Origin of the sequence: Roseibium sp. MMSF_3247 (assembly GCF_030733765.1) — a bacterium.
Lineage (GTDB): Bacteria > Pseudomonadota > Alphaproteobacteria > Rhizobiales > Stappiaceae > Roseibium.
The window spans coordinates 460167-517837 of the sequence record NZ_JASHII010000002.1 but is presented as its reverse complement, the minus strand read 5'-3'; the positions used below and the strand labels follow the sequence as shown (position 1 = coordinate 517837).

At 56.0% G+C, this 57671-nt stretch carries 51 protein-coding genes (2 of these 51 cut by a window edge); 24 read left to right on the top strand and 27 right to left on the bottom strand.

The genetic code is table 11. The features are described 5' to 3' along the window. Window positions 1-72, top strand: the final stretch of a protein-coding gene (locus RBB44_RS07835) for a DUF2865 domain-containing protein (protein ID WP_306146835.1). The gene continues 1266 nt to the left of window position 1, outside the view; 72 of the gene's 1338 nt are visible here — the last part of the coding sequence; the start codon falls outside the window, past its left edge; it ends in the stop codon at window positions 70-72. Here the strand turns inward: RBB44_RS07835 and gltX are convergent. The 5 genes from gltX to RBB44_RS07810 form a co-directional block, all read right to left on the bottom strand. Next, a complete protein-coding gene (gltX, locus tag RBB44_RS07830; protein ID WP_306146834.1) occupies window positions 35-1396 on the bottom strand; it encodes a glutamate--tRNA ligase in 1362 nt (453 codons plus the stop codon). The two genes, RBB44_RS07835 and gltX, sit on opposite strands and share 38 nt — an antisense overlap. Window positions 1397-1479: 83 nt before the next feature. Then, complete coding sequence (locus RBB44_RS07825) at window positions 1480-2703, bottom strand: MFS transporter (RefSeq protein WP_306146833.1); 1224 nt, start codon at window positions 2701-2703, stop codon at window positions 1480-1482. A 24-nt stretch (window positions 2704-2727) separates the two neighbouring features. Further along, entirely contained in the window at window positions 2728-4395 is a 1668-nt protein-coding gene (locus tag RBB44_RS07820) for an NAD+ synthase (RefSeq protein WP_306146832.1), read from the bottom strand. Window positions 4396-4514: 119 nt separating this feature from the next. Beyond that, complete coding sequence (locus RBB44_RS07815) at window positions 4515-5048, bottom strand: response regulator (RefSeq protein WP_209173569.1); 534 nt, start codon at window positions 5046-5048, stop codon at window positions 4515-4517. Window positions 5049-5247: 199 nt separating this feature from the next. After that, window positions 5248-6630, bottom strand: a complete 1383-nt coding sequence (locus RBB44_RS07810; RefSeq protein ID WP_306146831.1) for a class II 3-deoxy-7-phosphoheptulonate synthase — start codon at window positions 6628-6630, stop codon at window positions 5248-5250. A gap of 275 nt (window positions 6631-6905) precedes the next feature. On the opposite strand from RBB44_RS07810, the gene RBB44_RS07805 reads away from it, so the two are divergent. Continuing rightward, complete coding sequence (locus tag RBB44_RS07805) at window positions 6906-7640, top strand: VIT1/CCC1 transporter family protein (protein WP_306146830.1); 735 nt, start codon at window positions 6906-6908, stop codon at window positions 7638-7640. A 59-nt stretch (window positions 7641-7699) separates the two neighbouring features. Here the strand turns inward: RBB44_RS07805 and RBB44_RS07800 are convergent, their stop codons facing one another. Both RBB44_RS07800 and RBB44_RS07795 read right to left on the bottom strand, forming a co-directional pair. Continuing rightward, the gene (locus RBB44_RS07800; RefSeq protein WP_306146828.1) at window positions 7700-9154 is read right to left on the bottom strand and encodes a M10 family metallopeptidase C-terminal domain-containing protein; all 1455 of its coding nucleotides are present in this window, start codon (window positions 9152-9154) and stop codon (window positions 7700-7702) included. Window positions 9155-9317: 163 nt separating this feature from the next. Further along, window positions 9318-9911 (bottom strand): gamma-glutamylcyclotransferase family protein, encoded by a 594-nt coding sequence (locus tag RBB44_RS07795; protein WP_306146826.1) that lies wholly within the window; start codon window positions 9909-9911, stop codon window positions 9318-9320. A 49-nt stretch (window positions 9912-9960) separates the two neighbouring features. Between RBB44_RS07795 and RBB44_RS07790 the strand changes: the two genes are divergently transcribed. The 3 genes from RBB44_RS07790 to RBB44_RS07780 all read left to right on the top strand — a co-directional run bounded on the left by RBB44_RS07790 (window position 9961) and on the right by RBB44_RS07780 (window position 14674). Continuing rightward, window positions 9961-11148, top strand: a complete 1188-nt coding sequence (locus tag RBB44_RS07790) for an aminotransferase class V-fold PLP-dependent enzyme (RefSeq protein WP_306146825.1) — start codon at window positions 9961-9963, stop codon at window positions 11146-11148. 166 nt (window positions 11149-11314) lie between these two features. After that, on the top strand, window positions 11315-12853 hold the full coding sequence (locus RBB44_RS07785) for a GGDEF domain-containing protein (RefSeq protein ID WP_306146824.1): 1539 nt from the start codon (window positions 11315-11317) through the stop codon (window positions 12851-12853). Between the two features lie 291 nt (window positions 12854-13144). Next, window positions 13145-14674 (top strand): diguanylate cyclase domain-containing protein, encoded by a 1530-nt coding sequence (locus RBB44_RS07780; protein ID WP_306146823.1) that lies wholly within the window; start codon window positions 13145-13147, stop codon window positions 14672-14674. Between the two features lie 74 nt (window positions 14675-14748). Here RBB44_RS07780 and gor read toward each other — a convergent pair whose 3' ends face one another. The 4 genes from gor to rpiA are packed head-to-tail and all read right to left on the bottom strand — an operon-like array spanning window position 14749 to window position 17622. Beyond that, window positions 14749-16125, bottom strand: a complete 1377-nt coding sequence (gor, locus tag RBB44_RS07775) for a glutathione-disulfide reductase (RefSeq protein ID WP_306146822.1) — start codon at window positions 16123-16125, stop codon at window positions 14749-14751. After that, on the bottom strand, window positions 16112-16348 hold the full coding sequence (locus RBB44_RS07770; RefSeq protein ID WP_306146821.1) for a hypothetical protein: 237 nt from the start codon (window positions 16346-16348) through the stop codon (window positions 16112-16114). The genes gor and RBB44_RS07770 overlap by 14 nt, the downstream gene beginning before the upstream one ends. Window positions 16349-16359: 11 nt before the next feature. Further along, window positions 16360-16872 carry a DUF2059 domain-containing protein gene (locus tag RBB44_RS07765; RefSeq protein WP_209002454.1) on the bottom strand — a complete coding sequence of 171 codons (513 nt, stop codon included), beginning with the start codon at window positions 16870-16872 and terminating at the stop codon, window positions 16360-16362. A gap of 51 nt (window positions 16873-16923) precedes the next feature. Then, on the bottom strand, window positions 16924-17622 hold the full coding sequence (rpiA, locus tag RBB44_RS07760) for a ribose-5-phosphate isomerase RpiA (RefSeq protein ID WP_306146819.1): 699 nt from the start codon (window positions 17620-17622) through the stop codon (window positions 16924-16926). 240 nt (window positions 17623-17862) lie between these two features. On the opposite strand from rpiA, the gene RBB44_RS07755 reads away from it, so the two are divergent. The 3 genes from RBB44_RS07755 (at window position 17863) to RBB44_RS07745 (ending at window position 22613) form a co-directional block, all read left to right on the top strand. Further along, window positions 17863-19632, top strand: coding sequence for a methyl-accepting chemotaxis protein (locus RBB44_RS07755; protein WP_306146818.1), 1770 nt, complete (start codon window positions 17863-17865; stop codon window positions 19630-19632). 125 nt (window positions 19633-19757) lie between these two features. Then, the gene (gene gph, locus RBB44_RS07750; RefSeq protein ID WP_306146817.1) at window positions 19758-20432 is read left to right on the top strand and encodes a phosphoglycolate phosphatase; all 675 of its coding nucleotides are present in this window, start codon (window positions 19758-19760) and stop codon (window positions 20430-20432) included. A gap of 327 nt (window positions 20433-20759) precedes the next feature. Next, window positions 20760-22613 carry a lipopolysaccharide assembly protein LapB gene (locus tag RBB44_RS07745; protein WP_133950451.1) on the top strand — a complete coding sequence of 618 codons (1854 nt, stop codon included), beginning with the start codon at window positions 20760-20762 and terminating at the stop codon, window positions 22611-22613. Between the two features lie 8 nt (window positions 22614-22621). Here the strand turns inward: RBB44_RS07745 and RBB44_RS07740 are convergent, their stop codons facing one another. The 5 genes from RBB44_RS07740 to RBB44_RS07720 form a co-directional block, all read right to left on the bottom strand. Beyond that, a complete protein-coding gene (locus RBB44_RS07740; RefSeq protein WP_306146816.1) occupies window positions 22622-23500 on the bottom strand; it encodes a class I SAM-dependent methyltransferase in 879 nt (292 codons plus the stop codon). A gap of 22 nt (window positions 23501-23522) precedes the next feature. Next, on the bottom strand, window positions 23523-24212 hold the full coding sequence (locus tag RBB44_RS07735) for a cytidylyltransferase domain-containing protein (protein WP_306146815.1): 690 nt from the start codon (window positions 24210-24212) through the stop codon (window positions 23523-23525). Window positions 24213-24233: 21 nt separating this feature from the next. After that, window positions 24234-25265 (bottom strand): GDP-mannose 4,6-dehydratase, encoded by a 1032-nt coding sequence (locus RBB44_RS07730; RefSeq protein WP_306146814.1) that lies wholly within the window; start codon window positions 25263-25265, stop codon window positions 24234-24236. Next, a complete protein-coding gene (locus tag RBB44_RS07725) occupies window positions 25258-27081 on the bottom strand; it encodes an N-acetylneuraminate synthase family protein (protein ID WP_306146813.1) in 1824 nt (607 codons plus the stop codon). Before RBB44_RS07725 ends, RBB44_RS07730 begins: the two co-directional genes overlap by 8 nt. A 260-nt stretch (window positions 27082-27341) precedes the next feature. Then, window positions 27342-28154 carry a ferredoxin--NADP reductase gene (locus tag RBB44_RS07720; RefSeq protein WP_133950461.1) on the bottom strand — a complete coding sequence of 271 codons (813 nt, stop codon included), beginning with the start codon at window positions 28152-28154 and terminating at the stop codon, window positions 27342-27344. A 459-nt stretch (window positions 28155-28613) separates the two neighbouring features. Between RBB44_RS07720 and RBB44_RS07715 the strand changes: the two genes are divergently transcribed. Beyond that, window positions 28614-29648 (top strand): GlxA family transcriptional regulator, encoded by a 1035-nt coding sequence (locus RBB44_RS07715; protein ID WP_209173553.1) that lies wholly within the window; start codon window positions 28614-28616, stop codon window positions 29646-29648. Window positions 29649-29721: 73 nt separating this feature from the next. On the opposite strand, the gene RBB44_RS07710 is transcribed toward RBB44_RS07715, so the two are convergent. The 3 genes from RBB44_RS07710 to RBB44_RS07700 all read right to left on the bottom strand — a co-directional run bounded on the left by RBB44_RS07710 (window position 29722) and on the right by RBB44_RS07700 (window position 32351). After that, the gene (locus RBB44_RS07710; RefSeq protein ID WP_306146812.1) at window positions 29722-30453 is read right to left on the bottom strand and encodes an ABC transporter substrate-binding protein; all 732 of its coding nucleotides are present in this window, start codon (window positions 30451-30453) and stop codon (window positions 29722-29724) included. Between the two features lie 273 nt (window positions 30454-30726). After that, on the bottom strand, window positions 30727-31482 hold the full coding sequence (locus tag RBB44_RS07705; protein ID WP_306146811.1) for a sulfite exporter TauE/SafE family protein: 756 nt from the start codon (window positions 31480-31482) through the stop codon (window positions 30727-30729). Between the two features lie 29 nt (window positions 31483-31511). After that, complete coding sequence (locus tag RBB44_RS07700; protein ID WP_306146810.1) at window positions 31512-32351, bottom strand: ABC transporter substrate-binding protein; 840 nt, start codon at window positions 32349-32351, stop codon at window positions 31512-31514. Window positions 32352-32507: 156 nt separating this feature from the next. On the opposite strand from RBB44_RS07700, the gene RBB44_RS07695 reads away from it, so the two are divergent. Beyond that, window positions 32508-33719: a winged helix-turn-helix domain-containing protein gene (locus RBB44_RS07695; RefSeq protein WP_306146808.1), complete on the top strand. Its 1212-nt coding sequence runs from the start codon at window positions 32508-32510 to the stop codon at window positions 33717-33719. A 126-nt stretch (window positions 33720-33845) separates the two neighbouring features. Next, the gene (locus tag RBB44_RS07690; protein WP_040453271.1) at window positions 33846-34049 is read left to right on the top strand and encodes a DUF2892 domain-containing protein; all 204 of its coding nucleotides are present in this window, start codon (window positions 33846-33848) and stop codon (window positions 34047-34049) included. Window positions 34050-34253: 204 nt separating this feature from the next. Here RBB44_RS07690 and tdh read toward each other — a convergent pair whose 3' ends face one another. After that, a complete protein-coding gene (tdh, locus tag RBB44_RS07685) occupies window positions 34254-35291 on the bottom strand; it encodes an L-threonine 3-dehydrogenase (RefSeq protein WP_306146806.1) in 1038 nt (345 codons plus the stop codon). Then, window positions 35288-36475 (bottom strand): glycine C-acetyltransferase, encoded by a 1188-nt coding sequence (locus RBB44_RS07680; protein WP_306146804.1) that lies wholly within the window; start codon window positions 36473-36475, stop codon window positions 35288-35290. Before RBB44_RS07680 ends, tdh begins: the two co-directional genes overlap by 4 nt. Before the next feature lie 236 nt (window positions 36476-36711). On the opposite strand from RBB44_RS07680, the gene RBB44_RS07675 reads away from it, so the two are divergent. Further along, complete coding sequence (locus RBB44_RS07675; protein ID WP_306146803.1) at window positions 36712-36990, top strand: hypothetical protein; 279 nt, start codon at window positions 36712-36714, stop codon at window positions 36988-36990. Window positions 36991-37112: 122 nt separating this feature from the next. Here RBB44_RS07675 and RBB44_RS07670 read toward each other — a convergent pair whose 3' ends face one another. Then, window positions 37113-37673, bottom strand: coding sequence for a helix-turn-helix domain-containing protein (locus RBB44_RS07670; RefSeq protein WP_209177562.1), 561 nt, complete (start codon window positions 37671-37673; stop codon window positions 37113-37115). Window positions 37674-37874: 201 nt separating this feature from the next. Between RBB44_RS07670 and RBB44_RS07665 the strand changes: the two genes are divergently transcribed. The 7 genes from RBB44_RS07665 to RBB44_RS07635 all read left to right on the top strand — a co-directional run bounded on the left by RBB44_RS07665 (window position 37875) and on the right by RBB44_RS07635 (window position 45548). Next, a complete protein-coding gene (locus RBB44_RS07665) occupies window positions 37875-39545 on the top strand; it encodes a formate--tetrahydrofolate ligase (RefSeq protein WP_306146802.1) in 1671 nt (556 codons plus the stop codon). 210 nt (window positions 39546-39755) lie between these two features. Next, window positions 39756-40460: a B12-binding domain-containing protein gene (locus RBB44_RS07660; protein WP_133950482.1), complete on the top strand. Its 705-nt coding sequence runs from the start codon at window positions 39756-39758 to the stop codon at window positions 40458-40460. A gap of 6 nt (window positions 40461-40466) precedes the next feature. Then, entirely contained in the window at window positions 40467-41144 is a 678-nt protein-coding gene (locus RBB44_RS07655; protein WP_306146801.1) for a DUF1638 domain-containing protein, read from the top strand. Window positions 41145-41247: 103 nt separating this feature from the next. Continuing rightward, window positions 41248-41550 carry a virulence factor gene (locus tag RBB44_RS07650; RefSeq protein ID WP_306146800.1) on the top strand — a complete coding sequence of 101 codons (303 nt, stop codon included), beginning with the start codon at window positions 41248-41250 and terminating at the stop codon, window positions 41548-41550. Continuing rightward, window positions 41543-42436, top strand: a complete 894-nt coding sequence (locus RBB44_RS07645) for a methylenetetrahydrofolate reductase (protein ID WP_306146799.1) — start codon at window positions 41543-41545, stop codon at window positions 42434-42436. Before RBB44_RS07650 ends, RBB44_RS07645 begins: the two co-directional genes overlap by 8 nt. Then, on the top strand, window positions 42437-43390 hold the full coding sequence (locus RBB44_RS07640) for a methyltetrahydrofolate cobalamin methyltransferase (RefSeq protein ID WP_306146798.1): 954 nt from the start codon (window positions 42437-42439) through the stop codon (window positions 43388-43390). 121 nt (window positions 43391-43511) lie between these two features. Next, window positions 43512-45548: an ASKHA domain-containing protein gene (locus tag RBB44_RS07635; protein ID WP_306146797.1), complete on the top strand. Its 2037-nt coding sequence runs from the start codon at window positions 43512-43514 to the stop codon at window positions 45546-45548. A 32-nt stretch (window positions 45549-45580) separates the two neighbouring features. Here RBB44_RS07635 and RBB44_RS07630 read toward each other — a convergent pair whose 3' ends face one another. Next, window positions 45581-48016 carry an FAD-dependent oxidoreductase gene (locus tag RBB44_RS07630; RefSeq protein WP_306146796.1) on the bottom strand — a complete coding sequence of 812 codons (2436 nt, stop codon included), beginning with the start codon at window positions 48014-48016 and terminating at the stop codon, window positions 45581-45583. Window positions 48017-48154: 138 nt separating this feature from the next. Continuing rightward, a complete protein-coding gene (locus RBB44_RS07625) occupies window positions 48155-49138 on the bottom strand; it encodes a LysR family transcriptional regulator (RefSeq protein ID WP_306146795.1) in 984 nt (327 codons plus the stop codon). A gap of 195 nt (window positions 49139-49333) precedes the next feature. Here RBB44_RS07625 and RBB44_RS07620 point away from each other — a divergent pair, with 195 nt between their 5' ends. Together RBB44_RS07620 and RBB44_RS07615 are read left to right on the top strand one after the other, a co-directional pair. Next, complete coding sequence (locus RBB44_RS07620) at window positions 49334-50059, top strand: spermidine synthase (protein WP_306146794.1); 726 nt, start codon at window positions 49334-49336, stop codon at window positions 50057-50059. Between the two features lie 88 nt (window positions 50060-50147). Further along, window positions 50148-51440 (top strand): MFS transporter, encoded by a 1293-nt coding sequence (locus RBB44_RS07615; RefSeq protein ID WP_306146793.1) that lies wholly within the window; start codon window positions 50148-50150, stop codon window positions 51438-51440. Window positions 51441-51455: 15 nt separating this feature from the next. Here RBB44_RS07615 and RBB44_RS07610 read toward each other — a convergent pair whose 3' ends face one another. Next, on the bottom strand, window positions 51456-52442 hold the full coding sequence (locus RBB44_RS07610; protein WP_306146792.1) for a calcium/sodium antiporter: 987 nt from the start codon (window positions 52440-52442) through the stop codon (window positions 51456-51458). Between the two features lie 305 nt (window positions 52443-52747). On the opposite strand from RBB44_RS07610, the gene RBB44_RS07605 reads away from it, so the two are divergent. Continuing rightward, a complete protein-coding gene (locus RBB44_RS07605) occupies window positions 52748-54934 on the top strand; it encodes a bifunctional diguanylate cyclase/phosphodiesterase (protein ID WP_306146791.1) in 2187 nt (728 codons plus the stop codon). A gap of 22 nt (window positions 54935-54956) precedes the next feature. Here RBB44_RS07605 and RBB44_RS07600 read toward each other — a convergent pair whose 3' ends face one another. After that, window positions 54957-55643, bottom strand: a complete 687-nt coding sequence (locus tag RBB44_RS07600; protein ID WP_306146790.1) for a DUF2161 domain-containing phosphodiesterase — start codon at window positions 55641-55643, stop codon at window positions 54957-54959. 216 nt (window positions 55644-55859) lie between these two features. Here RBB44_RS07600 and RBB44_RS07595 point away from each other — a divergent pair, with 216 nt between their 5' ends. Then, window positions 55860-56201, top strand: a complete 342-nt coding sequence (locus RBB44_RS07595; protein ID WP_306146789.1) for a hypothetical protein — start codon at window positions 55860-55862, stop codon at window positions 56199-56201. 11 nt (window positions 56202-56212) lie between these two features. Here RBB44_RS07595 and RBB44_RS07590 read toward each other — a convergent pair whose 3' ends face one another. Beyond that, window positions 56213-57040, bottom strand: coding sequence for a DUF1194 domain-containing protein (locus RBB44_RS07590; RefSeq protein WP_371932238.1), 828 nt, complete (start codon window positions 57038-57040; stop codon window positions 56213-56215). A gap of 162 nt (window positions 57041-57202) precedes the next feature. Between RBB44_RS07590 and RBB44_RS07585 the strand changes: the two genes are divergently transcribed. Further along, a protein-coding gene (locus tag RBB44_RS07585; protein WP_306146787.1) for an enoyl-CoA hydratase crosses the window boundary here: on the top strand, window positions 57203-57671 show its 5' portion. Its footprint extends 353 nt past the window's final position; only the first 469 of its 822 coding nucleotides appear in the window; the start codon lies at window positions 57203-57205; its stop codon lies beyond the right edge, outside the window.

Here is a 57671-nt window from a genome sequence, read left to right as displayed (position 1 = left end):
GGGTTCCGTCCGGCCCCGGATCGTGATGTCCCTATCAGGGTAGTCGGTCCAGAATACTTTTACGCCCAATAAGCGGCAGCATTTCCTTCATGTCAGGACCGTGATCGAGACCCGTGAGCACACGGCGAAGCGGCATGAACAGCCCCCGACCCTTGCGGCCGGTTTCCGCCTTCAGCGCTGATGTCCATGCCCCCCAGGTCTCCAGGGTCATTTCACCATCCGGAAGAAGCTCTTTTGCCTTGGCGATGAACTCCCGGTCTTCGTCTTCAATTCGGCTTTCAACCGGGCCGCCGACAATCTGCCAATAACCTTTGGCATCATTGACGGTTTCACAGTTGCCGCGGATGGCGGTCCAGAAGGCCTCGCCGCCGCCAACACCCATCTCATCGAGCCGATCCTTGGCATCTGCATACGGCATTTCATGCACAAGCCGCGCATTCAGGCCTTTGAGATCTTCCGGATCGAATTTGGCGGAGGACCGTGACACGCTGGTCAGATCGAATTTCTCCACCAGGGCGTCCATGCTTGGAACAGCTTCAACGGCCTGGCTGGTGCCGGTCAGGACAGCAAGCGAACAGACCGCCATCGCCTCGACACCGGATTCCCGCAACGAGCCGATCGACAAGGCCCCCTTGCGCTTTGAAAGCCCTTCGCCATCCCGCGTGGTCAGCAGGTTGTGGTGACCGAAGACAGGCGCAGTAGCACCCAGTGCCTCGAAGATCGCGATCTGGACACCGGTGTTCGACACATGATCCTCACCGCGGATGATATGGGACACACCCATATCGATGTCGTCGACAATCGACGGCAATGTGTAGAGAAACGTGCCGTCCGCGCGGATCAGGACCGGATCGGACATGGAGGCCAAGTCTACCGTTTGGTCACCACGGCACAGATCGTTCCAGGTTACTTCGGTGCGTTTGGTCTGGAAGGGATCGCCATCATGGTTCGGCAGAACAAACCGCCAATGCGGCTTGCGGCCTTCCGCTTCAAACGCAGCCCGCTCTTCCACTGTCTGCTTCAGTCCGGCGCGGTCATAGACCGGAGGGCGGCCAAGCGCGCGCTGACGGGAGCGACGACGTTCCAGCTCGTCCGGTGTTTCGTAGCACGGGTACAAAAGGCCTGCGGTTTTCAACTTTTCCGCAGCCGCCTCATAGGCAGCCACCCGGTCAGATTGCCGCTCGATTACATCGGGCGAAATGCCGAGCCAGCGGAGATCGGATTCGATCGATTCCGCATACTCCTTCTTGGAGCGTTCAAGATCGGTGTCGTCGAAACGCAGGATGAAGCGCCCGCCCATCTTCTTGGCATAAAGCCAGTTATAGAGGGCCGGACGGCTATTGCCGATGTGAATGTGGCCGGTCGGAGACGGCGCGAAGCGTACAGTAACAGTCATGCGCCTCAGGTACCCGCCTCCCTTGAGCTCTGCAAGTGCAAATGGTGATTTTATCCCGTTTGGCCGGGCCAGATTTCAGCTTTTCAAGCCAGCGGACCGTTTTGTCGGTCACGAAGCTTGCGCGACGCTATTGCAAGTCCACCTGTCATGAGCGCGCAGTACCCGCTCATCACCAGAAGCTGACGATCAAAGTCGACACCGGCATCGATAAGAACGCCGACAAGGCCCGGGCCAGCGGCCGACGAAAACACCATCAAAGCAAAGGCAACGGACCGGATCGCGCCGATATGGCGGCTGCCATAAAGCTCCGGCCAGAGGGCACCGGACATTGCGGCGGTAAATCCGCTGCTGATGCCGAGAAGCCCCATGAATACAAAGGCCGTTGGTGCGGCCGGGAGCAATGCAAGCACAAGACACCCGGAGAAGAGCGGCAGCAGCACGGCCGGAAGCAGTGCCCGCGCGGAATACTTGTCGATCAGGGGCCCAAGCACCAGCGCCGTTGCAATTGCAGTGCCGGCCATGACCGGAAAGGCGGAGGCGAAGAGCTCAAGCGGCCAGCCTCGCAACTCAGTCAGATACACCTGATTGAACAAGATGGCGGTTCCGATGAACGGCGGCGCCAGCACGCCGGCTGTCAAAAGCCAGAAAATCGGGTCGCGCAACGCTTCGCCGCGCGTCCATTGACGCCCTTCGATTGCCCCCGAGCCCTGCTCGTCTGATTGCGGGATGCGATCTTTGGCAAATAACAAAGCGAGCATAGGCAGCGCCCCCAGCACCATGATGCCGGCGGCCAGCGCCCAGCTGCTCCTCCATCCTACGACCGCCGAAATCAAAACAAAACTGGCCGGAAACAAGCTCTCGGCAACGGGAAATCCCATCTGCGCGACTGATACGGCTCGGCCGCGCTGCGCTGAATACCAGCGGCCCATGGCGGTCATGGAGACATGGGTCATCATGCCCTGCCCGGACAGGCGTAGTCCGAACAGCACCACAAACAACATGAAGACCGAATTCACCAGAGCCATCGACAGACAGAAAAGGCCAAGTGTCACGCATGTTGCGAGCCCGACAAGGCGAAGGGGAAACACGTCGACGCTGCGTCCGATCCAGGGCAAGGACACCGCGCTGGCGAGTGTCGCCGCCATGTAAAGAAGACCGAAATCACCGTGACTGAGGTGAAACTCTTCGCGCAGGTACCCCGAAGACAGCGCAATGTAAAAAGTCTGCCCGAACCCGGAAAAAGCGGTCAGCAGAAACCCGCCGGCGAGCCAGCGGGCATTGGTTTGCAGAAACGTCAGATAGGTCATGCGTCTCCGCCGGATTGAGAAGCTTTACGACCGGTCGCGGAAGCGGTTGGTGATTGGATAGCGTCGATCCCGGCCAAAATTGCGTTCCGTGATCTTGACGCCGGGAGGAGCTTGTCTGCGTTTGTATTCAGCGATGTAGAGCAGATGCTCAATGCGATGAATCAAGTCGCGGGAATGACCACGCTTTTCGATTTCACCGACCGACATCTCTTTTTCGACCAGACATTCCAGAATGTCATCGAGCACGTCATACGGCGGCAAGGAATCCTGGTCCGTCTGGTTTTCCCGGAGTTCTGCCGTCGGGACCTTGGTGATGATGTTGGACGGAATCACCTCACCGTCCGGTCCGAGCAGGCCCGCCGGTTTGTTGGCATTGCGCCAGGCTGCCAGATGATAGACTTGGGTCTTGTAGAGATCCTTGATCGGATTGTAGCCGCCGTTCATGTCGCCGTAGAGCGTGGCGTAGCCAACCGACATTTCCGACTTGTTGCCCGTGGTCATCACCATATGGCCGAACTTGTTGGAGACCGCCATCAGGATGACGCCGCGTGTTCGGGACTGAAGGTTCTCTTCCGTCACACCTGCTTCCGTGCCAGCGAACAGCGCGTCCAGTGCCTTGGTAAATCCTTCGACCGGCTCGGCAATCGGTACCGTGTCGTACCTTAGGCCCAGCGCCTTGGCGCAGTCCGCGGCATCCTTGATGCTTTCTTCTGAGGTATAACGAAAGGGAAGCATGATGCTGTGCACTTTATCTGCCCCCAGCGCATCAACAGCCATCGTCGCGCAAATGGCAGAGTCGATGCCGCCCGAAAGGCCAAGCACGACACCCGGGAAGCTATTTTTGGTGACATAATCACCAAGCCCGAGCACACAGGCCCGCCAGTTGGCTTCATCAAGATCGGGAAGCTTTGCCACCGGACCGCTGGTACAAACCCAAGTTTCGCCGTCCCTTTTCCAGTCGCTGATGCCGAGCGCCGTCTCAAACTGCGGCATCTGGAACGCAAGGCTCCGATCCGCCTGAAGCGCAAAGGAACCACCGTCAAAGACCAGCTCGTCCTGGCCGCCCAACTGATTGCAATAGACGAGCGGCAGATCTGTCTGAACCACACGGGCCACGACCACTTGCAGGCGTTCCTCAGCTCTGTTTTCCCAGTAAGGCGAGCCGTTCGGAACCAGCAAAATCTCCGCGCCGGTTTCCTCAAGGCACTCGCAGACCTCGTCGTTCCAAATGTCTTCGCAGATCGGCAATCCGATGCGTACCCCGCGGAAGTCAACGGGCCCAGGAAGCGGCCCGGCCTTGAACACGCGCTTTTCGTCAAAAACTCCGTAGTTTGGCAGATCACTCTTGTAACGCACCGCCTTCACTTCGCCCTGATCGATGAGAAGGACAGCGTTGTGGAGGTCGCCGGCATCGGAGTACCACGGCGTTCCCAGAACCACCGCGGGTCCACCATCGGCGGTCTCTTCGGCAAGTGTGCGCGCGGTTTCCATGCACTCCCGGACAAAGGCCGGTTTCAGAACAAGATCTTCCGGCGGATAGCCGGCCAGCATCAGCTCTGAGGTCAAGACCAGATCCGCCTGCTGCGCTTTTGCGTCGGCACGCGCCTGACGAACAAGCTCCGCGTTCCCGGCGACATCACCTACGGTCGGATTGAGCTGAGCAACGGCAAGGCGGAAAGAGTTGATGGTCATGAATCTCGTGCCGGACAAAGAAGAGATCCGAGATGTACCGTCAAGAACAATGGGTTGCAATCATGCAAATGCTGAAACTACCCCCTGATTGTCCGCAACCAACAGCGAGGTGTGTCAGCTCAAAGAAGTGCGAGAGACTGGTCTTCCGCTTCAGCAGGCTGATCCGGCGCCATGGAGGACAAGTCCAGCACACTGCCGCCTGTGTGGCCGGGCATCCCCGGCATAGAAATTCCCGTGCTGCGTCCCTGCAGTTCCTGACGTTGTAGAATTTCCCCGATATGCCTGTAAAGAACTGCGGGCGCCACAGGTTTGGCGACAAGGCCATGAATACCGATATTGAGAGCTTCCAGGATGATCGGACGGCGCGCGTGGGCTGTGATCACAAGGACTGGCGTTGTTTTGATGATCGGGTCCGTATCCTTGCGCAGTATTCTGAGGAAGTCGGCGCCGCCAAACGGGCTCATGTTCCAGTCGCACAAGACAATATCGGGTTTGCGGTCGACGACCAACTCAAGGGCTTCAGCCCCTTCGGTGGCCTCACAGATCGTGCGAACACCAAACCCTCCGACAACGGAGCGCAAGATCGTGCGCATGTGTGGATTGTCCTCCACCACCAGGCACGAAATCTTAGAAAGATCCCACGGTTCGCGCACGCTTCAAATTCCCCTACCCAGAGCGTCCGGTTGACGAGCACCGCCCCCTCTGCGGTGCAAATATCCCACGTCGCACATATGCATCTGGAGCCTTAACCGCCTGTTACCGCGGCGGCAGAATTGACAAAAATCGATACAAAAAAATGAGGGGCAGCCACAGCTGCCCCTCAAAATTATCAAACAACGGAAAAGTGCGGTCTTAAGCGCTCGCAGCCAGGGGTTCTTTCTGCTTGCCGTCTTTCTCTTTCTTGAGATTTTCAGCAATCAGGAAAGCCAGCTCAAGAGCCTGGTCCGCATTGAGACGCGGATCGCAATGGGTGTGGTAACGATCACCGAGTTGCTCTTCGGTCAGGGCCCGGGCACCGCCGGTGCATTCGGTTACGTTCCGGCCGGTCATTTCAACGTGCACGCCACCCGCATGAGTGCCTTCTGCACGGTGAACAGCGAAGAAGGCTTCGACTTCCTTCAAGATCCGGTCGAATGGGCGGGTTTTATAGCCACCGGCAGAAATCGTATTGCCATGCATCGGGTCACATGACCAAACCACCGACTTGCCTTCCCGCTCAACAGCACGCACGAGCTGCGGCAGGTGATCAAAAACCTTGTCGGAGCCGAAACGGGCGATCAAGGTGAGACGGCCTGGCTCATTGTCCGGGTTCAAAGCGTCGATCAGCTCCAGAAGGCCATCCGGCGTCAGGGACGGACCACACTTCAGGCCAATCGGGTTTTTGATGCCGCGGAAGAACTCGACGTGCGCATGGTCTGGTTGGCGGGTCCGGTCGCCGATCCACAGCATGTGGCCAGACGTTGCGTACCAGTCACCGGACGTGGAATCGACGCGGGTCAGCGCTTCTTCATAACCCAGCAAAAGTGCTTCATGGCTGGTGAAGAAATCTGTTCCGCGTAGTTGCGGAACGCTGTCACTGTTGATGCCGCATGCGCGCATGAAGGCAAGCGACTCGCTAATGCGGTCTGCCAACTCCTTGTAACGGTGGCCTTGCGGGCTGTCGGTGATGAAACCGAGCATCCACTGGTGCACTTGGTCCAGGTTGGCAAACCCACCTTGGGAGAAGGCACGCAGCAAGTTCAGCGTTGCCGCCGATTGACGGTACGCCATCGACATACGGGTCGGGTCCGGAATACGGCTGTCCGAGGTGAAGTTGATGTCGTTAATGATGTCACCGCGGTAGCTCGGCAACTCAACATCACCCTTCTTCTCGATATTGGAAGAGCGCGGCTTGGCGAACTGACCGGCGATCCTGCCAACCTTCACCACCGGCTGGCTCGCTGCATAGGTCAGCACAACCGCCATCTGCAGAAACACACGGAAGAAGTCACGAATGTGGTCCGGATGGTGTTCGGCAAAGCTTTCGGCGCAGTCGCCGCCTTGCAGCAGAAACCCCTTGCCGTTGGCAACATCCGCAAGCTGGCTCTTCAGAGCCCGCGCTTCACCGGCAAACACCAGCGGCGGATAGGTCGACAGGCGCTGCTCAACATCTGTCAAAGCTGCCTGATCAGGATATTCCGGGACCTGCAGGATCGGTTTTGATCTCCAGCTGTCCGGGCTCCACTTGTCCGCCATAGTACCAACTCCTCATCGGGACGGTCTGTTCAATTCGAACTCCAGACACACGTCCCGCGATATTTTTGTTCGTTTCCGCCCACTCAAACAGAGCAAACGTGCGGCCTTATACACGGCGTTCAACCTGATTGCCACCCACGCTTCACCGCAAAAATGCCCCTTGCGGAACGCTGGCCAAATAGTGTTGCCCAAAGCCCACGGGCGATTGCGGCGGATCAAGGTTTTGACGATCAGATCACCCTAAACTTGGCCGACGCTAGCCAGGGAAACCAGCCATGCCGAACCGACCACTCGAACACAGCCATCAGCCCAATGATATCGCCGACAGATTGGCGCGGGGGCCGGATACGAGCTATCTGCGCGACTGGGTCTATGGCGGCATCGACGGCGCTGTGACCACCTTTGCCATTGTTGCCGGTTCTGTCGGAGCCAACTTATCAACACGGATCATCTTGATCCTTGGTGTTGCCAATCTCTTGGCCGACGGCTTTTCAATGGCCGCCGCCAATTATAGCGGGTCCAAGTCCGAGAATGAAGACTTTCAAAGGCTTCGTGCGATCGAGGAAAAACACATCCGGGTTGAACCGGATGGAGAGCGCGAGGAAATTAGACAGATCTTCAAGGCCAAGGGGTACGAGGGCGATGATCTGGAAGACATCGTGCGCCTGGTAACGTCCAACCGGACCACCTGGATTGAAACCATGATGCTGGCCGAGTATGGCGTTTCGGATGGAGGTCGCGCGCCTTTCAAGGCAGCGCTCTATACCTTCGCCGCCTTCGTCCTGTTCGGTGCACTGCCGCTCCTGCCCTTTCTCGCTGACATTGAGGCTAGCGCCGCACTTGCGTCCGGCCTCACCGCATGCGCTTTCTTCGCGATCGGGTCTTTGAGAGCCCGCTGGTCGCAGCGGCACTGGGTTGGCTGCGGGCTGGAAACAACGGCCATTGGTATGGTGGCCGCGGCCATCGCTTTTCTTGCCGGCCATGGCCTACAGCAAGTGTTCGGCGGGTGAGGCAGGCAGGAACGCCCGCCTCAATCAATGGATCAAACCGATCTTGAGTGCCGCTTAATTCAGGCGAAGAGGAAATCGCCCGCCGTCAGATCCGGCAAGGAAGGACGCCAGCCTGTATCCAGGCGCAATGTCTCGCTACCAAAAGCAATTCTGACATCGGTCCACCAACCATTGGCCGTTATGGAAAGATCGGAGAATTGCGTCACGCCGGCACCGCTCACATCGATCTTGTCTATCCCGACCTCGAAATCCTTGATTTCATCTACGCCATCACCGGATGAAAAGACAAAGGTATCGGCGCCATCCCCGCCATAAAGGGTGTCTGCACCGGCTCCGCCAACGATCACATCGTCTCCTGCGCCACCTTCCAGCGTGTCGTTTCCGGCCCCACCGAGCAACCGGTCTGCGCCGCCTTCGCCTTTCAGGTGATCGTCCCCCGCAAATCCTTCCAGCGCATCCTTGCCGGATTTACCCGCAAGCAAATCGTCTTTGCTGGAGCCGAGGATGAAGGCATCGTCGCCCTGATGGCCCGTTGGATCGAACAAGGGGTTTATGTCTTCAACCCAGACGATGCCGCGCGTAAGATCGGACAGGTCCGAGACGATGACGACGCTGTCACGCGACATCTCGGTGTAGAACTCTGATCCGGCGATCGCCTCAACAACCCGTTCATAGTTGGACGGCAAATGAGCAGTCCAGGCGATCAGGTTGGTTATGTTGCCGCCATCCCAATAGGCGGGTGTTGCGTAGAAATCGTTGAAAAGCACCAGATTGCTCGTCTCATACGCGTAATCTGTATCATTGCCAAAGAGGTTGATCTGGCCTTCGGAAATGACCGAGGGAACCGGATCATTTTCAATATCCACACTGAGCACTTCCGCGCCGCTGTCCAATACGGAGGCGCCGTCTTCCGGCGTATAATGAGCTGCGAAACCGATATAGTCGGCGGCTTCGTAAAACCCGTCGAAAAAATCATCGCTGCGCTCGGCCATGTTGGTGACAGCACCACCGCCAAGCGAATGACCCGTTACGATCAAGTCTGCTGCGGTGAGACCGTTAGACTCCAGAAGCGTCTTTATGGCCCCCATCAACTCCGGAAACGCCCCGAAAGCATAGTTCGGATCTGCGCTCAGGAATTCCAGGTAATCGATAACGTCGCCAACCGTATCGCTGATGATGTTGTCGATCGTTCCGGTCGTTCCTCGAAACGCCAAACCGATCTGGGTGATGGCACCGGTCTCGTCAAATCTCGCCAGCACATCGGCCTGGGCATCCTTGAACTGGGCCGTTTCACCCTGAAATGTGCCGTTCCGGTCAATGTCTGCCGCCGGGATACCGAGATCATCAGGGGTGAGCACCGTCCACCCTTTGGCTTCGATTTCCTGCCGGGCAGCCTCCTCACTGTTGCCTGGCTGTAGGATGTCCTCAATGCCGTGATAGCTGTAGATCATCAGATCCCGCGCTTCCGACACGAGATCCAGAGCCTCTTGCCCCTTGTACTCAAAGAAACCCATGAATTCCTCCCTAGATTGTATTTTCTTCATATGCAATCAATTATCAGGAGCTACAGTTTACGTAAAGGGAAATTTAAGTTTACGCGCGCGCAGACCTCCACCCGATATGGCGGCACCTTGGGATCGGGAGATCCCCCAAAATACTTCTCATTAAAACAAAAGGTTAAGCAGATATCAGGGTCAGCTTCTGGCGTTCAATATGGTCGTCGAACAGTTGCAAAAGCTTCGTGTCGATCTTGACCGCTCTGGGGTAAAGCGGCGCTGCCCGGTCCTGAAGGACAGGAACATGCCAGCCGTCGGTTGTGTCGAAGAAGTGGCTGACGCCCTCCTCGCCCCAGATTTGATGAAACCCGGCTAAAACGCAGTCAAGGTAGCTTTGCAGGATCGGGTGCCGGTCGCATCCCCAGCGTTCGTTTTCCGGCGTTGCCTTGAAGAGAAACAGCTCTTCCGGTCCCGGCTTGCTTTCCGCCTCACACCGGAAAGACGTGCCGATCTGCCCGATCTTTTCATACCGGCTTTCACGCTGCTCCAAGGCCTGCAACCGGCTTTGCTGCTCCCGGGTCATCACGCCCCGGATTTCCGACCCCGGCTCCTGACGTACACTCAAGGCACAGCGGCCCTGACCGTTTTCCCAGACGCCGCACACACGCCACTCCCGGACCCAGCCTTTCAATCGCCCGGGAACGATCTCGGCCCCATCAGGAACCGTTGCGGCGTTGACGAGGGACCCATATCCAAAATATGTGATTGTGATCATTTTTGTTTTACATCCAATCGATTGCGTCCCGTGACCGGAAAGGCTCCCCATGATCGTCCCTTCCCTCAGCCAGAATGAAATAGACCTGATGCGGGACGAGACCCCCGGTGTAAACAGATGCATTCACTTTAACAATGCCGGAACAGGTCTTGCTGCAACACCGGTATTGGACGCTGTCAAACACCATCTTGATCTGGAAGCCACGCTCGGTGGATATGAGGCGGCCGCGGCGGCGCAGTCGGAAACGAACGCATTTTATACATCGATTGCGGCGCTGATCGGATCCACTCCGAACGAGATCGCCTTCATCGAAAATGCAACCCGTGCATGGGATATGGCGTTTTACGGGATCGACTTCCGTGAAGGTGACCGTGTCATTACCGGCCGCGCGGAATACGTCTCCAATTACGTGGCACTTCTGCAGATGAAGAAGCGGAAGGGTATTGAAATCGATCTCATCGAAGATGACGAGACCGGACAGATTGATCTGAAGGCTTTGGAGGCAGCCGTCACGCCGAAAACCCGCCTCATCGCCCTTACGCATATCCCGACCTTTTCCGGGCTGATCAATCCGGCAGAAGATGTCGGCGAGATTGCCGCCCGGCACAAACTTCTTTACCTCCTTGATGCCTGCCAATCTGCCGGACAGATCCCGCTCAACATCAAGGAAATCGGGTGCCAGATGCTCTCGGGCACCGGCCGCAAATATCTGCGGGGACCGCGCGGGACAGGTTTTCTTTATGTCAGTGACGATGTTCTTGATCAGGTGGAACCACCCTTTGTCGATTTGCAGGCTACCGAATGGCTGGACGGGTCCTCTTACCGTTTGGCTCCGCACGCACAGCGCTTTGAGAACTGGGAACGTTATGTCGCCGGGCAGGTCGGCCTGGGCGTTGCCACCAGTTATGCAATCGGCTTCGGGATGGACCGGATCGGCGCCCGTATTTGTGCCTTGGGTGCACAGCTGCGCTCCGAACTTTCCGCTGTTCCTGGTATCACCCTTCATGACAAAGGCGCGCGAAAAGGCGGCATCGTAACCTTCGCTGTTGATGGAGAGACACCAGCGGCAACGAAGGCGCGGCTTGCCGATCACCAGATCAATGTCTCGGTCAGTCAGGCAAGCTCAGCTCGGATTGACCTGCCGATGCGCGGTCTGGATGCTGTGGTCCGGGCTTCCCTGCACGCGTTCAATACGGAGAGTGAGCTGGAACTTATGGTGAAGCTCCTGGCAGATTAGAAGCGGCCTAATTCTTAAACAAACAGTGTCGTAAAGTGTTGAAAACATCGGGTTCGAAGCACTCTTCCGTAAGGAATCTCCCGTAGAATATACGCTGATTGTTCTATCCGCTTGGATAATGAGAAAGACCAGCGTTCTTTGCGGACAGGAGGAGAGTGCCGGACGCATGACGACACGACAGGCGCAACCTGACCGCGGGCCTACCCCCGCTTCCGGCAGCGGCACCGTATCCGGCCGTCAAATCACCATGTGGGTCTATGGGCTCGCAGCCTTACTGATAGTCTTGTCCAGCGGCGCACTCACCCTGATCGCACAGTTCGCGTGGCGGGCCGCCGACAGGCATGCACTTGAAACAGCGCAAATGCGTTTCCTTGACACTGTGGAAGATCAGTATTGGGAAATTGCCCGCCACCAGATGACCGCCATCCAGCATCAGGATGTCCAAAAGATGCTGACAGGCCCAATGGACCGGTCTGCCGTCACCACCTCCATATTGAACCGCTTCAAAGCTGTCAGTAATCTGGAGCGCACCTATCTCATGGAAGAGAACGGTGACCTCATGGCTCTTTCAGAAACGGTTGGTCACAATCAGAGCGGATCATCTGCCCCATGGGAAGACACCGAAAAACTGTCCGAGCTCTTCACCGCAGCCTTCCGGTCCCCAAGTTTCGCGCGGCGCGACCGTCCTCAGGGCCCCTTCCCGCCGCCACGTGCCATGTTTGACGCCTCGATCGCGGCGCTGGCCGTGATCGATGGCACCCCCGCATTGCTGAGCGCGGTTCCGGTTGAGATGGAAACACCGCTGACCGCACTTTCAGACGCCAATCCCCGGTTGCTTGTCAGCGTCTACTCTCTTGGAGAGGCCTGGTTTCAGTCGATGTCGGATCACTATGGGTTTCGTGATCTGACCTTCACCGAAGGTGCGCCTGCCCGCGAACACCCGACGCAACTGCGGGCCTATGGTCCGGACGGCAGCCTTGTCGGCTATTTTCAATGGGACCATTCCAAACCCGGATTGAGGGTCTGGATGCGCGCCCTTCCATTGATCGTGATCCTGGCGGTTTTGATTGCGGCAATTTCTGTGATTGTCGCCCGCAGGATTGGCCGCTTGTCATCAACGCTGGAACAAAGCGAACGCCGCAATCATTACTTTGCACATCACGACAGCTTGACCGGTTTGCCGAACCGGCACCACTTTTCTGATCGCCTTGCCTACGCAATCGATGGCCTTCCCGAAAACGGGTTTGCTGTCATTGCGTGTGACCTCGACAAATTCAAACCTGTTAACGACACACATGGTCATGAGGCCGGAGATATCGTGTTGCGCGTGACGGCCTCGCGATTGCAGGACATTATCAGCGACAAGGGTGTGGTCGGGCGCATTGGCGGCGACGAATTTGTTATCTTGCTGATGAAGTATCAGGATCAGGCTGAGCTTGAGACATTTGCTAATGAGATTCTAGCTTCCGTCGCAGAGCCGATTGAAATCAATCCAGGACAGAGTGTGAGTATCGGCATCAGCCTCGGCATAGCGCTAGCGCCAAACTCAGGGATGTCGGAAAAACATCTAATCCGGGCAGCTGATACAGCGCTCTACCGGGCAAAAGATGCAGGCAGAAACGCTTTTGCCTTTGCAAATGCGGAACCTGAAACTGTATTCGATCGCCGAGGCGAAACGGATCGCCGCGTGAAGAGCTCGGGTTGAGTTTATTATCAGAATTTACTTAAAGTTGCTCTACCGCATTAGAAGTCACTCTGGAACAATCGCTTTTTTTAATATTTGCGCCCGACTCTCTCGGGTCACCACCACTACTAATTAACACTTTCCAAGCTAGGATTAGCACCTCAACGCCTCAGAGACAGCCGGGGTCCCGCCAGCTAAACGCTAGGGAACTTTGGAGGGGCACTGTCTTGACAGAAGGCGAACGAAACTAAGGTGCTCCGCCGGTTGTTTAGTGGCCATTTAAAGGGCCGGCGAAGGTGGGAAGAACAAACGTTGGCGGAATTTCGACGGAGATACTCTGACAAATCGGACAGTGAGTCCCGTATCCATATCTCAAGACTTGCCTTTCTTCTGGCAGCTCTTTTGATCGCGGTTACATCGGCCTCGCTGGTGTTCGTTGGTTTTGTCGCCTCTCATGCATCCACGCAGCAAGCTATTGCCAACGAAGAGCGCCTCTTCCGCAATGCCCTGGAAGAACGGCTCCGGGACATTGTCCGTGAACAACGCACCGTGACCGTATCCGATGAGACCGTCCGGAAACTGGTCCGGACGTTCGATCCGGTCTATGCCCGCCAGCACTTTCACGCGCTCTGGTCCAGGTACCGGCACAACAAGGTCATCCTGATCTCCGGAAACAATCAGGTTTTGGCCGAGTCATTTCAGGACTACACCCACATAACCAAACGCCCGTCGAGTGAGACGCCCGCATTGGCCCCGGTCATCCGCAAGACGCAGGCGCTGTTCGCAGCCAATCGTGTCCGCGTGCCCGGCGGGTTTGGCCACCGGTCACTTCAAGGCCTGGATACAGATCAATATGCGTTGATGGGCGTTATTCGGCTTGATGGCAAACCGGCACTTTTCTCCGCGATGCCCATCATGCCCGATGAGTACACCGCGACCCTGGCGGACGGTGGGCCGACCTTGATGATCTCGGTGAAATACATTGACGACGCGCTTCTGGAACGCCTGAACTCGCAGTTGAACTTCGCCCGGCTCCGTTTTGAGCCCAGGGCATTTGAGCCGGAAGACGGCCCTTCGCATCTGGTCACAAGCGAGGAAGGCGTTGATGTCGGCTCTTTCCGATGGGAAAGCCAGACTGTGATTGACTCGATCTGGCCGACGGTCATTCCGGTCATTGCCATGCTCAGCCTGACTTTAGGAGCGCTTGCGTTCGGGATTGCCTGGCGGATCGGCCAACTGACCCGGTCACTTCAAAAGAGCGAAGAGCAGAACCGCTACCTGGCTCTGCACGACAATCTGTCAGGCCTTGCCAACCGGCTACAGTTTAACCGGGTGCTCGAAACCTCAGCTGCCGAACTGCCGCAGAAACGGTTTGCTGTCTTGCATTGCGACCTCGACAAATTCAAAGCAGTCAACGACACCTACGGGCATGCTGCTGGTGACACCGTGATCAAGATCATGGCCAAACGTCTCAACGAAACTGTCGGCAAGCCAGGTTTGGTCTGCCGGATCGGCGGTGACGAATTCATGGTGATTTACCGCGGTGGCACAAGCCGCAAAGAGTTGGACACACTTTGCCGCGCGTTGATCAACAAGGCGCTCTTGCCTATTCAAATCGAAGGCGGCAATACGGCGCATGTCGGACTGAGTATCGGCGTAGCCGTTGCCCCAGCGGATGGTACGGAACCGGAAGACTTGGTTGCCCGTTCTGATGCGGCACTCTACCGGGCAAAAGATCGCGGACGCGGTGTGCACGCGTTCTACGAGGATCTGTTGAAGGACACCTTCATCCAGGAAGATGCCGCTTCAGCGAAAACCGGATTGTCCTCACTCAGCGCCTGATGTTTGCATACACAAGAAAAAACCGCCGCGAATTCTTGCGGCGGTTTTCCGTATTGGCAACAGCGGTTTCGTCGTCAGCCGCGCAGGCGTTCTGTTGGCTCGCGCATTGTGACGAGTTCTTCTGCTGCGGTCGGGTGCACCGCGATCGTCCTGTCAAAGTCAGCTTTGGTTGCGCCCATCTCAAGCGTTATTCCAAGGATTTGCGCAAGCTCACCAGCGTCTGGGCCAACAATGTGAACCCCAAGCACTTTTTGGCTGTCCGCATCGACGATCATCTTCATGAGCATCTTCTCATCCCGGCCTGACAGCGTATGCTTCATTGGCCGGAAGCTGGACTTGTAAATGTCCAGGTTCGGTGTGCGCTTCAGCGCTTCTTCCTGTGTCAGACCGACTGTGCCCATTTCCGGCTGAGAAAACACGGCTGTCGCTATGAGGCTGTGATCCACCGTCCAGGGTTTGTTGCCGAATACGGTGTCCGCGAACGCGTGACCTTCCCGGATTGCGACCGGGGTAAGGTTTGCCCTGTTGGTCACATCGCCAACGGCATAGATGGACTCAACATTTGTTCGGGACTCCTCATTGACCTTGATCGCACCGATCGCATCGGTCTCAACGCCTGCTTTTTCCAATCCGAGATCCCGCGTATGCGGGCTCCGGCCAATCGCAAACATGATCTGGTCCGCAGCCAAGTTTTCGCCGCCATTGGTGCGCCCGATCAAGGACCCGTCCGACTGCTTTTCGATGGACGAGAAGGTATCATTCAAGACAACCTTGATCCCCTTCTTTTCCATTTCCTCGCGTACAGTCCGGCGCAGGTCCATATCAAATCCACGCAGGATTTCAGGACCCCGATAAATCAGGGTCGTGTCGACACCGAGGCCATTGAAAATGCCGGCAAACTCCACGGCGATGTAGCCGCCACCGGCAACCACCACGCGGTTCGGTAATTCGCTCAAGTGAAATGCTTCATTTGACGTGATGACGTGCTCACCGCCCGGCAAGCTGTTATCGACATTTGGCGAGGCTCCGACCGCTACAAGAATATACTTCGCGGTGATCGTCTGACCCGTCGACAACAAACGAACCGTGTGGGCGTCTTCGATCACGGCGCGGCTGTCGTGGATTTCGACGCCGGTGTTGTCCAGGTTCCGGCGGTAGATGCCTTCCAGGCGCGTGATTTCCTGATCCTTTGCCGCGATCAGTTTGTCCCAGGCAAAGCTGCGTTCACCGACACTCCAGCCAAAGCCCTCAGCATCTTCAAACTCTTCGGAAAACTTGGATGCGTAGACGAACAGTTTTTTGGGAACACAGCCGCGGATCACACAGGTTCCGCCGTAACGGTATTCTTCTGCAATACCGACCCGAGCGCCATGTGTGGCCGCGATCCGGGCGGCACGAACGCCGCCGGAACCACCACCGATCACAAACAGATCATAGTCAAAATCGCTCATTCAATGCCCCTCGGGATTTGGTATTCGAACGGCCATCGCACGCGGCCATGAAGCCCAGATAAGCTCTCAGTCCCTCTTCACAAGGCTTGGCCTTGGTCAGCTCGGTGTCCTGAAACGCATACCTTATTGCACAAAGGGCCGCTTTCGCGGCCCGGTTTGCAGACAGTGCGGGCGATTGACCCGTCTCAAGATCTGAAAAAGCGTGCGCAATCTGATTGCTCACGCCTTGATCACTTATTGGTTTGTGGCCGCGGCGCTGCGCTTGTCCAATTCTTCCTGCACCATCGCAACGATATCGACGCTCAACCGATCCTGCCATTCGCGGCTGGCTTCCACAGATGCAGCTGTAATATCGGCGACACTGTCGCGCAATTTCATACCGAGCGGGGTGCGATAGAATTCAGCCAGCTGGACCAGCTCTTCTTCGGTAAAGGCGGTCGCCCAAATGCGGAAGATCTGCTCGTTCAATACAGCACGGCGCGGAGCCAGCTCCAACGCGACCTGTTCCACGACCTCTGCGATTTCTTCCGCACGCGTCGGTTCATTCTGCGTGAAAGCGGACAGGGTCTGTTCCGCCATTACGAACAAGATGGCGTCAAACGGCTCCAGGACTTTGGTTTCCAAGGCAACAGCTTTTGCAGCTTCCAAATGACTTTCTGAAAAGCTGTCCTGAGCAACCGCACCGCCGGAGATCGCGCCCCACGCCAACATGGCGAGACCAACACCGGCAAACTTCACTGACTTCATTTCCTTGACTCCTTGGCGGTTTTCCGGAGGCGATCCGGCAACCAAAATTCGCTAAATCGACGCAGGCGTAATCGTCTTTACCCCATCTTCACCGGCCACGTAAGCCTTGGAGGCAAGATTGAGGAAAAGACCATGCTCAACAACGCCCGGGATCTTTACCAGAGCTTGTGCAAGCGTTTCAGGTTCTTCGATCTTCAGAAGATGGGCGTCAAAGATGTGATGCCCGCCATCTGTGACAAAAGGATGCTCTCCGGCCATTCTCAGTTGGAGTTTTGGAGGCAAGCCCATTTCCTTAAACAGCGACAGGATGGCCCGCCGCGTTGCTTCTTGACCAAACGGCACAACTTCAATCGGCAACGGAAATTGCCCGAGCGTATCAACGTTCTTTGTGCCATCTGCGATGACGATCATTTTACCGGAAGCTGCTGCGACAATCTTTTCCCGCAGCAAGGCTCCGCCGCCGCCCTTAATCAGGGCCAGGTTGGCATCCAGCTCATCTGCACCGTCAACGGTCAGATCCAGCTCGGGCAACTCTTCCAAGGTGGTGAGTTTTATTCCCAAACTGGCAGCAAGCTCTGCTGTGCGCTCAGATGTCGGAACGCCGATCACGTCCAGTCCGTCTGCGACACGTTTTGCAAGGGCGTGAACGAAGAACTCTGCAGTCGACCCTGTGCCGATACCAAGGCGCATGCCGGAGGTGACATCCTCCGCCGCGCGTTCAGCTGCCTGCTGTTTCAGGTTGTCGCTCATACCTCGCCCTTTCCGGCCTTTGCGTCGCTGGTTAGCGCCGCATTTCCAGCGCCTGCCCTCCGATCAGTTCAGATGGCCGCGCGGTCCTTAACATGTCAGGCAAGCACGGGTCCAGATCGTTTCCAGTTTTCAACGAAGAACGGCGCCTGCCAACATATTGGGCATGGTTAACGTAAGGTTCAGACCCTTCTGGAAATATTGCCTGATTGAATCGCAGAACACTCTATAAGGGCGCGACTAATGTTCAGTGTTAAGATGCGGCGGAAGACTTCTGTTGGCGAAGTCGACTTGGTGCCTGACGACACTCAAGCACACGAGAATCCAGTCTCGGATGGCGACGCCAAAACTGAGAACGCATCCAGCGGTCTGAGCCGTGCCCTCGACAGTCTGGAAGATGACCTTCAAGTTGCGGCGAAAAGCATTGATGCTGCGGCAACCAAAGTGCAGGACCGCTTGGTGGAGCAGGCCAGCACCTTGGGATCCATCATAACTGAAAGCCAAGTCCTGACCGATCAAGCAGCTAGAGCCAACGATAATGTTGGCGAGCTGACGCATTCCATTCAAGAACTCTCCGCCGCCAGCGCACAAATCGGCTCCCAGGTTAGCGTTTCAAATGATTTGGCGGTTGAGGCCCGCGATATTGCCGACCAAGCCAATCAAGGTGTTCTAGAGCTTAAAAACGCTATCGAAGATATCGCAAATGTTGTCGGTCTCATCTCCGACATCGCAAAACAGACCAACCTTCTGGCTCTGAATGCGACCATTGAGGCGGCACGTGCCGGGGACGCCGGCAAGGGATTTGCCGTGGTTGCCGGCGAGGTGAAATCGCTCTCCGTGGAAACCCAATCTGCCACAGAACAGATCGTTGCCAATATTAACAAGCTTAACCAATCCGCTGAAATGAGTATTGGATCCGTTGGGCGGATCATTGATGTGATCGGCCAAATCCGTCCAAGTTTCGCGGCAGTCGAACAAGCGGTGCAGGCGCAGGTCGAAACCACCGAAACAGTGAGCCGGCAAGCGGAGGATACCAAAAGCTTCGTTCAAGACGTCGTGCGCCACGTCGACCGGATCAACGCCTCTGCCGCCGAAGCTGAGCAAAGTGGTACGCTGGTTCGCGATGCCGGTGACAATATGAGCGCCAGCACGAAGGCCCTCCAGGCCCGCTTTGCCATGATGATCCGGCAAACGGATGTTGGTGACCGCAGGGTTGATGATCGATTGCCGCTGAAATTGTCAGGAACGGCCACCAGTGGAAATGTCACGATGCGGATCGAAACACGAGACATTTCCATGGGCGGCGTTTTGTTCATTACCGACGCTGACACTCTCCCGCACACAGGCGCTGTGCTGCGTCTTGACTTGAGTGGGATCGGCTCGACGGAAGCAAAGGTCGTAAACGTTTCAGATGGCGGATGTCATTGCGCCTTCACGTCTTCGGCGGGGGCTTTCAGGAGCGCGCTCGAACAACGGATTGCATCTTTGAAGCAAGGTTTCGCCAAGCAGATTGAAACAGCGCAATCTGGTGCGGCGCGTGTCGCATCGGCAATGGAACACATGATTGAAAGTGGCGCGTTGTCCCTGGACGCTCTCTTTGACACAGACTACAGGCCGATAGACGGCACCGACCCTCTCCAAGTCTCGACAAGAGCTCTCAGCTCCTTGGAACGCGCGCTGCCGGATATTCAGGAGGAGATCCTGAAAAACAGCTCTGGTATGGCTTTTTGCGCAGCAGTCGACCGCAACGGGTACCTACCGGTTCACAACCTCGTCTTCTCGAAACCGCAGAAACCGGATGATCCGGCCTGGAATACTGCCAACTGCCGAAACAAACGGATCTTTGATGACCGGGCCGGCTTGAGCGCTGCCCGCAACATGCGGCCTTACCTTGTCCAGTCCTATCCAAGGGACATGGGCGGCGGAAACATCATCTGGATGCAGGAAATTGATGCGCCGATCCTGGTACAAGGCCGCCATTGGGGCGGGTTCCGCACGGCCTATAAGCTGTGACAAGCAGCGGCCTTTTTACACTTTGATTTTCGCCGCAAAGCCAGGCGTCCAATCGCTCGCGAGATCTTGCGGGAAGCCACAAAGACCGCTAGGCAGAACCCTGTTTTCTTATAGCTGAGGGTTTCATGTCTGTACTTGTGTTCGATCTGGACGGCACACTCGTGTCTTCCATGGAAGATCTTGTTGCGACCTTGAATGCGGTTCTGGACAAAGCCGGACATGGGACTGTTCCTCAGGACAAGGTCGCCAATATGGTTGGCATGGGAGCCAAGGTGCTTTTGCAGCGCGGCTTGGACTATCTTGAAATTGCCTGGTCGGACGAGACGATCACACCGCTTTATGAAGACTTCCTAGAGTACTACGCTGCCAACATCGCTGTTCACACACGGCCGTTCGATGGTGTTGTTCCAGCCCTTGACCGTTTCCGTGCCGATGGCTGGAAGCTGGCGATTTGCACCAACAAGACCGAGCGCCTCACCCTGCCCTTGCTTGCCGCGCTCAATATGACAGATCACTTCGATGCGGTGGTCGGAGGCGATACCTTCGCCGTTTCCAAGCCCTATGCAGAACCGGTCCTGGGTGCCATAAAGCGCGCTGGCGGCACTCCAGAGGGCTCAATCATGATCGGCGACAGTGTAACCGACATCAAAGCTGCCCGCGCCGCGGGCATTCCCGTTGTCGCCGTTGATTTTGGATATACGCCTGTACCGGTTAGTGAACTTGGTCCGGATCGCATCATTTCCCATTTTGACGAACTTGCGGATGCTGTCGCCGACCTTCGAACCAAGCATCAGGGATAATGCCCGGAAAGGACTAAACAGCTCCTGCCTATCCGAAAGTCCCTAAATGACACCTGTGCATTCATTACTGAGGACGACCAGCTCGGCGTGAGAGCACTTCTTTCGCACGGAAGGGACACTGGTTGAATCCTAGGATCGCCAACCACACTGAGGCTCTATTCGCCTGACTTCGCTTTCTACTCTTGCCAACTTCATCAGCTAGCCGCCCGCTCCCGCCTCTACACCGCGGCAATCCCCAAGGGAATTGACCAGTTTCATCAGCGCAACTGTCACAATTTGCACAGCCTGCTAATCTTGCACGACTGATTCCCGATAAGGCTGAAAACGATGGCAACGCAAACAGCGCCGAATACCATTCGAGACAGACTGCTGAAGGGCATCGCTCTCCAACAGGCCGGCGAGTTCGAAAAAGCGCAGCGCATCTACAAACAAGCAGTCAAAAAAGCTCCGAACAACGCAGATGCTGTCCACCTTCTCGGGGTGACATACCGCCAACTCGGCTATCCGAAACGCGCGCTTGAGTACATCAAAAAAGCAATCACCATCGATCCGAATCAGTCGCCCTTTTATGCGAATCTGGCGCGTACCATGCTCGATTTGGGGACCGATCCCGACAGTCTACTAGCAGTCTGCAACAAGGCCCTGTCACTGAACCCGCGTGAACGCGAAGCACTGAACATCAAGGGCATTGCTCTTACTCAAAAGAAGGAATTCGAAGAGGCTGAGATGATCTTTCAGAGCCTCATCGTTGAAGACCCAGACAATAAGGACGCCTATCGTAATTTCGGAACGCTATTGATGGATGCCAATCGCGCCAATCACGCGGTTAACTTCTTTATCAAGGCGGTAATGCTGGAGCCCGACAATCCGGAAAACTATTTGCTCAGAGCACGCGCTCGTCTCAAACTCAAGCAATACGAGCCAAGCCAGTACGAGCTAACTGAGGCCCTTGAACGGTTCCCCGAAAACGCCGACGTAAAACATGAAGCGGCGCGCCTTTTGTTCTCCATGAACGAGTCAAATCTTGCGGTCTTCTATTCAAAACAGGCGCACGAAGCTGACCCTTCAGATTATCACAAATGTGTAACGCATGGTGTGAATTTGCTTATGCACGGTGATCACAAAGAAGCGCTTCAGGTTATGAAAAAGGCCAAAAAGCATGCGCCGCCAAATAATCGAACTGTGGATTGGAACCTGGCACTAGCCTATCTCGCGAACGGTGACCTTAAAAACGGCTGGGAACTTCATACTGCGCGATTTGAAGATCCTTCCGCCCAAATTCTGCGGCGAACATTCGAGGTCCCGGAATGGAAAGGCGAAGACATTTCAGACAAGACCATCCTCGTTTGGGCCGATCAGGGACTCGGAGACGCTCTCAAAGCAGGCACTATGTTACCTGAGTTAATCGAATTGGCTGGAAAGGTAATTATCGAACTATCGGAAAAAGGCGCCAAATATACGCAGTATTGTTTTCCAGAAGCCGTGTCCCGATTGGCACGAATGGATGAAAACAATTTTCAAACCTCTTTTGATTACGATCTGCACGTTAATATTGGAGAGCTCGTAAAGCATTTCAGACCGACGCTTGAGTCGTTCAAGACCGCCCCTTGCCCCGTCTATTCATTCGAGAGGGATAGGGCAGTCGAATATTTGAAGCGTTTGAAGGGCTATCAAGACAAACCCGTCATCGGCTTTTCTTGGCGTTCCAAAAACCTCGCCGTGAACAGAGCGCGGTATTATCTTTCTGCGCCCGGAGTCACGCCCATATTGAAATCCAGAGATGCGATTTTCGTGAACCTCCAATACGCGGCGTTGGATAAAGAACTCAATTATCTGAAAGACCAAGCCGGAGACCATTTCCATAACTTCGATGACGTCGATTTGTTTGATGATCTGCTGGGGGCTGCAGCACTAACAGCTGCCTGCGATTTCGTTGTATCGGCGAATACCAGCGTCGCGGATATGGCCGGCATTCTTGACGTTCCGGCAATCCGTTTTGGCCAACAGGAGCCTCCGCTTCTGCTGGGTCAAAAAAATCCGCCTTGGTATCCTTCGATGACCTACATGCATCCATACACGGACAAGGCGTGTGTGGAGTTTGTGCCGGAAATCATCAAGGAAATGGACCGCCAGCTGGAAAACTGGACGCCAGAGCGACGCAACAAGCGCCTCGGACTTTAGATCAGCGCTTAAGCGGGTTTCCGCACAATCGCAACCAAGGTATCGGTGGCGTCGATCCGGTTAAGAGCCGCTTCATAGGAATTTCTAAGGTCAGATGTATCGATTGCCGCAAGCGTGGATTTGTGCCCACCGGGGCGCCCTCTGGACAGCCAGCCCAAATGATTGGACAGAGGATACCTCTGAACACCTTCAATAACGATCTCGGCGAACCCCGAAGCCGCCAATAGCCGTCTCAAGCTGTCACGAGTATGAAGCACCAGATGCTGGCTCCACAAAGTGAATTCTTTAAACTCATCGCAATTCAGTTGGTTTAGCAAAACATCCCCGGCGTGCGGCACCTCAGCGACCATCACGCCGCCTGGTTTCAAGATACGGTACAGCTCGTGCAGAATGGGAGCGGGCTCGGGAAGATGTTCCAGGACATGAAAACTCAGGACACTGTCCATTGAACCGTCCGGCAGAGCTGACAACGACTTGTGGCACGATATCCCGGCAGCATTCAAAGCCGTGACATAATCCTCCTGCAACTCCACACCGCAACAGCTTTGAGCTTCATTGCACACAGAATGGAGAAAGGCGCCGTCACCACAGCCAAATTCGACGATGTGCTTACCAGTCACGAAGGGGCGGTAGGCCTCAACACGCCGCGATGCATCTACCGTGACTTCATAGTCCCGTTTGCCTATCAAAGCCTCATTTGCTTGCCGGTAGTCACCCTCTTGATAGACTTCATCGCCACCGTAAAACCCGTCAATATAGATCACCCCTGAAAGCTGATCGCGATAAACGGTGACATCCTCACGATCACGGGTACGCGTCGCAAAGACCTCCTGCGTCTCCTTACTGGCGACGCCTAATTCTGCCAGCGTGTCATAAATGCTTGCCATCAGCTGTTCCTCAGCATTCCGTTCAGGACTGGTGTCCTGTAGCCCTTGCATATGCTTCCAGTGCCAACCAATCCCGTGGGGTATCTAAATCAATCTCGACCGCATCTGGCAGAACGACAGGGACGCTGCGCCCGAAGAACCTCACACCTGCGGACACAAAGGCTTCCTTGCGAAGTGCGTATATTGCACCTGTTTCCCTAAACTCTTTTGGACGGTCCTGACGGCGCTGACGCGGTTTGCTGGCATCATGATTGATCCCCCTCCCCGTACCGTCGGCCTCGATCTGCCACAGAAAAGCGTGCACTTCGACAACAGAAAATGCCGTATCCGCGTACAATTCCGCACGAGCCGTCACGACCTGATCGATCTCCTCAGATGTCGTTAATGGCGAGGTACACTGCAGGAAGACCACCGTGTCCGCCGCCCGACATGCATCGCTTTCAGAAATTGCATGCAGGACCGCGCTTTCAGAAGAGGCTTCATCCCCCGAGATATCTGCCGGTCGCTTCAAGGATGCAGCTCCATACTCACGAGCAACGCTTAGGATTGTTTCATCGTCGCTTGAGACGAGGACATCAGAGATCGTTTTTGCACCCAGCGCTGCTTTGATTGCGTGAGCGACCAACGGGACCCCGAGGAAAGGCTTGATGTTCTTTCCCGGTATACCCTTGGACCCACCCCGCGCAGGGATGATCGCTGCGACCCTTTCCATGCTTAGACCTCCAGATTTACCTCAAAGGCCTGGCGTGTTGAGTGCCGCTTTCTTCAGATCGTAAATGGCCATCCGGCGCGCGATCTCGGGGGCCAAGATCTCCGGTTTCCACCCAAGCAGTTCCTGCGCCTTGGCATTGTCACCGCGCAGATACACCACGTCGGATGCCCGGAAGTATCGGGGATCGACATAGGCAATCAACTTGCCCGTCTTCCGGTCGTAGCACTTTTCTTCCAGGCCCTCGCCTTCCGAATGAAGATCAAAGCCAACCTCCTGCGCAGCCATAAAAAGGAAGTCGCGCACCGTGTATTCCGTGTTGGTCGAGATCACGAAATCGTCTGGCTGGTCATGCTCCAGCATCTTGATCATCATGTCCGTGTACTCAGGCGCATATCCCCAGTCGCGCACACTGCTCAAGTTTCCGAGCGGCAATGCGTCTTTGCCCTGGAGTTTGATTTCCGCCAGCCAGCTTGTGATCTTCCGGGTGACAAACTCCAGCCCCCGCAGTTCGGATTCATGGTTGAACAAGATCCCCGAGGTTGCGAACATATCATACGCTTGCCTGTAGTTGACCACCAGAGAATGCGCCCCCAGTTTGGAAACAGCGTAAGGACTGAGCGGATTGAATGGCGTTTTTTCCGTCTGCGGTTTCTCCAGAACGTCGCCGTACATCTCAGACGTGGAGGCCTGATAGAGTTTTGTATCCAGCTTCAAGATACGCATGGCTTCAAGGATGTTCAGCACACCCATGTAGTTCACGTCAGAGGTGTAGTGCGGAAACTGGAAACTGTCGGCTACGAAACTTTGCGCGGCAAGATTATAGATCTGATCCGGTCTGATCTCGTTCAAAACATTCTGAACATTGGCAAATTCGGTCACTTCCAAAGTGCAGTATTTGATCTTGTCCCGGATGCCGAGTTCATTCAGACGGCCGGTCTTGGATGTGCTGCCCCGGCGCATTGCTCCATAGACTTCATGCCCTTTTTCAAGAAGGCCACGCGCCAGAAATGCTCCATCCTGACCGGAAATCCCGGTAATCAGCACCTTAGCCATTTTTTTCTCCTAACTGCCGGATGGCCTTGTCAAAACCATCTCCCTCTGACAGGTGTCCCTGCCAGACTTCCAGGACTTTGCGGCCTGGTCCGTTAATATATTGCGTTGGGTCTCCGAGGTCCCCTTCGCCAAATTCTATGCCCTCGCCATCAATTCCCACCGCATCGGCAATGTGGATGTGCTTGGAGAGTGGCATAAGCCTTGAGCACCAATTGCCCCAATCCGCCTTCGAGTAATTCGCGGACAGGATCAGGTGAGACAGATCCAGACAAACCTCCATGCCGATAGACGTGATGATATCGATGTCATCCTCACCGCAGAACATGTCGAGGACCTCAGCACCGCCGAAATACCAAGCAATCCGAGGGAGCCACTGCGGATAAATCGGAGCTCCACGATCACGGCCAGCCTTGAGAAGAGATGCATGCAACTGATCGTATGTCGCGGCCTTACCCTGCGGAAGAACCCGGGAAAAGCTGCCAACGATCGGTACACTGGCGCCCGTGCGTTGCTCAAGCTCCAGAGCCAAATCAACACAGGTTTCGATTACTTTAAGGCTGCGGCTTTGGGTGTCGGTGTCCGCAGCCAGTGGGTCGATCAGAGTTTTGCTGTCAATGTAATCCGGAATGTGGATTGAGTAATGGCGGTTCAAGTCCAAACCAGCCAAACCGTCATCCATGGATGCGCCAAACCTTGCAACTTCTTCGTAGGACAAATGAAGTTCATTGTTTTTGATTGGAAACCGCGATTGGAGCACGGTGGCATCGTGCAAGCGAACCGGTATGGACAGTTGCTTCTCGTCGCAGAATCCAACCAATTCGGGCTCAAGCGGCGGTTTTGGTTCGGTGAAATGCAGCTCTGAAATGGCTACACCCTCAGCCACTGGCCGCCGGATGTTTGTAAGCTGGCGTTTTTGCAGTTCAGCCCAGGTCAGTCCTTTACGGGGTGCTTTTACAACGACATTGTCCACGCTCAGTGTCTCGCCTGCTTCAATTGCGCGGCTGGCATACAATGATGATCCCAGGTTCTGCATGTTTATGCGTTCACCTTGATTCATCTCGCGCATTCCAGACCCTTGGACCGTGGAATAGGCATTTAAAAGCTGGCACATGCGGATGAACTCCGACGGGTCAGAAGATGAACTGTCATCAATGCCCTTGCCGTTCTTGTCCATCGTCAAATGGCGTTCAAACACCGTCGCGCCGTTCCCCGCGGCAACAAGGCAGACTTCCCAGTCTTGATCGTGGCTTGAATATCCGATTTCCGCATCGGTCTTTTGCTTCAGCGTTTCAATGAACTTCATCTGCTGGTTTCCGAGCAGAACCGGATAGTTCGAAATGCAGTGGAGATAGCAAATACCAGGGACATGACGAGTAGCGTCTATTGCTCGGAAAATATCCTCCTCGGTGTGCCCACCGGTGCTCAAGATCAAGGGCTTGCCGAGCGACTCCATTGAACTCACAAGATCGCTGTTCATGAGTTCCGCTGACGGCACTTTAAAATAATCAAATGTATTCAGCTGATCCCCGAAATCACCGGCATCTTCAAATTTGAAGAAACTGATGCCCGCAGCCATCCCCTTGTTCTTGATGTATTTGGCAAGCGCCAGGATGTCTTCAGGCGGTATGTAACTTTCATCGATTTCTTTGCTCAGGATCTCATCGCCAATCTCGCTCACGGCCTGGTAGAATCCGGCCTGACCGCGATACTGGAATTTCACGCCCCAAGCGCCTGCGGCAGCGGCAACATCAATAAGCTGTTCTGCGACCTGTGATGACCCGCGATGGTTGATGCCGAGTTCGGCAATAATCTTCATCCGTCCCTATCCCGACTCGGAATTGATTTTTGTGCGCCTACTGAAAACCCGTGAAGCTTGCGCCAAGGTTATTGCATGCATCACGCTGTGGATATTAACCGGCTTTGCGTTGGCACTGCCGTCCACAGCTTAACTCTGTATTTGCAATGGTATTGAGGATAAATGACGGTGTTAGAGCATGCAGGCGAACTGAATGCCCCGCGCAGAAAAAAGGCCGGGTCGCCCCGGCCTTTGTGATTCTCAGTCAGTGGAAACGCCCGTTAGCCGACGAATGCTCGTTCGACAACGAATTCTGCCGGCTTGTTGTTGGCACCTTCGGTGAGGCCCGCTTCTTCCAGTAGCGCCTTGGTATCGCGCAACATGTCCATGGAGCCGCAGATCATGCCGCGGTCGATCGCCGGATCAAGCGGCGGAACCCCGAGGTCTTCAAACAACTTGCCTGACTGGATCAGGTCGGTGATCCGGCCCTTGCGCGGGAAGTCTTCGCGGGTGACCGAGGTGTAGTGAATCAGCTTGTCTTTCGCGAACTCACCGATCAGCGGATCATTGAGTGTTTCCTGAACAAGGTCCTCACCATATTTCAGTTCAGCCACTTCCCGGCAGGTGTGGGTCAGGATCACCTGATCGAACTTCTCATAGGTGTCCGGATCCCGGATAAGGCTGGCGAACGGCGCGATCCCGGTACCCGTTGAGAACATGTAGACCCGCTTGCCCGGTACGAGTGCATCGTTGACCAATGTGCCCGTTGGTTTCTTTTTCATCAGAACCGCATCACCCGGCTGGATTTTCTGAAGATGAGATGTCAGGGGCCCGTCCGGCACCTTAATGGAAAAGAACTCAAGTTCTTCATCCCATGCCGGGCTTGCGATCGAGTAGGCGCGGTAAAGCGGTTTGCCATCGATCATCAGACCGATCATGACAAACTCGCCGGAGCGGAATCGGAAGCTGGACGGCCGGGTCATCCGGAAGCGGAACAGCCGGTCGGTATAGTGCTGGACAGTCTTGACCTCTTCCACGAAGACACCGGCTGGGGCGGCGTCTGCGAGATCTGCGGGTTTGGCAAGTACGTTCATATTTGATCGATCCGTGGGTCTTGGCACATGCAATTAAAGCCCGTGTACCACCAAGTGCACCTTGACTTGAAGCAACATGGGACCACGAAATGCGCTTTCGGCAAAAAAAACATCCAAAAAAGCGGTGTAATGCGGTTTATCCGCTGGCGTCGGCAATGCCCGGCTGGCTTGGGAACAGCGGCCTTCCCAGTCTGACCGTCAAAGCAATACCGCAGCGCAACATGTCCACTACTGACACACGACAAGACCAATCTTGTATTGCCGCTCAGCTTCTGGGCAGGTGACGGCCAGAAATTGATCAATGCGATCAAACCTCAAGCATTACCCGTGGATGTTTTACGACAAAATCACGAACATTCGTCTTCACGTCGGATTTTATTTGACAGCCAAGTCAAAAACCAACAACTTACTGCAATCAAAAGATAAGCTTCAATAATACCTTCCAATGAGGCAAAGTAAATGTCCGGACGCGCGCACGACGACAGCTGTCAAAAAATAGCATTCGTGATCATGGAGCGTTTCTCCATGAATGCATTCGCGAGTGTCATCGAGCCACTTCGCATAGCAAATCGGATGCTTGGCAGGGACTATTACGTTTGGGAAACTTATTCCCTTGACGGTAATCCCGTGGTGGCGAGCAACGGATGCGAAATTTCCGTAAAAAAATCTATTCGCGACCTTGGCGATGCGGACATTACACTTTTGTGTACTGGCGTCGATGTCGAGCGCTTGCCTCTTGATCCGGAACTCGGCAATAAACTGCGCCGTCTCAATGCCCTTGGCCGGACATTCGGTGCTATCTGCACCGGCGCATATTTGCTGGCCCGTTACAATCTTCTCGATGGCCGCCGCTGCACCATCCACTGGGAAAACCTCCGCTCCTTGCGCGAAGAATTCCCGGACGTTGAAGTGACATCAGATATCTTCTCGATTGACCGCAACTGCATTACCTGCGCTGGCGGAATGGCCTCTTTGGACATGATGTTGCGGCTGATCGCTATTCAGCATGGCGCCTATCTTGCGCACGAAGTGGCCGAAGTTGCGCTTTATCAGAACATGCGGTCTGGCGAATCCGCCCAGCGCCACGACATTGAAGCCCGGACCGGGATTTCCAACGCCAAGATCCTCGATGCAATCCGAATTATGGATCTGCATATTGAAGACCCGCTCAGCTGCCAGCAGCTTGCCATGACGGTGAACCTGTCTCCGCGTCAGCTGGAGCGGTTGTTCCGCCGGCACTTCAACTGCACGCCCGGCCAGTATTATCTGCGTTTGCGTCTTGAGACCGCGCGCGATCTGTTGCGGCGCACGAGCCGTCCAGTCCTGGACGTCGCGCTTGCCTGTGGCTTTGCGTCCACTTCGCACTTCACCAAATGCTACCGGGAGCGCTTCTTGTGCACTCCGACAGAAGAGCGTCAGTCCTATCAATGGGCCAATACCAAACCAACATCGAATGTTGGCACGGCTACCCCCATGCGTCTTGTCGCGAAGTAAGTACGGCCATTCCAACTTGCAAACGCTGCTCCGACTGGGGCGGCGTTTTTATTTGTAACCAGTGGGATGGTCTTTATTGTCCAGGCCTTCGGTAGTCTGCCAGGACAGTCTCGATCCATCCTTCGGCCCGAAGCTTTTGGAGCTGTTCTTCGAAGCGCTCGAAAAGGTGCGCACAAGGCGATGTCCTGGAGAACAGAATATGCACTCCATTGGAGACAACCGGCCACTCCAGATCGATTAGCTGATCCGCCCCCTCACCCTCCTCAATGATTTTCAACCCGTGAAATCGGCCGAGGACGGCATAATCCGCGTTTTCGTTCAGCAGCATCGCAAGCATATCGCGTCTAAAATCCGTTGGAACGGGAGCAATTTCCTGCATCGCGAGATGTTCACGCGCATATTGGTCGAAGTCTTCGCCATAAGATCCGCCAAACGGCCTGATGCCCAACCGGCCCACCAGATCGGACCACTTCGACAAGGGAAACTCCTTGCCCTTCAAAACAAAAATAGCAACTTCGTCATCTAACACACTGGAAGAGTACTGGAATTTTTCTGCGCGCTCTTTTGTCCAGTATGCACCAAGAACAGCATCAAGACTGCCGTTTTCCAGTTGAACAATTTGCCGCTTGAAAGGCGTTATAGGTTGGAAAACGACATCTATCCCGACGCGACGCCCGAGTTCGATCATTGTTGCCGGCAGCACTCCAGACGCCAAGCCCGTATCGCTAGGTCGCATAATGACCGGATACCAATCCACTGTCCCATTCACACGGATTCTATCGCAGCGTTCCGCGGCTTGGGCCATACCTGCTCCGCCAGCAGACATCAGCAACGCCGCCAGCAGCACTCCCAGCAGGCGAGTAAACCCACGCCGGGATTTATGAGAAGTATTACACTTAGGACACATGTACCCGGGGTATCGAACCATAGATACCGTTCCTCGATCCTATCGGCCTTCTAAAAACCAGAGCGCCAAGCACCTCTGGTGACACTCAGACAGTCTGCGCATGCATTCCTAAAAAAAACAAAACACAACTTCTGAAAACACGCCGGTTGCATTAACGCAGAGACAGGGAGATCAACCGGTTATGCGCCAGAGGCCCAGCGGCACCAAATAGAGCCCGAGGCATAGAATTGCGCCAAGGAATGCGCGGCGGAACCCGGCGTCGGACAGACGACCCCGCAAGCGCTGACCTATATAAACACCGGTAAGGGCTGGAACCGTTAGGAGCAGAGACTGGACCGCTCCCTCAAATTCGAGAAGGCCGAAGCCGCCCAGCGCGAGCGCCAGCATGACCGTTGCAGACAAGAACAACAGCCCCATGGCCTGTACCAATTCGTCGCGATCAAGGCCCAAAGCCTGAAGGTACATCACTCCCGGGACTGTATAAGCCCCCGTCAACCCGGAAAAAATCCCGTTCAACGCCCCAAGAACCACACCAACGGACCGTTCCCATTCCAACGGGATGTGCAAGCGAAGACCTGCAAGCATCGGCACTGCATAGGCAATCATCAAGGCACCCAGGATCAAATCCGGCACACCCTGTGGAGCCTTTGTCAGAATGAAAGTTCCAAGCATAAGCGTTGCAGAAGCAGCAGCAAGAAACGGCCATAGCCGTTTGGTCAGTGCCTTCAGGTGCCCCCCGTAGATCGCTTGCCAGAGGTTGGTCAGGAAAGTGGGCCAAAGGATCAGGACGATGGCCGCTTCAACCCCGACGAACACAGTCATCAAACCGAGGCTGATTGCCGGCAGCCCCATTCCAACGGTTCCCTTGACGATCCCCGCCAGAACAAAAACGGCCGCTGCGATCAGATAAAGTTCAGGGCTGTTCATCTATTGGCGACCGGCCCTCTTTCGGATGATCATTCTGCTACGGTTTCCGCCGAAGGCGCAGCGCTTTTATACCCGCCTGCAGTTTCAAACCCGGCTTGATACGCGTCCAAGATACCGGCCTGCAGCTGCTCTTCAATGACCGCATTGAATTTCGGGAGCAGATCAACACAGGGTGATTTGCGTGAAAACATAAAATGCACCGACCGACGCGCCGCTGTCCACGGAACATCCTGGATCTGCCCATCGAACCCAAACGTGGACACCGCTTTCTTCCCATAGCTGCGGGACATCATGATGTAATCGAACCTGCCATCTTTCAGCATCTCCAGATCGGCGGCGATGTCGTCAAGCGACTGGCTGTCGATAACAAGGTTATCAGCAGCGAATTTGTTGTTGTCTTTGCCAAGATGTACCCCGTAAGGCGCGCGTCCGCGCAATCCGACGAGGCCATTCAGATCGCGAGGTATCATCTTCATGCCCGTCCGTATAAAGACAGTCACCTCATCTTCGTGAACAGGGTTGCTAAGTTCAAACTTATCGAGACGTTCTTCCGACAGATAGGCTCCCGCGAGCACATCAATACTTCCGTGCTCCAAAAGCGCAAACAGCCGGTTCCATGGCAGGTCCGGCCCATATTCGCTCCTGACGGGTGCCTGCTCGGAAACGGAATGCGTTATTGCTGGGAATATGCCTTTCATTTCGCCAAGGTCGGTTGTCCTCCAGGAAAAGGGCCGCCATTCATTGGCGCCATTCACCTTCAGAACGTCGCAACTTGCATATGCAGGGCCGCCAGCGAAGAGAACAACACTATACGCAACAAGAAATGCGAAACGCCCCCCGCGCTTGCGTGGCTTTATACTTTGCCCCATTTTAATTGCACACTCCCCAGCCACACCTATAACACGAACAGTGCCCACATAGCTTACGATAGGTCAAATAAAATTGCCAAGGGCTGGTAAGCCCCTCTGAGCCCCCTGAGCTGAAATTGGGTTTTATTACCGATGTTTGGAATGTTAGATAATGTCATGATGAGTGCAGCCACCCCGATTATTGACAATACAACCGCACGCCAGCTTTTTCTGGATCGCCATGGTCTTGCGGTTCTTTCGGGCCGCACGACCACCGATCGTGTAAGCGAAACAATATCCGCTCTTGGCTTTGTCCAAGTCGACAGCATCAATACTGTTTCCCGCGCCCATCACATGATCCTTTCCTCCCGCCTTCCCGGCTACAAGGAAACGCATCTCAAACGGTTGCTTGAGAAAGACCGTCAGCTTTTCGAACACTGGACCCATGATGCCTCGGTGATACCTACAGCGTCTTTTCCCCATTGGCGATTGCGCTTTGACCGTGACCGGGCAAAGCTGATCGGGCGCTGGCGCAACTGGCGTCAAAACGGTTTTGAAGAGAAATTCAACGAGGTACTGAAACAGGTTTCCGACCATGGACCTGTTTCTTCTTCGACGGTGGGAGAAAATGAGGCCCGCAGCAAAGGCGGCTGGTGGAACTGGCATCCGTCGAAAACAGCGCTTGAGTTTCTGTGGCGGACGGGTGAGCTGTCTGTCTGCCACCGGCGCGGATTTCAGAAAATCTACGACCTGACCGAACGTGTCATTCCCCAAGCCCATTTGGGACAGCGTTTCGACGTGGACGAGACAATCGATTGGGCCGCTCGGTCGGCCCTGGACCGGTTGGGCTTTGCAACATCCGGAGAGATCGCGGCGTTCTGGGATCTGATCACGCCTGCAGAAGCAAAAACGTGGTGCGAGGCCAAGCTAGCAACCGGTGACATTATTGAAACTTTGATCGAAGGCGCCGACGGCTCCCTTCGAAGAAGCTTCCTACTGCCGGAAACGCTGGCAACACTGGACAAACTGCCACCTCTGCCCTCAAGGGTGCGTATTCTCTCGCCTTTTGATCCGGCCTTGCGGGACCGCAAGCGCGCAGAACGGTTGTTCGGCTTTTACTACCGGATCGAAGTCTTCGTTCCGGAGCCGAAACGGCAATACGGCTATTACGTCTTCCCCGTTCTGGAGGGAAACAGCTTGATTGGCCGGATTGATATCAAGGCCTACCGCGCCGATGACCGACTGCATGTCAGAGCGTTTTGGCCGGAGGTAAAGACCCGGATGGGTAAGGGCCGGGTTGGAAAACTGGAAAGCGAAATCGATCGGATCGCCAGCTTCGCGGACTGCGGATCTGTCAGCTTTGAGCCAGACTGGCTGCGAGTTCCTTAAAGCGCTCGGTTGAGCTTTCTACGACCAAAGCCGCATGACGCTTTGCCGCACAATTTTGGCTGGTGCCAGGATGTTTTTAATCTCATTATTTCGAATATTCGAATTATCCTATTAATGGAGAAAATCATGACAGTCGAACGGGGAATTCTGCTGGTGGTTGGTGCGCTCGTCCTGGCGACTGTGCTGCTGGCTGTTTACGTGAACATCAATTGGCTTTGGGTGACCGGCATTCTCGGTGTGCATTTGATGCAGGCCTCTTTCACCGGCTTTTGTCCGGTGGTCATGACCTTGAAGAAACTCGGTCTGCCGCAACGCCCCGGTTTTTCCTGACACCCACGTGCAATTTTGATTGCCAAGCTGCCCGTTGCCCACCGGGCAGACCTGGCCTCACCGGATTGCCCGAGCCCACACTTGGGCAATCCGGTCTTTGTTCTTCAAAAACACGTATCCATGTCTACCGGCCGCGGCATGCCGACTTCCAATCATGGGCCTCGGTCTGTGTACATCAGCAGGCCAACGCCGTTTAGCTTTCAATCATTGCCAGCTTAAAACCACTTTGCCCGCCTCGCCGGATTTCATCGCCGCAAAGCCTTTTTCAAAGTCATCGACACCAAACCGGTGGGTGATGACGTTGCGCACATCGAGGCCGTTCTGCAGCATCGCAATCATCTTGTACCAGGTTTCGAAGATCTCTCGGCCGTAGACGCCCTTGATCGTGATCGCCTTGAACACAATCCGCGACCAGTCGACCGGTGATTTGCCAGGCGGAATGCCAAGCAGCGCGATCCGCCCGCCCATGACGAGGTTTTCAACCATTTGATCGAGCGCGATTTGATTGCCGGACATTTCCAGCCCGACGTCAAAACCTTCCTTCATGCCGAGCTTCTTCTCGATGCCCTTGAGATCTTCGCGCGCGACATTGACGGGTACGACATCTACAAAGCGCGTTGCAAGATCAAGGCGGGCCTGGTTGACGTCCGTAATCACCACATTGCGGGCGCCGACATGGCGCGCGACGGCCGCGGCCATAATGCCAATTGGCCCTGCGCCGGTGATCAGCACGTCTTCACCAACCAGATCAAAACTCAAGGCCGTGTGGACTGCATTGCCGAGCGGATCGAGAATGGCGCCGATCTCGTCGTCAATCTCATCGGGCAGCGGCACCACGTTGAACGCCGGCAACCGCAAGTATTCAGCAAATGCGCCTTGCTCGTTTACACCGATGCCCCGTGTCTCTGGGTCCAGATGAAACTTGCCTGACCGGGATTGTCGAGAATGTTTGCCGATCAAATGCCCCTCCCCGGAACAGCGCTGCCCGACTTCAAGATCATCAACGTTGCGGCCGACTTCGACGATCTCACCTGCAAATTCGTGCCCGGTGATCATTGGTACGGGCACCGTTTTGGACGCCCAATCGTCCCAGTTCCAAATGTGGATGTCGGTGCCGCAGATCCCGGTCTTGTTGATCTTGATAAGAACGTCGTCGGGACCGATTTCCGGAACCGGCGCGCGGGTCATCCAGAGCCCTTCCCGTGGCTCGGATTTTTCCAAAGCCTTCATCTGATTGCTCATGACAACACTCCTGTGGTCTTGCCGGCTTTCGCAAAAGCATCGAGCGCCCGGTCGAGATCTGCACGTGTCAGCGCCGCATTCATCTGGGTGCGGATACGCGCCTGGCCGCGCGGGACAACCGGGAAGAAAAAGCCTGAGACATAGACCCCTTCCTCAAAAAGGTTTGCCGCCATTGCCTGGGCCAATTTGGCCTCTCCCAGCATCACCGGAATGATCGGGTGTTCGCCGGGCAACAGCGTAAAGCCCAGAGCTTCCAGCCCTGCCCGCCAATAGCGCGCGTTGTCAAAGAGGTTTCTACGAAGCTCATCCCCTTCTTCCACCAGACGGATCGCCTCAAGGCCGCTCATGACAATGGACGGCGGCAGACTGTTTGAGAAAAGATAAGGCCTTGCCCGCTGACGCAACAGATCAATGACCGGCTGCGGTCCAGCGATATAACCGCCAATGCCGCCGCCCAGCGCCTTGCCGAGCGTTCCAGTCAAAATGTCGACATCCACGCCGAAATGTGCCGGAGTGCCTTCGCCTTTCGGTCCCATGAAGCCGGTGGCGTGGCAGTCATCGACCATCACGATCGCTTCATATTGCTTGGCGAGCGCGGTGATCTCAGGCAGGTTGGCGAGATATCCATCCATGGAAAAGACGCCATCGGTCGCGATCATAATGTGACGGGCGCCAGCCTCGCGGGCTTCCCGGAGCTTTGCCTCCAGATCCGTCATATCGGAATTCTGATAGCGGTAGCGCTTGGCCTTGCAAAGCCGGATGCCGTCAATGATCGAGGCGTGATTGAGCGCATCCGATACAATCGCGTCTTCCGGGCTAAGAAGCGGCTCGAACAGGCCACCGTTTGCATCAAAACAAGCGGCAAACAAGATGGCATCGTCTTTAGCCAAAAACCTTGCCAGGCGCTGCTCCAGCTCGCGGTGAATGTCCTGTGTGCCGCAAATGAACCGCACCGAGGCCATGCCGAACCCCTTTGGATCCATGGCATTTTTGGCGGCTTCGATCAGGGCCGGATGATCGGCCAACCCCAGATAGTTGTTGGCACACAGATTGATGACATCGCGCCCACCAACGGCGATATGGCCGCCTTGCGGTGATGTGATCAACCGCTCGCGCTTGTAGAGCCCTTCTGCCTCGATTTCCTTCAAGGTAGTGGAAATGTTTTCCAAGAACGCCTGCGACACGACAACCTCCGATAATTTGGAATTTCATCCATAATAGCGGATTTTTTTGTCCTGTGAAAGTGGAATTTCCATTATCACGGAGAGGACGGCAGTTTCACGGATGCAATAAGTCATCCAACAATAACACAACCCTGCGGGTTATATCAGACTTACGAATCTACTTTTGGTTGATATTCTGAGGCTGCACACTCGGCTCCCTGAGCCGCATACCCTTTGGATATAACCGGGAGGCAAATATGACAGCTTCTTTTGCATCAGCCCTTGTTGGCAGTGACGGAAACCTAACCTCTTCCCAGCACGTTGCCAGCTGCGATCACACCGGCACTGGCTCCTATATGGTGAATTATGAAACTGATTTTTCGGCCATGTCCGGAGCACAAGCAACTGTATGGGGTGACGGCCTCACTGTCGGCTTGAATATCTTTGCGGAAAACACCTGCCAGGTGAACATTCAAGACGCAAACGGCAACCCGAAGGATGCCGGCTTTTCGTTTTTTGTCCCGGGAACAACCTGACGCCTCCCGGGACCTCGTGGCGCCCTGATCCCTCCCCTGATCAGGGGCCACACATTCTCAAATCTGGACAGCGACACAAAACCGACTGAGCAGCTGAAGCCTCGCACTCTTGATGACGACGACTAGAAACGGACCACCATCAAAATAGCCCGAGCTGGCCCGTTGACCGCCTCAATCGTGTGCGCCACATCGGCGGCGTAACGCGCGGTATCGCCCTTTTCTATCATCCCTGTTGCAACGCCGGACATGACCTTCAACGTTCCCTCTTCGGCGATCAATTGCTCCCGGGTTCCCCGCTCATGAGGTTTGCTCTCCAGCTTGCCGCCATCAGCAAATATGAGCTCATAGACTTCAAACCGGCCCGTGTCCTGAGGAGCGGACAAGATCCGGATCTTGCATCCGTCTCCCGCGCGATCGAGCGCCGGGGTTTGGCTCACCTTCACAATTTCCACCCGATCCTCGACAGCCTCTTCTCCAAGCAGGCCGGCAAAGTCGACATTGAGCGCCCGGGTCAGATTGAGAAGTGTCGCAACCGTGGGATTGGATTCGCCCCGCTCAATCTGGCTGACCATAGAGCGCGACACACCGGAGAGCTTTTCAACCGCCTCAAGCGATAAGCCTTGTGCCCGGCGGGCCTTTTTCAACCGCTCCGGCAAACGGGAGAGAATATCTGAATCTGTCATGGCGGAATTAAAATCCGCTTGGCTAGAAAATGCAATTCTGAACCAGTGCCATTCCGCAATTATCGAAGCGGAAACGCCATCGTCGCATCCCAAACTTAGTAGGTCGCATTCAGAACATCTGTTGCACCGCCCTCTCTTCTAGCGTGCGGCAAAGACAACGCCCGGCTTTTTCCGGGAAACAAAACATGTCGAGGAAACAGCATGGCCAGTGATATCGAAATTGCACGCGCAGCCAAAATGAAACCGATCCAGGAGATCGGCGACCGGTTGAACATTCCGGAAGAATCGCTGCTGCCTTATGGCCGCACCAAGGCGAAGATCTCCGCAGACTTCATCGAAGGGCTGAACGGCAAGGAAAACGGCAAGCTGATCCTGGTCACCGCAATCAACCCGACACCGGCCGGCGAAGGCAAAACTACAACGACTGTCGGCCTGGGGGATGGTCTCAACCGGATCGGCAAGAACGCCATGATCTGTCTGCGCGAGCCGTCCCTCGGCCCGTGTTTCGGCATGAAGGGTGGTGCAGCAGGCGGCGGCTATGCGCAAGTGGTCCCGATGGAGGACATCAACCTCCACTTCACCGGCGATTTCCATGCGATAACGTCAGCGCACAACCTTCTGGCCGCCCTTATCGAAAACCACATCTACTGGGGCAATGAACTCGGCATTGACCAGCGGCGGGTGGTTTGGCGCCGGGTGCTGGACATGAACGACCGGGCGCTTCGCGAAATCGTCTGTTCACTCGGCGGTGTTGCCAACGGCTTCCCGCGTGAAGGCGGCTTTGACATCACCGTTGCCTCCGAAATCATGGCGATCCTATGCCTGGCGACAGATCTGGAAGATCTGCAAAAGCGCCTGGGCGACATCATCGTTGCCTACCGCCGCGACCGCACCGCGATCACTGCGCGCGAGCTGGAAGCCGACGGCGCGATGACCGTTCTCCTCAAAGAGGCCATCCAGCCAAACCTCGTGCAGACCCTGGAAAACAATCCGGCCTTCATTCACGGCGGCCCGTTCGCCAACATCGCCCACGGCTGTAACTCCGTCATGGCGACCCAAACGGCTCTGAAACTTGCTGACTATGTCGTGACCGAAGCCGGTTTCGGCGCGGACCTTGGCGCTGAGAAATTCTTTGACATCAAATGCCGCAAGGCTGGTCTTTCGCCGGATGCGGTGGTGATCGTCGCGACCGTGCGTGCGCTGAAGATGAACGGCGGCGTTGCCAAGGAAGACCTTGGTGCGGAAAACATCGAAGCCGTCCAGAAGGGCTGCGCCAACCTCGGCCGCCACATTGAAAACATCAAGCAGTTCGGTGTCCCGGCTGTCGTGGCGATCAACCACTTCACCGCAGACACGGACGCTGAGGTCCAGGAGATCAAAAACTTCTGTGCGGATCTTGGTGTCGATGCCGTTCTGGCTTCTCACTGGGCCAAGGGCTCGGAAGGCACGGCAGAACTTGCCGAAAAGGTCGCAGCGCTTGCTGAAAGCGGTGCAGCTCAGTTCGCTCCGCTTTACGAAGACGACATGCCGCTCTTTGAAAAGATCGAGACGATTGCAAAGCGCATCTACCGCGCCGACGAAGTCCTGGCCGACAAGTCCATCCGGGATCAGCTCCGCCGCTGGGAAGCCGACGGCTTCGGCAACCTGCCGGTGTGCATGGCCAAGACCCAGTATTCCTTCTCCACCGATCCAAACCTGCGCGGCGCGCCGACCGGCCATGGTGTGCCGATCCGCGAAGTCCGCCTGTCCGCCGGTGCCGGTTTCATCGTTGCGATCTGCGGGGAAATCATGACCATGCCGGGTCTGCCCCGCGTGCCGTCTGCAAATCATATCAAGCTGAACGACGATGGCTTGATCGAGGGTCTGTTCTGATCTGTCCGGACCAGAACAGAAAACTTGAGGCGGATCCGAGTGATCCGCCTTTTTCTTTTCAAGTCCGGGCGGAGCACCAATTCGACCGATCATAAGCCCGCTGTCGCGAAAGCGACTAGCCGTGTCGCATTGATGATATCGGGCGATTTCCCTTAAGGCATAAGGTTTTTCAACGTTTACCGGCCAACATAGCCTTTTTGGAGCTGCCCAATGTCTGACGAAGACGACATCGACCTGTCGGCCCTGTCTGACGATGAACTCGTCGAGCAGATGCATGATGATCTTTATGATGGTCTGCAGGAAGAAATCCAGGATGCGGTGAACATCCTCCTGGAACGCGGCTGGGCACCTTACGACATCTTGACCAAGGCCCTTGTTGAAGGCATGCGGATCGTCGGCGTCGACTTCCGCGATGGCATCTTGTTCGTGCCGGAAGTGCTCTTGTCCGCGAACGCCATGAAATCGGGCATGAGCATCCTACGTCCGCTGCTCGCGGAAACGGGAGCTCCAAAAGTCGGCAAGATGGTTATCGGCACCGTCAAGGGCGACATTCACGACATCGGCAAGAACCTTGTCTCAATGATGATGGAAGGCGCTGGTTTTGAAGTGATCGACATCGGCATCAACAACCCGGTCGAAAACTATCTGGCGGCTTTGGAAGAGCATCAGCCGGACATCCTCGGCATGTCTGCCCTTTTGACCACCACCATGCCTTACATGAAGGTCGTCATCGACGAGATGAAGGAAAAGGGCCTGCGCGACGACTACATCGTTCTTGTAGGCGGTGCGCCGCTCAACGAGGAGTTCGGGCAAGCCGTTGGTGCGGACGGTTACTGCCGCGATGCAGCTGTAGCTGTTGAAATGGCAAAAGACCTGATTGCCCGGCGGCATAACCAGCTCGCCAACCGGGGCTGACGGATCATGTTTGAGGAGGCTCCCGACATGCCGGCGGGTGAGCCTCTTTTCCCGATCGGAACTCAAGAGGACGCGAACGACAAGATCGGCCGCGTCCTTGTTGTTGCTTGCGGAGCATTGGCGCGTGAGATCATCGCAATCCGCGATCTCAATCAGCTTGATCACATTGATCTGACGTGTCTCCCGGCACAGCTGCACAACACACCGGAAAAGATCCCCGACGAAGTCCGGCGAGTCATTCTCCAGAACCGCGATATTTATTCCGACATTCTGGTTGCTTATGGCGATTGCGGCACTGGCGGTCTTCTCGACAAGGTTCTGGAAGAAACCGGAACCCGCCGGATCGAAGGCGCGCATTGTTATGCGTTCTTTGCCGGACTGGAGACATTCGACCAATTTGAGGAAGACCAGCTCGGCAGCTTTTATCTGACTGACTTCCTCGCCCGGCACTTTCAGACAATGGTGATCGAACCCCTTGGCCTCGATTGGCACCCTCATCTGCGCGACATGTACTTTGCCCACTACACGCGGGTTCTCTACCTGGCGCAGACAGATGATCCGGCCCTTGAAGAGGCCGCAAGACGGGCAGCGGAACGTCTTCAGCTTCCACTTGAAATTGAACGCACCGGCTATGGCTTGCTGGCACCGTTCCTGACGAAAGAACCTGCGATGCCTTCGCGCTGACATGCGGCACTGCACGGGTCGGTTTTTTACCGTGCAATGCCGCTATCAAGCGACTTGGATTGAGAGCTTTCCGGCAATCATGCTCGAGAGAGGACGACGTGAAATGGCGCAAAAGACAATCGTTTACTGGCGGGACATCCCGGCACAGATCCTGGTGAAAAAGGGCCGCAAGTCCGCCCGCCGGGAGCTGCCGGCTGTCTTCATGGAAACGATCGATGCCTGCGCGATGCGTGTCGGCGCCAAAGACAGTGATGCCTATATGGCCGAATGGCGCCGGGCAGAGCCTGTCGATGTTTCCGACGACCTTGAACAGGAAGCTGACACCGCGCTTAAAGCGCTTGTTGCCGATTACCCGAAACACCGCCTGATGGACCTGATGGCGAATGGAGGCCTGGAAAATGACTGATAGCAGCCTTTTGGCAAATGGCCGCCTGCCCGCCTCGACCGAAATGTCGCCCAAACAGGTCGTCGAAAAGACAGAGCTTCTGGCAGCGATCCCGGCTGGCAGCCAGGTCTATGTCACCGATCTTGGCAATGCTCCGGAAGACACGATCGTCGCCGCAGCCAAGACCCTGACCGACAAGGGCCTGACCGCCGTGCCGCATATGGCCGCGCGTCGCTATGCGAGCGTTACCGACTTCGAGCGCCGCATCACCCGCCTGACACAGGAAGCCGGTGTCAAGGAAGTGCTCGCAATTGCCGGTGAAGCCGACAAGGCTGGCCCTCTTACCTCATCCGTCGCCCTTCTCGAAACGGGCCTTTTCGACAAGCTGGGCATTCAAAAGATTGCCGTTGCCGGTCACCCGGAAGGCGCACCGGACATCAAGTCGGACGTCATCAAATCGTTCTTGATGCGCAAGCATGAGCTTGCCGCAGACAGCGATGCCGAGTTCCGGATTGTCACGCAGTTCGGCTTCGATCCGCATCAGGTCAGTGTCTGGCTCGACGAGATCCGCAGCTGGGGCAACCAGTTCCCGGTTCATATCGGCGTTGCAGGTCCAGCCAAGATGACCACGCTTTTGAAGTTTGCGGCCTTCGCAGGTGTCGAAAACTCGCTGAACTTTCTTAAAAAACGCGGCGGCGCGGTTGTCTCCATGCTTGCAGGCTACGACCCGAACACCATGGTCGAGCCGCTGGAAGCCCGCGTCACCAGCCAGCCTGACAGCCAGCTCGCCCAAATCCACGTTTACCCATTCGGCGGTGTCGCCAAAACAGCTGAGTGGCTCACCAGCCGCGGGAGCTGGTCCTTTCAAACTTCGTCAACATCTCTGACCGCCAACGAGAGCGCATAAATGACCAGAACAATTGTCGCCTCCGCCACCAAGGAAGTCGTGATCGGCTTTGACCAGCCGTTTTGCGTGATTGGAGAGCGCATCAACCCGACCGGCCGCAAGAAGCTGGCTGCTGAAATGGTTGAAGGTAATTTCGAGACCGTGAAAGCTGACGTTTTGGCCCAGGGCGCAGCTGGCGCCACTATGCTCGACGTCAATGCCGGCGTTACCGCGGTGAACCCGAACGAGACCGAACCGCCGCTTCTGGTCAAAACCCTCGAAATCGTTCAGGAGTTGAGCGATCTCCCGATCTCGATCGATTCCTCTGTCACCGAGGCGATCAAGGCAGGCCTGGAAGTCACCAAAGGCCGCCCGCTGGTCAACTCCGTAACCGGTGAAGAGGAAAAGCTGGAAGCGATCCTGCCGCTCATCAAAAAATATGACGTTCCGGTAGTTGCGATCTCCAACGATGAAACCGGTATTTCCGAAGACCCGGACGTGCGCTTCGAGGTTGCCAAGAAAATCGTTGAGCGTGCGGCGGACTTCGGCATTCCCGCGCACGATATCGTTGTCGACCCACTCGTCATGCCTATCGGCGCCATGGGCACGGCTGGGCAGCAAGTGTTTGCGCTGCTGCGCCGCCTCCGTGAAGAGCTGAAGGTCAACACCACCTGTGGTCTTTCCAACATTTCCTTCGGACTGCCACACCGCCACGGCATCAACGCCGGCTTTATTCCGATGGTCATCGGCGCCGGAATGACCTCCGCGATCATGAACCCGTGCCGCCCGCAGGAAATGGAAGCCGTCCGTGCCGCCAACGTCCTGAACGGCACCGATCCAAACTGTCAGGAATGGATCATGACCTACCGCGACCACAAGCCGGCGGCGGCCGGTGCGGCGACGGCTGCACCAACAGAGGCTGCAGCTTCCGGCGGACGCCGCCGTGGTGGGCGCGCTGCCCGGCGGGCCGGCTGATTGCCAGACTGGCTCGGCCGCACAATTCAAGACCCGGGCGGCTTGCCGATCCCGGGTCTTGCCATGACCGCGCCAGATCATTGAAAAACTGAACCGAAAACCGCTTGGACACAAATAGGACATGTCAGAGAGCACCGCGAAACTCGCCAAGGTCGTTTTCCAGCCAAGTGGGCGGCGTGGCACATTTGAAGTCGGAACACCGCTTCTGGATGCCGCGCGCTCTCTTGGTGTCTATGTGGAATCGGTCTGCGGCGGGCGCGGCATTTGCGGGCGCTGTCAGATCTCCGTGTCCGAAGGCACTTTTGCCAAGGAAAACCTGACGAGTGCCGCGGACCATCTAGAAGGGGCGACAGACGCTGAAACGCGCTACGCCACCTTGCGCAATTTGCCGGAAGACCGGCGCCTCTCCTGCCAGGCAAAAATCCTCGGCGACCTTGTGGTCGACATCCCGACCGATGCCCAGACGAACCGGCAGGTTGTGCGCAAACGGGCCGAGGCGAAGACGATTGAACCGGACAGCGCGATTTCGCTGGTAACCGTTTCCATTGACGAACCGGACATGGAAACCCCGCGCGGTGACATTGACCGCCTGCGCGAGGCGCTTGCCAAAGAAGCCGGCCTTGAGACGCTGGCGACCGATCCGGTCCTGCTGCCAAGGGTTCAGACCATCTTGCGCAAGGGACATTGGACGGTCACTGGCGCAATCCACACCGACACGTTGAGCGGCCCAACACTGGTGGCGCTATGGCCGGGTGAAAAACCGGCCGTCTATGGCTTGGCCGTTGATATCGGGTCAACCACCATTGCCGCGCATCTGTGTAATCTTCAAAACGGGCGTACAGTTTCTTCCGCCGGCACCTCGAACCCGCAGATCCGCTTTGGCGAAGACCTGATGTCGCGGGTTTCCTATGTCCAAATGAACCCGACGAAACTGCCGGATCTCGTCAAGGCCGTGCGCGAGGCGATCAACGCCCTTGTCGGCAAGCTGATCGGCGATGTCGGCGCAGAGCGCGCCGATGTGCTGGACGCCACCTTTGTTGGCAACCCGGTCATGCACCACCTCTTCCTCGGGATTGATCCAGTGGAACTTGGCGGAGCACCCTTCGCGTTGGCCGCTTCCGACGCCATGGTTTTGACCGCCCGTGATCTTGACCTTGATCTCAATCCGGGCGCCCGGGTCTACATGCTGCCGTGCATTGCCGGACATGTCGGGGCGGATGCCGCCGCGGCCACGCTCTCCGAGAGCCCTTATTCGCTTGAAGAAACGACACTGCTAGTGGATGTCGGCACCAATGCGGAAATCGTGCTTGGCAACAAGCATCGCCTGCTGGCCGCTTCCTCCCCGACCGGTCCGGCCTTTGAGGGCGCGGAAATTTCCTCCGGCCAGCGCGCAGCGCCCGGGGCCATCGAGCGCATCCGGATCGACAAAGACACGCTGGAGCCCCGGTTCAAGGTAATCGGCGTCGACGAATGGTCGGATGAAGAGGGCTTTTCAGAAAGGATCGACAGTGTTGGCGTCACCGGCATTTGCGGTTCCGGCATCATCGAAGCAGTCGCGGAGATGTATCTCGCTGGTCTCATCACCGAAGACGGCGTGATTGACGGCTCCATGGCGGCGAAAACGCACCGGGTTCGGTCTGAGGGCCGCACATTCTCATATGTCATTGCCGAAGACGGCATCGAGATTTCCATCCTGCAGACCGACATCCGCGCCATTCAGCTTGCCAAAGGCGCGCTCTATGCCGGCATCAAATTGTTGCAGGACAAGCTCGGCAGCGATCACATCGACCGCATCCGCTTCGCCGGTGCGTTCGGCAGCTATATCGATCCGAAATACGCAATGATCTTAGGGCTAATCCCCGATTGCGCGCTCGATGGTGTTTCCGGCGTCGGCAATGCCGCCGGAACCGGTGCTCGCATGGCCCTCCTCAATCGTGGCTACCGCCGCGAGATCGAAGAAACGGTCCACAACATCGAGAAAATCGAAACGGCGCTGGAAGCCAAGTTCCAGGAGCATTTCGTCAACGCCATGGCCCTGCCGAACAAGGTCGATCCCTTCCCGAACCTGCGCGCTGCCGTGGAACTGCCTGTCCGCAAGGAGCCGGTCGCAGCAGAAGGCACAGGCGACGGCCGGCGACGGCGGAGACGGCGGGGCTAGTCAGTTTTGTCCCGCTGAAATGGCCCGTGCCCCTATCCGCGCATCCTTGTATGACCGGGATCATAAGGGGACGGCGCGATGATCTCAGCGCTGACCCTGTCTCCAAGAAGGTCAAGATCAAGCACCGTTCCTTCTCCCGAGAGCGCAGTGTCGACAAACGCATAAGCGAGATTCAGGCCGCTGCGATGGCCCCACTCGCCGGAGGTGACCGTCCCCACAACAGTATCCCCCTGCATCAGCGAGGCCCCGCCATATGCGGGTGCGTGGGTCGCGTCAATTTTCAGGGTCACAAGTTTCTTCCTCGGCCCGTCCTTTAGGCGCTGTATCAAGGCGTCCTTGCCGACAAAATCGTGTTTATCCAGCTTCACAAAGCGATCCAACCCGGTTTCAAAAGGATCGAATTCGGTTATCAGATCCGCCTTCCAGTGCAAGAACCCCTTTTCCATGCGCATGGATTCGACCGCTCTTGCGCCGAACAGTCTCAGATCATGCGCCTTTCCAGCGTCCCTTAAAGCCAGATAGGCAGCATAGAGTGAAGCATTCGGGATGTGGATCTCATACGCAAGCTCGCCGGAAAAACTGACCCCCATAACGGTTGCCGGTGCATACCCGATGAGTGTTTCGCGCACCGACAGCCAGGGGAACCCTTCCTTTGACCAGTCGCCCCGGCTGGCCGATTGCAGAACCGCCCGCGCCTTTGGTCCTGCCAGAACCAGAATGGTTTGGCCGTTGGTTAGGCTCCTGATCTCAACATCTTCATCCGGACGCAGATGGGACTTTAGCCAATCCATATCATGATATTCGGAGGTTGCTGCCGACCCATACCAGACACGGGCGGGCCCACGGTCCGAAGCCGGAATGTTGGCGACTGTTGCCTCGGCCTTGACCATGCCATGCCGATTGAGCAGATACCCGAGACCGACCCGACCTTCCAGTTTCGTGACGGTGCCACAGAACAGCCGATCGAGAAATGCGTGCCGGTCGGAACCGGTAATCTCAATCCGGTTAAAGCCATTGACCTCGCAGAGGCCCACATTTGCCTGGATGTGTTGCACCTCGCTGGCGACCACATCGAATGCCTCATCAAAATGAAATCCGAGGGTTGGATGAAACCCCGGTGACGGCTTGATGTAATCCACGCGTTCCCAGCCGTTCACCACCGTAAATTCTGCCCCTTCGGCCGCCATCACGAGTGTCAGCGGCGTTGTCTTGGCGGACCGCCCCGCTGGGCGATGTTCATGAGGGAAGTGAAATCGGAACTCGTTCTGGTAGTCTTCTATGGCTTTCAGAGCGGTGAGCTCGACATTGGCGTGGCCGGTAAAACGGCGCGGATCGAGGCACCATGTGTCGTAGCACGCCTCGCCGTGCACGATTTGCTGCGCCAGCAGCCAACCGTGTCCGCCCCCCTCGCCCAAGCCGGCCCTAAGCCCGATGATACAAAAAGCATTGCGTTTGCCCGGGATCGGTCCGACCAACGGCGCGCCATCAATTGTATAGGTGATCGGACCGTTGATGACGGTATGGATTCCGGTTTCCATCAATGCAGGCATGCGGGCAAAAGCACCCTCAAGGACGTCGGTTACCCGATCCAGATCATCCGGACAGAGCGCGTTGACGAAATGCGGATCGATCCCGTCCATACCCCACGTCTTGCAATCCTGCTCGTAAAAGCCGACCAGTAAACCGTTCTTTTCCTGGCGGCAGTAGTAATCGCTGATCGGGCAACGGAGCAACGGCATCCGGTGCCCTGCCTCTTTGATCGCCTGTATTTCCTCGGTCAGAAAGTATTGGTGCTCCATCGAGGCGACGGGATGATGAACTCCCATCATTGCCCCGATTTCGTTCACCCGGTATCCACCAGCGTTCACGACAATGTCGCAGTCGATGTCTCCATGCACGGTATGAACCGTCCAGGTGTCATCCTTGTGCTGTGTCAGGCCCGTGACTGGCGTGTTGCGATAGATGGCCGCCCCGGCCTTGCGGGCACGGCGGGCCAGCGCCTGACAAAGCTGTGCCGGATCGATGTCGCCATCGAGCGGATCCCAAAGACCGCCGAGCAGATTGTCTGTTGAAATCAAGGGATGACGGCGTGCGCACTCCTGCGCATCAATTACTTCGAAGTCGACATCCATGCCGCGTGCCATTGACGCAAAGTGTCGGTAGCCTTGCATCTGGGCTTCGGTGTTGGCAAGTCGAATGCCACCGTCTGCATGGTGATAGTTGATCGGGTAATCTGGATCTTCTGCCAGCTCCTTGTAGAGCCGGATAGAATGGCTCTTCAAACCGACCATGGTTTGATTCATGCCGAAGTTGGTTACTTGGGCTGCAGAATGCCACGTCGTCCCGGACGTGAGTTCATTGCGTTCGACCAATACGGCATCTGTCCACCCCTCCTGAGTAAGATGATAGATCGTCGAACACCCGGCGATACCTCCACCGATCACAACCACTTGCGTACGCGTTTTCATGGAACACCTCCGACATCCCCTCTCTCCGGGGTGCCGCAGTTTGAACAAAGTGGCAATGTGGCGGACTGCACTTTTTAAAATATCAAAATTGGACTTCGAAAAACTCGTAGATACGAAATACTGACCGAGGCATTCCGGTCAATCAGCACCAGTGACCAGACAAAATCGGTCCTCAAGCCAAGCGTTGCTTTGATGCATGGGGGTCAGCGCATGGCGTGTCAGCAGCTTGCGGAGTTTCTGATCGATGAGATCACGCACAGATCCAGCGCAATCCGTCGTGGTGATGAGAGACAGCGTCCGCGCAAAGCTTTTTCCCGGAAACTGGTGCATGCGAAGCTTTGAATGAAACCGGCGTGCCCTGGAGAACAGCAAAGGGGTTGTTATCGTCCATCCAGCACCTGCCGCCACCATTGCCATGAGGGTCTGGTTGTTGCCGCATTCGAAACGGTCGGGCATCTCCACTCCCAACCGGCGCAATTGTGCTTCGATCTGCCGAGCTATGAGCAGGTCACTGGTAAACTGCAGAAACGGTAGATCCGATTTGCCGGCCATGACATCTGCTGTCTCCTCAGTCCGCCCTTCTGGCAGCACCACCACAAATGGGTCACGAAGCAAAGGGGTGTCCTGCAGGTTATTCACCCCCTCTGGCGGCATGGTCGCTATCCCGATGTCCAACTGCCGGTCCCGAAGCATGTCAAGGAGTTCGCGGCTGGATCCGGACCGGAAAACGAAATTGCACTGGGGCATTTTTCTGGAAAGGTAAACCGCAAGGTCAGGCGTAATATCGCTATCCATGTCGGCAATACTGCCGAACCTGAGATAACTGGTTTCCGTGACATTCCCGGCACTAGCTTCCGCTGTCGCCTTGCGGATGGACCCGAGGGCCACGTCGATTTCCTTCAAGAACATCTGCCCCTTGGGCGTCAGCATCATAGGGCGACGGGCATGATCGAAAAGATCCACACCAAGATGTTCTTCAAGGCTGCGCAGGTGGTGAGAAACGGTACTGATGGACAAACCTGTTTCATCAGCGGTCGCCTGAACCGACGACTTGCGGGCACAGATCTGAAAGAGTTCCAGAGCTTTCAAGGTCAGGTCTTTGCGGGCAGACGAACGTGGCATGCGGCTAATCAACTCGAGAGACTTTTGGGACAGGCTGAGTTTCGACCAGCTCGAAACAAGAGTCCAACAAGTTCGAACTTATTTAAAACTCACCTGAATCATAGCGCCATAGAAACGCGGCTCTTCATCGCGTCTAGTGTGGGAGCGGAGCATTCGCGCCCTTCCCAAATCACCAACCAACCGTCATGGTGCGGCATGAGTAAGATGTTTGAAGAACTGGACTATGCCCCGACACCGATCGGGGCCGTGTCTCTCCGCCGCCGGCATCTCCTGGCTCTGAAAACCGACGTCTTCGAAATTCTCCTTGGAGAAGAGCACCTGATGTCGAGCCTATTCACCGCCTCCGAGGTGGCACTGGCGGATCTTGGTGTGGATGCTCTGTCAGGCGATGGGTTGGAAGTATTGGTCGGCGGGCTCGGCCTTGGCTACACCGCACAGTCGGTTTTGGCCCATGACACTGTCTCCAGCCTCACCGTCGTCGATCTTCTGGAACCGGTCATCCGCTGGCACCAGGAGGGGCTAGTCCCGATGCAAACCGAACTGGTGGATGATCCGCGCTGCCAATTGGTTCAAGGAGACTTCTTCGGCCTCGCAGTGTCAGAGAACGGTTTCGATGCCAGCCGTCCGAAACGCCAATACGATGCCATTTTGATCGATATCGACCACACGCCCGAGCGGTTGCTGCATTCAGGGTCCAAGGGCTTCTACACCCTTGAAGGCTTCACTGGCGTGCAACGCTTCCTGAAACCCGGAGGTGTCGTTGGCCTCTGGTCGGACGAAGCTCCGGATGCTGCCATCACTGCCAAACTTGCAGAAGCGTTTGATGAAGCATGGGCGGAGCCGGTGGTGTTCGAAAACCCTCTTCAGGACGGGCGCGAAGTGACGCAATCCGTGTACCTCGCGCGGAAGGAACACAGCTGACAACGATCGGTGAGAAAGGTCGCCATCTTCCGGGAGGGCTCAGGCGCGCTGCTACCCTTTTGTTTTCAGAATCAGTACTGTGGCGGGCATGATCAGACAAATCGTTCCCATTACCGCACTCTTGTTCGGCTCCGCACTTTTGCTCTTTGCCGGCGGCATTCACGGCCTCATCCTGCCGGTTCGCGGAGCTGCGGAGGGATTTTCCGCAAGTTCGCTTGGTCTTTTGGGAACCGGTTGGGCGATCGGCTATGTGCTGGGGTGCATCTTCGTCCCCCGGCTGGTGGGAGCCGTCGGTCATATCCGAACATTCGGTGTGATGTGCGCCTTTGCCGCCGTCTCGATGCTGCTGCAGGCGCTCTTGGTCGAAGCCTGGGCGTGGATCCCCATCCGAGCCGTCTCCGGGTTCTGCTTTGCTGGGGCTGCAATGATCGTGGAATCCTGGCTCAACGACAAGTCCGAGGCCAACACACGCGGCACCATTTTCGGTGTCTACACGATGGTCAATCTTGGGGCTTTAACAGCCGGGCAGATGGTCATCTCGCTTGGCGACACGATGAGCTTCCTGTTCTTTGCGATTGGCGCCATTGTCTATTGTCTGGCTCTTGTGCCAACGGCGTTGTCGACGTCCGCCTCGCCGGCTCCGCTGACATCGGTGCAGCTGAATATACGCGTCCTTTGGAACAACTCTCCGGTGGCCGTAGCGGCGGTGTTTCTCGTTGGGATTTCCAACGCCGCCTTCGGGACCCTGGCTGCAGTCTACGCCGGGCGGGTGGGTCTTGAACTGACGTCGATTGCGCTTTTTGCCAGCATCCCGGTCCTTGCAGGCGCCGTCGCCCAGATCCCGATCGGATACTTGAGCGACCGCATGGACCGCCGCATCGTATTGGCCGTTGTGGCCGCTGTCGCACTTGCTGCCGATATCGCCTTCGTGGTGCTGCTCCCCGACAGCCAACTCACAAACCTTTTGCTGGTTGCCGTGTTCGGAGCAGCGATTTTTGCGATGTACCCTGTGATCGTTGCCCATGCCAACGATCATGCCCCTCCGGGAACGTCCATTCAGGTGTCAGGCGGGCTTTTGATGATGTTCGGCATCGGCTCCATTATCGGACCGCTGATTGCCGGTGTCATGATGACAAGAATCGGCCCGCAAGGCCTGTTCATCACGACCATCGGCGCTCACGTCGTCATGATTGCCTTCACGCTGTGGCGCATGACCCGGCGGGCGGCGGTTGCCGAAGAAGACAAGGGCGCGTTTCAGGTCAGCGCCCCTGCCCGTATGGTCACACCAGAAACCGCGACACTTGCAGCCGGCGAGGACGAAGCTTTACCGCTGGAAGACGCCGATGTGGGAATGCCCCCTTCAGACGACAAACAGGTCTAGCGGCACACCCTTTGTTTAGGAAGGCCAAAGAGCATAAAGGTAGAAAAGATATCCGCCAAGCAGCACTGCGCCCTCGCGCCGGCCGATCCGAAGGCCGGTTGCTGCGAAAATCACGAAGATCACCGAAACGCCAATCATGACCGGATTGTCGAAGCTGATGATCTGGGACGGTACTTCGCTCGGCGCGATCAGAGCCGTTGCACCACCGATCCCCAGAATATTGTAGATGTTCGACCCGATGATGTTGCCGAACGCAACGTCTGTTTGACGTTTCAGGCCGGCAACGACTGATGTCACCAGTTCTGGCATGGAAGTGCCGATCGCGACGATCGTCAGGCCAATAACTGTTTCCGAAATTCCAAAACCGCGCGCCAGGCTGACAGCGCCCTCCACCAGGAATTTGCCGCCGAACACCACAAGCGCCAAACCGCCCAGCGCGAGCAGCAGCGCGGCCACCAGACCACCTTTCGGCTGGGCTGGAATGTCCAAAACCGGATCCGTCTCGATCAACGCCGTGCTTTTTCCATGCACTGCGCCACGGTTTTCCTGAACGGCTGCCCGCTCCTGCCGGATGGCCATGTAAATGTAGGTGCATAGAGCTGCAAGGAAGACCCCGCCGACCAGCCGACTGGCATCCATGACGGTGACAACGCCCGCAAAGACCAAGGTGACAGCCAGCATCACCGCAGCATCGCGTTTCAGCGCCGTGGACGACACGGCGATCGGAAAGAACAGCGCCGCGACACCACCGATCAGCAAGATGTTGGCAATGTTCGATCCGACAACATTGCCGTAGGCAATGCCAGGCGCCCCCACAAGTACGGCATGCACAGAGGTAACAAGTTCTGGCGTCGAGGTGCCAAACCCGACTAGGGTCAAGCCGATCACGAGCGGCGACACCCCCAGATGCGTCGCGGCATTCACAGCCCCGCGCACCAAGAACTCTCCACCTATGATCAAAAGAAATAAACCGCCGATCAGCGGCACCGCTATTTCAAACACCTGGAGCTCCATGACCCCGAGAAAACCAAGATCTGCATCTGGTTGTTGTCATGACCGTCGACAAGAGGCAAACCGCGCAGGGTGCCGAAAACAACACGCTGTCGGCTCGCCCCCATCGGCAGCAGAAAGAGATTGTAACAATTACGAATTATCCACCTCAACTCCTCACCAAGACTATCGTTATAAGTATCAGCCAATTTTCATGTTTCATGAAATTGACAAAAAGCAAAGCATTTGGAAGCAAAAAGCTTTTATTCTCCGCTCACTGTTTTCGATTTTGACAATTGCAGTGAGCGCAAGCTTCGATGGACAACAAGGCCAGCAAAGTCTATCCGGTTCAAACACTACGGCGACCGGGTGAGCTGTTTGAAGAAGTCGAGGCGCTGGCCGGCATCGGCTACTGGGAATGGGACGAAGTCACCGACAACTGCATTTACTGTTCAGAACAGCTTGCCCGCATGCATGGGGTCACAGTTGAAGAATTCGTGCGCCGCGCAACCTCAATGGACGCAGATCTGGAGTGGGTGCACCCGGATGACCGTGAACACTACAGAAGCCAGACCCGCCGCTTAAGCGAAACCAAAAACATCGTTGAGCTTGAATACCGTATCATCAAAACGGGCGGAGGAGAGATCTTCGTCCGGGAACGCGGCGTTGCAGTTGTCGATGCCGACGGCACACATCTGCGCTCCTACGGGTTCATCCAGGATATCACGTCGCTGAAGTCAGCCGAAGTTGCACTCCGCGACTTGCACCAGCGCCAAGAAGAGATACTGGAACAACGCACCAAGGCCTTGAGGCTCAGTGAAGAGCGATACGCTTTTGCCATTTCGGGGGCCAGCCAGGGCGTCTGGGAATGGGACCTCAACGACGAACACAACTACATGTCAGAACAGTGGAAACTGCGGCTGGGCTACACCGAAGAAACCCTTCCGAATGCGCCTGGTCTGTTTATTAAAATCATTCATCCTGAAGACCGGGCAAATGTCGAACAAGTGTTCAAAGACCATCTCAAGGATCGCGTTCCCTTCGATCTATCCTTGCGGCTGTTGCACAAAAATGGCGAACAGATTTGGGTCCGCGCGCGCGGACATGCCGTTTGGAACAATGAAAATCGTGCGACCAAGATGGGCGGAACGATCAGTGACATTACCGAATATCGGAAGCTCCTGGATACTGCCCAGTACTATGCGGAACGCGATCAGCTGACCGGTCTTTACAATCGCCACTACTTCATGCGGATTGCGGACGATCTCTTGCACAAAAGTTCATCCAATTGCCGGTCCTGCGGAGTCGCGATTATTGACCTTGATGACTTCAAAGAGATCAACGATTGCCACGGCCACCCTGCCGGTGACAGCGCCCTCATCATCTTGGCCGAGAGGCTCGTCGAATACATAGGCGATACAGGGATCGTAATCCGGCTTGGCGGAGACGAATTTGCGGTCATTTTTTCTGCTCAGTTGAGCTGGGGGGAGACGGTTCAGTACTTCAAACGCTTGCTTGAAGAAATTTCAAAGCCAATTGCCTGGGAAGGTTTTTTGTTTGAGTGCTCAGCATCTTTGGGTCTTGCGGAGAAAACACACGCCAACGGTTCGGATGTAAACGACCTCCTTCAGCAAGCCGACCTTGCTGTCTATGACGCAAAGGCGGCGGGCGGAAATGCTGTGCGATGTTATTCGGAAGCACTTCTCACAGCAGCCCTGAACCGGACGAATACCCTAAACTCCGCACGGCGTGCCTTAACCGACGAACGCTTTGTGTTGTGTTTTCAGCCGAAGGCAAACTTGCAGTCACAAAAACTGGCGGGATTCGAGGCATTGCTGCGACTGAGCAACGAGGACGGTACGCTGGTTCCGCCAAGCAGCTACGCTGAGGTGTTCGAGGACAGCGTTCTCGCGCGCCGCATTGGAGAGATGGTTCGTTTGCGCGCCATCGATCAAGCCTCATCATGGCTCAAAGCAGGACATGATTTTGGCCATATCGCGTTCAACATTTCGCCACCGGAATTTCAGGCCTATCAGCGTGATGCTCAATTTGTCGATCGATTGATGGAGGCCATTGCCAAAGCGGGGTTAAAGCCAAGCCACATACAAGTAGAAGTCACCGAAGATGTCCTGCTGACCCGCAAGCGTGAAAACGTCTCCAGTATACTTCGGCACCTTCGAGAAAACGGCATTACCGTCGCGCTTGATGATTTTGGAACCGGACATGCCTCTTTATTGCACTTGAAAGAAACCGAATTTGATCTGGTGAAGCTCGATGTGTCTTTCGTTCGCTCAATGCTGACATCCGATGTCGATATGGCAATCGTCGAAACGATCGCAAAGCTCACAGCCAAGCTTGGCAAGCAAATTGTTGCCGAAGGCATCGAGACACAGGAACAGCTTGCAGCGCTTCAAGACCTTGGTGTGGCGTTCGGTCAAGGTTTCCTGATTGGCCATCCGGTTCCCGGAGATGCCGTAGGCTTTTCGTCAAACGCCCTGTTTTGAAATCTCTATGTAGAATTGCCCCTTATTTTTTGCTTTCAGATGCTTCAATTATCTTGTTTCCCCTCGCCTTTTCGCCCTTCGGGGTCAAACCGTAAATCCCACGTTCCACCCGTTCGAACCACCCGTAGTGATCATCCGCCATCATCCGTGTAGCCCGGTCAACGCCGGTCGCTTTGGCAACCTCCGCGCCCCGGCTTGGACCATTTTCCTGCAAATACTGAGCACATCTCATGGCATCTTGCCGGTAGGCCGTGACGAGCGTGACGCGCGTCGAACCACCGGTATTCGGATCTCCGACACGGCGGGCAAATTCACGCAGAAGCCGGTCTTTCCGCGGTTTCATCTTGCGCGGTGTGAAGGGCGCTGGATCAGCATGAACTTCGACCAGCTGATCTGCGAGCCTGACCGTAATAAGTCCAAGCCCCAGCCTGCGCGCGAGCTTGAGATTGCTTTTTAGCGCCGCTTGAAACCGGCGCCCGCTGCCCCGCGCAACGGCGATATAAACCGAGTCGGTTAGCCCTTGCCGGTCAACGGCCTGGTGAAACAGGCTGAGGGTAAAACCGGTCTTCAGTTCCACGATCACCGGATCGTCGTTACCCCGGCAAGCCACAATGTCGGCCGATCCTACTTCGGCCTTCACCTCATACCCCTGTTTTTCCAAGAATGCCTTGACCGGCTCGTAAAGCTCGGTTTCCAGAATGCGTGCCATGGATGCGATCCTATGGCTGCGCCAATAGCGGGTCCAGCAGCGATCTGAGCCCGATACAGGTTGACCACGACTTCCTTGTATTGGATGCAAACACCGGATGATACCATAACCGAAAATTTGAGTGACCTCTTGCCGTTGCCACAATTGATTCCCACGTCGTTCTCATTCCCGGACGACCCCGCCCGGATAGCATTCCTAAACTGGGATCCAGACAAAATGGAAATCATACAACCTGCTGCGGTCATGACCCTTTCTGCCGCGGTTTTCGGGTTTATAATTTGGGCATATTTTCGCGTTTCCGGACACTTCCAGAGCGAGACCCGCGATCAAAAAGGATGGGGAAGCGACCGCATTTCAATCTTGCTTGCAATAGGTCTGGTGATTGGCTTCACAGTCAGCTACATCGAAATTTTCATCTACGCGTTCAGGCTGCCCTTTTCCGGTGCCGTTGATGTTGCCATCGGACTGGTTGCGGCCCTGATCGCGATGTCCGGAGCTTATGCTGTACAGGCATGCAGCGAAAAGCGTGCGATCAGGGCAAGTCGGCCACGGATCTGAAGGTCACACACTCAGGGGTCGAGAAAAAATCTTTCGCGCAAGTTGCGCCACATCTTCTCGCCGACCATACAATCATAAGGCTGGCCGAACGTGATCTGCGCCCGGTAGACGCGTGCTGGTTCTTCTGGAACCCGCCCCCCGATTTCCAGGACCAGTTTCCGGCGAACCGCTTCTGGAAACTGGGCCCAATCGTTTACCGGAATTACAAAACTGCCCGGCCCGCCAATCACGCAGCGGCGGTAGTATTCATCGAGGTCCGGAATGTTGAACTGGCCACCAAATCCGCCGGTCGTCATCAATGGCAACCCGTTGATCACAAAACCGGCCTCCACAGCCAGGTCCCGCGCACGTGTCACAGCGATGCCCTGATTGTTGGGCCCATCGCCGGATATATCGATAACCAGCCGATCCGCCTGAAAAGGGACATCCAGCAACAACTTCGACGCATACCGGATCGCACCGGATATCGAGGTTCTGCGCTGACCAATGGTCTGATCTTCGCTGATAATGGTTGACACACCCTCTGCCTCTTGCGGCGTTTCGATCAAGGTCCAGGGCACGATCTCGCGAATATGCGCATCGTTGGCCCATTCAAACATGGTCAGTGCAATCCGGCCATGAAGCCCCTGCTCCACAGCTCGAATGACTGATGGATGCGCAATCGCAGCGGCATATCCGTCCCGCTGTATGGCCAATTCTTCCGCCGACATGGACCGCGAGACATCAACGGCCAGAACGAGAGCGACGTCGACGGGTTGAGCCGCTTTGACGGAAGCTGAACCAAATTGCCCCACTAACAAGGCGATCGCGGTGATCAGGGTTGAGACGAGGCTCTTCATAGAACTGAGAATAATGCAGTCCGGCCCGCCGACCAGAGGAAATCCTCCGCTTTGTGTCAAATGATCGTCAGGAACGAATATTGACTGCAACCTTTCGGGTACTCGCCGACGAACAGGAGTTCAGCTATAAGGCTTTGAAATAGAGACCTCAGGGAGTTTTCCATGACCGACGCTGCTGCAAACGACATGGCCGAAAAACCAATGCTGGCAACGCTTCTGCATGAAGGTGTGTATCGGATCGTCATGCAGCGCCCGGAACGGATGAACGCGCTCTCCAGTGAAATGATGAGCGCTTTGTCCGCCGAACTGACGAGAGCAGCGGCGAACCCGGATGTACGGGTGGTTCTCCTCGGCGCAGAGGGCAAGGTCTTTTGCGCAGGTCATGATCTGAAGGAACTGACGAGTGCGCGAGCCGAAGCTGACGGCGGCAAGGCGACCTACGAGCGGATCATGCGCCAGTGTTCGGACCTCATGCAGCAGATCGTACGGCTGCCAAAGCCGGTCATTGCTGTCGTAACAGGTGTTGCAACCGCTGCCGGGTGTCAGCTGGTCGCATCCTGCGATCTGGCAATTGCAACAGATACCGCCACGTTCTGCACGCCTGGCGTCAATATCGGCCTTTTTTGTTCAA

Excerpts from the sequence above, each read along its gene's own strand:
- RBB44_RS07710 (WP_306146812.1), bottom strand. The coding sequence starts at position 30,453 with ATGGCCCAAGCCGCGGAACGCTGCGATAGAATCCGTGTGAATGGGACA.
- RBB44_RS07665 (WP_306146802.1), top strand. The coding sequence starts at position 37,875 with ATGGCCAGTGATATCGAAATTGCACGCGCAGCCAAAATGAAACCGATC.
- rpiA (WP_306146819.1), bottom strand. The coding sequence starts at position 17,622 with ATGAGCGACAACCTGAAACAGCAGGCAGCTGAACGCGCGGCGGAGGAT.
- RBB44_RS07805 (WP_306146830.1), top strand. The coding sequence starts at position 6,906 with ATGCCGAACCGACCACTCGAACACAGCCATCAGCCCAATGATATCGCC.
- RBB44_RS07670 (WP_209177562.1), bottom strand. The coding sequence starts at position 37,673 with ATGACAGATTCAGATATTCTCTCCCGTTTGCCGGAGCGGTTGAAAAAG.
- RBB44_RS07620 (WP_306146794.1), top strand. The coding sequence starts at position 49,334 with ATGAGTAAGATGTTTGAAGAACTGGACTATGCCCCGACACCGATCGGG.
- RBB44_RS07595 (WP_306146789.1), top strand. The coding sequence starts at position 55,860 with ATGGAAATCATACAACCTGCTGCGGTCATGACCCTTTCTGCCGCGGTT.
- RBB44_RS07800 (WP_306146828.1), bottom strand. The coding sequence starts at position 9,154 with ATGGGTTTCTTTGAGTACAAGGGGCAAGAGGCTCTGGATCTCGTGTCG.
- gor (WP_306146822.1), bottom strand. The coding sequence starts at position 16,125 with ATGAGCGATTTTGACTATGATCTGTTTGTGATCGGTGGTGGTTCCGGC.
- RBB44_RS07640 (WP_306146798.1), top strand. The coding sequence starts at position 42,437 with ATGACCAGAACAATTGTCGCCTCCGCCACCAAGGAAGTCGTGATCGGC.
- RBB44_RS07625 (WP_306146795.1), bottom strand. The coding sequence starts at position 49,138 with ATGCCACGTTCGTCTGCCCGCAAAGACCTGACCTTGAAAGCTCTGGAA.
- tdh (WP_306146806.1), bottom strand. The coding sequence starts at position 35,291 with ATGAGCAATCAGATGAAGGCTTTGGAAAAATCCGAGCCACGGGAAGGG.
- RBB44_RS07655 (WP_306146801.1), top strand. The coding sequence starts at position 40,467 with ATGTTTGAGGAGGCTCCCGACATGCCGGCGGGTGAGCCTCTTTTCCCG.
- RBB44_RS07600 (WP_306146790.1), bottom strand. The coding sequence starts at position 55,643 with ATGGCACGCATTCTGGAAACCGAGCTTTACGAGCCGGTCAAGGCATTC.
- RBB44_RS07650 (WP_306146800.1), top strand. The coding sequence starts at position 41,248 with ATGGCGCAAAAGACAATCGTTTACTGGCGGGACATCCCGGCACAGATC.
- RBB44_RS07785 (WP_306146824.1), top strand. The coding sequence starts at position 11,315 with ATGACGACACGACAGGCGCAACCTGACCGCGGGCCTACCCCCGCTTCC.
- RBB44_RS07695 (WP_306146808.1), top strand. The coding sequence starts at position 32,508 with ATGATGAGTGCAGCCACCCCGATTATTGACAATACAACCGCACGCCAG.
- RBB44_RS07615 (WP_306146793.1), top strand. The coding sequence starts at position 50,148 with ATGATCAGACAAATCGTTCCCATTACCGCACTCTTGTTCGGCTCCGCA.
- RBB44_RS07740 (WP_306146816.1), bottom strand. The coding sequence starts at position 23,500 with ATGGCAAGCATTTATGACACGCTGGCAGAATTAGGCGTCGCCAGTAAG.
- RBB44_RS07690 (WP_040453271.1), top strand. The coding sequence starts at position 33,846 with ATGACAGTCGAACGGGGAATTCTGCTGGTGGTTGGTGCGCTCGTCCTG.
- RBB44_RS07630 (WP_306146796.1), bottom strand. The coding sequence starts at position 48,016 with ATGAAAACGCGTACGCAAGTGGTTGTGATCGGTGGAGGTATCGCCGGG.
- RBB44_RS07700 (WP_306146810.1), bottom strand. The coding sequence starts at position 32,351 with ATGGGGCAAAGTATAAAGCCACGCAAGCGCGGGGGGCGTTTCGCATTT.
- RBB44_RS07605 (WP_306146791.1), top strand. The coding sequence starts at position 52,748 with ATGGACAACAAGGCCAGCAAAGTCTATCCGGTTCAAACACTACGGCGA.
- RBB44_RS07755 (WP_306146818.1), top strand. The coding sequence starts at position 17,863 with ATGTTCAGTGTTAAGATGCGGCGGAAGACTTCTGTTGGCGAAGTCGAC.
- RBB44_RS07810 (WP_306146831.1), bottom strand. The coding sequence starts at position 6,630 with ATGGCGGACAAGTGGAGCCCGGACAGCTGGAGATCAAAACCGATCCTG.
- RBB44_RS07715 (WP_209173553.1), top strand. The coding sequence starts at position 28,614 with ATGTCCGGACGCGCGCACGACGACAGCTGTCAAAAAATAGCATTCGTG.
- RBB44_RS07735 (WP_306146815.1), bottom strand. The coding sequence starts at position 24,212 with ATGGAAAGGGTCGCAGCGATCATCCCTGCGCGGGGTGGGTCCAAGGGT.
- RBB44_RS07725 (WP_306146813.1), bottom strand. The coding sequence starts at position 27,081 with ATGAAGATTATTGCCGAACTCGGCATCAACCATCGCGGGTCATCACAG.
- RBB44_RS07765 (WP_209002454.1), bottom strand. The coding sequence starts at position 16,872 with ATGAAGTCAGTGAAGTTTGCCGGTGTTGGTCTCGCCATGTTGGCGTGG.
- RBB44_RS07645 (WP_306146799.1), top strand. The coding sequence starts at position 41,543 with ATGACTGATAGCAGCCTTTTGGCAAATGGCCGCCTGCCCGCCTCGACC.
- RBB44_RS07825 (WP_306146833.1), bottom strand. The coding sequence starts at position 2,703 with ATGACCTATCTGACGTTTCTGCAAACCAATGCCCGCTGGCTCGCCGGC.
- RBB44_RS07705 (WP_306146811.1), bottom strand. The coding sequence starts at position 31,482 with ATGAACAGCCCTGAACTTTATCTGATCGCAGCGGCCGTTTTTGTTCTG.
- RBB44_RS07820 (WP_306146832.1), bottom strand. The coding sequence starts at position 4,395 with ATGACCATCAACTCTTTCCGCCTTGCCGTTGCTCAGCTCAATCCGACC.
- RBB44_RS07675 (WP_306146803.1), top strand. The coding sequence starts at position 36,712 with ATGACAGCTTCTTTTGCATCAGCCCTTGTTGGCAGTGACGGAAACCTA.
- RBB44_RS07730 (WP_306146814.1), bottom strand. The coding sequence starts at position 25,265 with ATGGCTAAGGTGCTGATTACCGGGATTTCCGGTCAGGATGGAGCATTT.
- gltX (WP_306146834.1), bottom strand. The coding sequence starts at position 1,396 with ATGACTGTTACTGTACGCTTCGCGCCGTCTCCGACCGGCCACATTCAC.
- RBB44_RS07635 (WP_306146797.1), top strand. The coding sequence starts at position 43,512 with ATGTCAGAGAGCACCGCGAAACTCGCCAAGGTCGTTTTCCAGCCAAGT.
- RBB44_RS07795 (WP_306146826.1), bottom strand. The coding sequence starts at position 9,911 with ATGATCACAATCACATATTTTGGATATGGGTCCCTCGTCAACGCCGCA.
- RBB44_RS07660 (WP_133950482.1), top strand. The coding sequence starts at position 39,756 with ATGTCTGACGAAGACGACATCGACCTGTCGGCCCTGTCTGACGATGAA.
- RBB44_RS07590 (WP_371932238.1), bottom strand. The coding sequence starts at position 57,040 with ATGAAGAGCCTCGTCTCAACCCTGATCACCGCGATCGCCTTGTTAGTG.
- RBB44_RS07745 (WP_133950451.1), top strand. The coding sequence starts at position 20,760 with ATGGCAACGCAAACAGCGCCGAATACCATTCGAGACAGACTGCTGAAG.
- RBB44_RS07720 (WP_133950461.1), bottom strand. The coding sequence starts at position 28,154 with ATGAACGTACTTGCCAAACCCGCAGATCTCGCAGACGCCGCCCCAGCC.
- gph (WP_306146817.1), top strand. The coding sequence starts at position 19,758 with ATGTCTGTACTTGTGTTCGATCTGGACGGCACACTCGTGTCTTCCATG.
- RBB44_RS07790 (WP_306146825.1), top strand. The coding sequence starts at position 9,961 with ATGATCGTCCCTTCCCTCAGCCAGAATGAAATAGACCTGATGCGGGAC.